Here is a 56044-nt window from a genome sequence, read left to right as displayed (position 1 = left end):
TGCCCGCCCCCTGGCCGGACAGCGGGCCGCTGTGAGCGCGCCCCGGGCCCACTCCGTCGACCTGGACCCGGAGCGGGTCAGCGATGACCTGGCGGCTCTGGTCCTCACCGTCGTGGAACTGTTGCGCCAGCTGATGGAGCGCCAGGCCGTGCGCCGCTTCGACGAGGGGACGCTGAGCGGGGAGCAGGAGGAGCGGCTCGGTACGGCGCTGATGCTGCTCGACGAGCGGATGGACGACCTGTGCGCCCAGCACGGTCTCAACCGCGGCGACCTGAACCTGGATCTGGGCCCGCTGGGGCCGCTCCTCGCGGCCCCGGAGCCGTAGCACCGCCCCGGTGAGCACGGGCACCCCGCCTTGAGCGATCGCTATGATGACCCGGAATCGCTCAAACGAACATCACGGGGGTGGGAGGCCTGATGCGGGAGCCGGTCGATCTCAGGCGCCAGCGGATTCTGGCGGCGGTCCAGGCGCGGGGTACCGCGCGGGTGCGCGATCTCGCCGACGAGTTGCAGGTCTCCGTGGTGACGGTGCGCCGTGACGTGGAGGAGCTGACGCGCGAGGGCAGGCTGCGCCGGGGGCACGGCGTGGTCCGGTCGACGCTGCCCGCGCAGGAGGCGCCGGCCAGGGAGGCCGCCGGCGGGGACCGGGTGGCCGTGGTGGTGCCGGAGCGGCACTCGTACCTGACCGAGACGCTGCACGGGGCGCGCACGGTACTGGAGGAGGCCGGGGTGCGCCTGGCGCTGCACATCGCGCCGCAGGCGGCGGGCGCGGAGCACCCGCTGGTCGAGCGGGCCCTCGCGGACGGCGCCCGGGGCCTGCTGCTCGCACCCCGGTGGAACAGCCTGGCCGTCGAGGAGACGGACCACGCCTGGCTGTCGGCGCTGGAGGTGCCGACGGTCCTCATGGAGCGCCGGCCACGGCGCGGCAGCGCGCCGCACGTGCTGGACTCGGTGTGCTCGGACCACTGGTACGGCGCACACCTCGCGGTGGAGCACCTGGTGGGGCTCGGGCACCGGCGCATCGTGTTCGCGACCCGGGACGACAGTCCGACCGCCCGTACGCTGCGGTCCGCGCTGGCCGAGATCGCCGCCGCGCACCCGCTGGTGGAGGAGTGGGCGTGGGCGCTGAGCACGCCTGAGTCGGGGCCGGAGGGCCCGTACTCGGCGGACGAGACGGCCGAACTGCCGGTGCTGCTGCGCAGGACGGGGGCGAGCGCGGTCGTGCTCCACGGCGACGTGGACGCGTTGATGATCGTGCAGCGGCTGGCGGCCGAGGGCGTGCGGGTGCCGCGGGACTGCTCGGTCGTGGCGTACGACGACGTGGTCGCGGGGCTGGCCACTCCGCCGCTGACCGCCGTGGCGCCGCCCCGCGCCGAGGTCGGCCGGGTCGCCGCCGAGCTGCTGCTCCGGCGTCTGCGGGAGAGCGTGCCCGGGCCCACGAGCCGGGTGGAACTGCTGCCCCGGCTGATGGTGCGCGGTTCGACCGCCGCCAAAGAGTGAGCGTTTGAACGTTTTATTTTCTTCTGATCGATCTATTGACCGTTTGTGCCGAAGGCTTCAGGATTCCCGTGTCCCGAACAGTCGGGCCCGCACCCACGCCGGCCCGCAGGAGCCGCGGGAGGCGCCATGCCCGGACGACCCAGCCGTCGCTCCGTGCTCGCCGCGATGGCCGCCGTACCCCTGACAGGAGCCGTGAGCGCCTGCAGCGGGGGGAACGGCGCATCGTCGGCCCGCACGGGCGGCGCCACGCGCATCACCTTCTGGTCCGCCCTGCGCGGCAGTCAGGAGGTGGTCGACGAGTTCAACCGCACCCACCGCAGCATCCAGGTGGAGTTCAACCAGATCCCGTCCGGCGGGCAGGGCGGCTACGCCAAGCTCAGCAACGCCGCCCGCGCGGGCAACGCGCCCGACGTCGCCACCATCGAGTATCCGCAGGTGCCCGGGTACGCCATCGACGGCGTCGCCCGTGACATCACCGATCTGGTCGGCGACGGCCTGCGCCGCAAACTGCTGCCGCAGTCGCTCGGGCTGACCACCTTCGAGGGCCGGGTGTTCAGCGTGCCGCTGGACGTCGAGCCCATGGTCATGCACTACCGCGCCGACCTCTTCGACCGCTACGGACTCCGGCCCGCCCGCACCTGGGACGAGTTCGCCGAGCAGGCCGCGACCGTGCGCCGCCGGGCACCCGACCGCAGGCTGGTGCTGTTCCCCACCGACGGGATGACGCAGTTCGCCTGCTACGCCTGGCAGGCGGGCGCCCAGTGGTTCGACACCTCCAAGGGTGCCTGGAACGTCTCCCTCGCCGACGCGCCCTCCCGGCGGGTCGCCGAGTACTGGCAGGGCCTGATCGACCGGGACGACGTCTTCATGAACGCCGTCGAGAGCCGCCAGTCCGACGCGCAGATCGCGAACGGCCTGGTCCTGACCCGGCTCAGCGGCGCCTGGGACGCGGGCGCGCAGATGAACGCGCGGCCGGGGCAGAAGGGCCAGTGGCGGATCGCCCCGATGCCGCAGTGGGACACCGCCGGCCCCGCCGCCGGCACGCACGGCGGCTCCACGTTCGCCGTCACCGCGGACAGCGAACACCCCGAGGCCGCCATGGAGTTCATCGAGTGGCAGGTCTCCCACCCCGACGCCCTGCGGGCCCGGCTGTCCAGCGGTGCCAGCAGCCAGTACCCGGCCGCCCCCGGCCTGGTCTCCGTGGGCCGCGACGCCTTCGACCGGTCGTACTACGGCGGTCAGGACATCTACACCCTGTTCGAGCGGGAGGCCGAGAAGATCGGCGAGCAGTGGCTGTGGGGGCCGCGGATGAGCGCCACCCAGAAGGTCATGCAGGACTCCTTCGCCCGCGTCAGCGGCGGCCAGGGCTCCCTCGTCGAGTCGCTGCGCACCGCCCAGGAGGGCACCATGCCCGACCTCAAGGCCCTCGGCCTGTCCACCACCCAGCACAGCACCTGAGCCGACGAAAGGCAGGTGACACCCCATGACCACGACCACCCGCACCCGGGTGCCGGCCGGCGCCTCCCCCGCCGGTGCCCCGGCGCCCTCCGCGTCCGGACCGAGCGCCCGCAGAGCGGCCAAGCGCCGGCAACTGACCGCCGCCGGCGTCCTGATGACGCCGTTCTTCGCCCTGCTGGTCACCGTCTTCCTGATCCCCGTCGGCACGGCCGTCTATCTGAGCTTCTTCAGCGACGACCAGCCCGGCCTGGGCTTCGGCCCCGAACGCCGGATCTTCGTGGGGCTGCGCTCCTACGCGGCCGTGCTCACCGACCCGACCTTCCTCGGCGGGCTCGGCACGGTCGCCCTGTACTGCCTCATCTACATCCCGCTCATGGTCGTCGGCGCGCTCGCCCTCGCCCTGCTGCTGGACTCCGGCGTGGTCCGGCTGCGCGCCTTCGCCCAGCTCGGCCTGTTCCTGCCGCACGCCGTGCCCGGCATCATCGCGGCGCTGATCTGGCTGTACCTGTACACACCCGGCATCAGCCCGGTGATCGAGCTGCTCGCCCAGGGCGACATCACCATCGACTTCCTCGGCGTCCACACGGTGATCCCGTCCATCGTGAACATCGCGCTGTGGAGCAACCTCGGCTACAACATGGTGGTCTTCTACGCCGCGTTGCAGGCCGTGCCGCGCGAGGTGATCGAAGCGTCCGTGGTGGACGGCGCGGGGCCGGTGCGCACCGCGCTCCAGGTGAAGACGCCGCTGGTGCGCGCCTCGATCGTGATGGTCTCGATCTTCACGCTGATCTGGGCGCTCCAGCTCTTCACCGAGCCGATGCTGCTCAGCCAGTCCTCCCCGATGATCAGCTCCCGGTTCTCGCCCAGCATGTACATCTACGACGCGGCCTTCACCCGCAACAACTACAGTCTCGCCGCGGCCGCCTCGGTGGTCCTGCTCGTCTGCACCATCGCCCTGTCCTACGGCGTCACCCGCTTCACCAGCCGCGCCGACGTCACGGAGGAGGCCCGATGAGCGCCACCGACAGCTCCCTGCTCCGCCCGGGACTGCTGGGCCGCGCGACGGTCAACGCGGTCGTGGCGATCTCCGTCCTCTACACGCTGCTGCCGGTGCTGTGGCTGGTGCTCGCCGCCACCAAGACCCGGGACGCGCTCTTCAGCAGCGACCTGCTGTCCCTGAGCGACTTCTCCTTCCTCCAGAACATGCGGGACCTGTTCGCCATGGACGGCGGGCTGTACGGCCGCTGGTACGTCAACAGCCTGCTGTACGCGGTGGTGGGCGCGGCCGTCGGCGCGCTGATCAGCGTGGCCTGCGGCTACGCCTTCGACAAGTACAGCTTCCGGCACAAGGAGAAGCTGTTCGGTCTGGTGCTGGCGGCGGTCATGGTGCCGCAGACGGTGCTCGCGCTGCCGCTGTACCTGATGGCGTCCGAGACCGGCCTGGTCAACACCTTCTGGGCGGTGTTCATCCCGGTGCTGTTCAACCCGTTCGGCGTCTACCTCGGCCGCATCTTCGCGCGGGGCTACGTGCCCGACGAGGTGCTGGAGGCGGCGCGCGTGGACGGGGCGGGCGAGCTGACCACGTACGCCCGGGTGGCGCTCAGGATGCTCGGGCCCGGTCTGATCACCGTCTTCCTCTTCCAGCTGACCGCGATCTGGAACAACTTCTTCCTGCCCATGGTGATGCTGTCCGACCAGGACCTGTATCCCGTCAGTCTCGGCCTGTACCAGTGGAACAGCGCGGCGTCCGTGTCGCCGGAGTACTACCCCGTGGTGATCATGGGCTCACTGCTCGCCGTACTGCCGCTCATCCTCGCCTTCGTCCTGCTCCAGCGCTTCTGGCGGAGCGGGCTGACCGCCGGAGCCGTCAAGTGACAACGCACTCCCCCGGTCCCGGATTCCGGCCCCGTGCCGCCGTGGCCATGTCCCGGGACGCCGCCTCGGCCGTCCTCGACCCGCAGTCCCTCGCCGCCTTCCGCCGGGTCTGCGACCTCGCGCCGTTCCCGGTCCTCGACGACCTGTCCACGCCGCGGGCCGCCTCCGTGCTGGCCGACGTGGACCTGCTGGTCACCGGCTGGGGCTGCCCGCGGCTGGACGAGGACGTGCTGCGGGCCGCGCCCCGGCTGCGGGCCGTGGTGCACACGGCGGGCAGCGTCCGCGGACACGTCACCGAGGCGTGCTGGGAGCGGGGGATCGAGGTCTCCTCGGCCGCCGCCGCCAACGCGCTGCCGGTGGCGGAGTACACGCTCTCCATGATCCTGCTCACCGGCAAGCGGGTGCTGGAGCGGGCCCGCGACTACCGGGTGTCCCGGGAGCGCGGCAACTGGCTGCGCACCCCGCGCGGCGTCGGCAACTACCGGCGCACGGTCGGCATCCTGTCGGCGTCGCTGATCGGCCGCCGCGTCGTCGAGCTGCTGCGCCCGCACGACGTGGACGTCCTCCTGCACGACCCGTACGTGAGCGACGCGGACGCCGCCGGACTCGGCGTCGAACTCGTCGCGCTGCCGGAGCTGTTCGCGCGCTGCGACACCGTCAGCGTGCACACACCGCTGCTGCCGACCACCCGGGGCCTGGTCGGCCGGTCCCTGATCGACGCGATGCGGCCCGACGCGGTGCTCATCAACACCTCGCGGGGCGCGGTCGTCGACCAGGACGCGCTCACCGACGCCGTCCTGGCGGGCCGTGTCCGGGCGGTGCTGGACGTCACCGACCCCGAGGTACTGCCGCCGGACCATCCGCTGTGGGAGTGCGACAACGCGCTGATCACCCCGCACCTCGCCGGCTCAGAGGGCAACGAGTGGCGCCGCCTGGCCGACCTCGCCCTCGCCGAGACCACCCACTGGGCGTCGGGGGCCGGCTTCCTCCATCCCGTACGACGCGAAAGGCTGGCGTTCCTGGCATGAGCATCCCGTTCGAACTGCCCACCGAGGACCGTGCGCCGAGCCCGTACACCGGGTACACCCGGGCCCACTGGGAAGCCGTCGCGGACGGGCTGCTGTGGGCCGCGTGGCGCTGGAGCACCCCCGGCCGCGCCCTGCTGGACCTGCCGGGGCGCCCGTCGCGCTCGGGCGTGCGCTCCGACGGACTGGAGGGTTTCGCGCGGACGTTCCTCGCGGCGGCCTTCCGGGTCGCCGGCGCCGGCGGCGACGACCCGCACGGCTGGCTGGACCGCTACGCGAGCGGCCTCGACTCGGGCACCCGCACACCCGGCCGCGAGGACACCGAGTCCTGGCCGCTGATCCTCGACCACGACGTGCAGGGTCAGCCGATGGTCGAGTCGGCGTCGGTCGCGCTCGGGCTGCGGCTGACCGCGCCCTGGCTGTGGAAGAACCTGGACGCCGGGGTGCGGGACCGGGTGGAGGAGTGGCTGCGCGGGGCGCTCAGGCACGTGCCGGCGCCGAACAACTGGTACCTGTTCCCGTACACGGTGGCCGGGTTCCTGGAGTCGGTCGGCCGCGGGGACCGGGAGACGGCGGCGGCCCGGCAGCGGGCGCTGGAGCTGATGGAGGGCTGGTACCAGGGCGACGGCTGGTACGCCGACGGCGACGGACGCGCCTTCGACCACTACAACAGCTGGGCGCTGCACCTGTACCCGGTGCTCGACGCCCACCTGGCCGGCGACACCGGGCCGGTAGCCGCCCGCTACGGGGAACGGCTGCGCACGCACCTCGACGGCTACGCGCTGATGTTCGGCGGGGACGGGGCGCCGCTGCACTTCGGCCGTTCGCTCGCCTACCGCTTCGCGGCCTCCGCGGCCGTGGGGCTGGGCGCGGTCACCGGGCACACGCCGCTGTCGCCGGGCGCCTCGCGGCGGCTGGTGAGCGGCAACCTGCGGTACTTCCTGGAGCGCGGCGCGCTGACCGACGACGGGCTGCTGAGCCTCGGCTGGCACGGCCCCCACGAGGCCACCCTCCAGCCGTACTCGGGGCCGGCCTCCCCGTACTGGGCGTCGAAGGCGTTCGTGTCGCTCCTGGCCCCCGCCGGCCACCCGCTGTGGACCGCCACCGAGGAGCCGGCCCCGGTGGAGGAGGCGGACCGCGTGCTCGCCCTGCCGGCACCCGGGCTGCTGGTCCAGGCGACGCGCGCCGACGGGATCGTACGGCTGCACAACCACGGCAGCGACCACGTCCGGCCGCACGAGGGAGAGGTGGCCGCCGAGGACGACCCGCACTACGGCCGGCAGGCGTACTCGACCCGGACCGGCCCCACCGCCGTCACGAACGCCGCGGACAACCACCTCTCGGTCCAGGTGAACGGCCGCGGCAGTGTGCGGCGCCGCGTCCACCCGCTCGGCGCGGGGCAGGGCGAGGGCTGGGGCTGGGCGGCGTCCTGGCACCGGCCGGTGTTCGCCGGCGGCCCCCCGATGGTGCCGGGGCTGCGGGTGGAGAGCGTGACCGTGGGCAAGGGGCCGTACGAGCTGCGGGTGCACCGGGTGACCGGAGCGCCGTCCGGCGCGCGCCTGACGCACACCGGGTGGGCCACCGGTCCCGAGGAACCCCTGGTCTCGGCGCTGCACGGACTGCACGGCTGGAGCCCCGAGCCCGAGGCCGTCCGCGCCCCGCAGGGCACCGCGTACACGCAGTGGGTCGAGCTGCCCCGGCTGTCCGGCGAGGCGGGCGGCACCACCCTGCACGTCTGCCTGGCCGCGCTCACCGGCGAACCGGGGCCCGGCCCGCTGGCGGACGCCGTCACGGAGGTCGTGCCCGGCGAGCGGGAGGTCGAGGTGGTCTGGGCGGACGGCGGCGGCCGCACCCGCGTCTCGTTCGAGCCGGTGCGGGTGACGCACACGGCGGACTGACGCCCTCACCCGCTCAGCACAGGCAGGGCCCCGGCCGGCGCGACCGGTCGGGGCCCTCCCTCGTGCGCGCGTCTGAAGTGGCGGACCGCAGCGCGCCCGGTGACGCTGGTAGGGCACCGGCGAGAAGGAGTCCCACTGATGCGAAAGTCCCTGTGGGCCGTGGTCACGGCCCTGACCGTGCCGGTGCTCTGCGCGGCTCCCGCCGAGGCCTCCGGGTCCTCCGCCGCGCACCTCCCGGCCGACGTGACGGCGACCGAGTGCATCCAGGGCGGCGGACTCATCGTCGTCTCGGTCGACCAGTCGGGGACGGGATCCTTCACGAAACGCTGTCAGGGCGGCGTGCACGACGGGGAGTCCGTCACCTGAGACGACCGCGTCCGTTCCCTCGCGCCCATGCCTTGAGTCCCGCTCGCTGGGTACGCGGTCACGGCCCACCACGGCAGTCGGTACCCGAACACGACCGGCCGCGTGCAGCGGCCCGCCCAGAACGGAGAAGAGGCTGATGAGCGAGGCCAACCCCCTCAAGCGGGTAGCCCACAAGGTCACCGAGAGCCTGCAGGGCGACGGTGGCGGTCCGGCGGACGGCGTCCCCGGCAAGCCCGGGCCCGAGTCGCCGCCCGTCGCCGAACCCACCGAGCCCCGGGAGCCGCTGCCCCCGAAGCCGGACCAGAGCGGCCCGGACACCGTCTCGCCCACCGGCCAGCCCACGGGCGCCGACCAGGCCCGCGTCGCGCAGTCCGGCGCCTACCTGACGAACGCCCAGGGCACGCGGCTGTACGACACCGACCACTCGCTGAAGGCGGGGCCGCGCGGCCCCGTGCTGCTGCAGGACCACCACCTGCGCGAGAAGGTCATGCACTTCGACCACGAGCGCATCCCGGAGCGCGTGGTGCACGCGCGCGGCGCGGGCGCGCACGGCGTCTTCCAGAGCTACGGCACGGCGGCCTCCGTGACGAAGGCGGCGTTCCTCGCCGACGACGTGGAGACGCCGGTGTTCACGCGGTTCTCGACCGTGGTCGGCTCCCGGGGGTCGTCGGACACCGTGCGGGACACCCGCGGGTTCGCGACGAAGTTCTACACCAGCGAGGGCGTCTTCGACCTGGTCGGCAACAACATCCCGGTTTTCTTCATCCAGGACGCGATCAAGTTCCCGGACGTGGTGCACGCCGCGAAGCCGCACCCCGACCGGGAGATCCCGCAGGCACAGAGCGCGCACGACACCTTCTGGGACTTCGTCTCGCTGCACACCGAGGCGACCCACCACACCATCTTCTTCATGGGCGACCGCGGCATCCCGCGCTCCTACCGGATGATGGAGGGCTTCGGCGTCCACACCTTCCGGCTGGTCAACGCCGCGGGCGAGACGACGCTGGTGAAGTTCCACTGGAAGCCGAAGCTGGGCGTGCACTCCCTGGTGTGGGACGAGGCGCAGCTCATCAACGGCGTCGACCCGGACTTCCACCGCCGGGACCTGGCGGACGCGATCGAGGCGGGCGCGTACCCGCAGTGGGAGCTGGGCATCCAGACCTTCCCCGACAACCCGGAGCAGACCTTCGAGGGCATCGACCTGCTGGACCCGACCAACATCGTGCCCGAGGAGCTGGCGCCGGTGCAGCCGGTGGGGCTGCTGACGCTGAACCGCAACCCGTCCAACTTCTTCGCGGAGACGGAGCAGGTCGCCTTCCACGTGGGCCACCTGGTGCCGGGCATCGACGTCACCGACGACCCGCTGCTCGCGGGGCGGCTGTTCTCGTACCTGGACACGCAGATCACCCGGCTGGGCGGCCCCAACTTCCCGCAGCTGCCGATCAACCGGCCGCAGGCGCCGGTCAACGACATGCTGCGCGACGGCATGCACCAGACGGCGGTGCACCGGGGGGTGGCGCCCTACCGGCCCAACTCCCTGGACGGCGGCTGCCCGTTCACGGCCGGCGCGGCCGAGGGCGCGTACATCGAGGCGCCGGTGCGGGTCCCGGAGGCGACCAAGGTGCGCGAGGCGCCGGAGTCGTTCGCGGACCACTTCAGCCAGCCCCGGCGCTTCTGGCTGAGCATGAGCCCGGTGGAGCGCGAGCACATCATCGGTGCCTACACCTTCGAGCTGGGCAAGTGCTACGAGCAGGCGATCCGGGAGCGGACGCTCCAGGTGCTGGCCAACATCGACCCGGAGCTGTGCGCGGGCGTCGCCGAGGGCCTCGGCCTGCCCGCGCCGCAGCCGACCGTGCCGCTGGCCGACGTCGAGCCGAGCCCGGCGCTGTCGCAGGTCGGGCGGACCTGGCCCACCGACGGCCGGGTCGTCGGCATCGTCACGGGCGGGGGCGACCTGGAGGGCGTGAACGCCGTGCGGCATGCGGTGCTGAACGCGGGGATGGTGCCGCTGGTGGTGGCGCCGAACGGCGGCACCCTCGGCTCGGGCGACGCCGCGGTGACCGTCCAGCGCAGCTACGTCACCGCGCGCTCCGTCGAGTTCGACGCCGTACTGCTGGCGGGGGCGCCGGACATGGGCGGCGACGCGTACACCCCGCGCGACTACAAGTCCGGGCCGGCGCCCGCACGGCCGGCGACGACCGACCCGCGGGTGAGCCTGCTGGTGTCGGAGGCGTTCCGGCACGGCAAGGCGATCGGCGTCTGGGCGGGCGGCGAGGTCGCGCTGGAGGCGTCGGGGGTTCCGGTCGACGCGCCCGGTGTGATCGTCGCCGACTCCGGCACGGCGGCCCTGGAACAGGTCACCGAACTGCTGGGCTCGCACCGCGTCTGGGAACGGTTCACCACCCCCCGGGGCTGAGGGCCGCACCCGCCGGGCCGGTCACCGTCCGCGGTGGCCGGCCCGGCGGCGTGCTCAGCACAGGACGCGCAGCGCGCCGGGCAGTACCCTGGCCGTGACCGGGACGAGGGCCTCGACCTCGCCGTCGGCGCCGTACGGTACGGCCCGGTCCGCCTCGATGCGGACCTCCCGGCCGCGCAGGACGCGGACCTGGGGACGGCGGACGTGACCGCCCGACTCGAGTTCCCTCATCAGGGCGAAGAACAGCAGCCGGGGCGCGTGGTGGATCATCACGACGTCCAGCAGGCCGTCGTCGACCCGGGCGGACGGCGCGATGCGGCGGTTGAAGCCGTAGTACCCGGAGTTGGCGGCCACCGTGGTGTAGCCCGTGAAGGCGTGCTCCTCGCCGTCGACGGTGACGCGGTAGCGGGTGGCGCGCCAGCCCGTGACGGCGCGCAGGGCGCCCGCGTAGTAGGAGGCGGCGCCGCGCAGCAGACGGGTCTCGTTGGCGTGGCGGTTGGCGAGCGCGTCGACACCGGCGTAGACGCTGCCGAGCACGACGGTGCGGTCGTGGGCGGCGGAGGTGAGCTCGATGGTGTCGACGGGGCGCGGCTCGCCCCGCAGCAGCACCTCGGCGAGGGCGGCGGGCTCGGTGGGCAGGCCCAGGGCGCGCGCGAAGTCGTTGCCGCGTCCGGCCGGGACGAGTCCCAGCGTCGCCCCTGTGCCGCTGAGGGCGCCGCCTATCCCGCCGGCCATGCCGTCGCCGCCGACGGCGAGCACCACCCGGCCGCGCTCCCCGGCCCGCCGGGCGATCTCCCGGGCGTGGCCGAGGCTGCGGCTGTACTCCGTCTCCAGCCCGGCGCCCGCCTCCCGCAGCAGCCGGGCCACCCCGAGCAGCGCGGCGGCCGAAGTGGCGCCGCCCGCGGTGGGGTTGACGACGGCGGTGAACTGTCGCATCGATGTGCCTCCGGGCTGAGGGGTGGTGCCGGACAGTTGTCTCACGGGTGGGGGTGGGCCGGGCGGCCGGGACCGTCCCCGGGCAGCAGGACGCCGGGGCTGAGCACTCCCGCCGGGTCCAGGCTCCGCTTGACGGCGCCCAGGGCCGCCACACCGAGCGGTCCCGCCTCCCGGACGTACCAGTCGCGGTGGTCGGTGCCGACGCCGTGGTGGTGGGTGATGGTGCCGCCCGCGGCGCCGATCGCCTCGTTGGCGGCGTGCTTGGCCCGAGTCCAGTGCGCCACGGCGTCCTCGCCCTGGGCGGAGACGACGGTGAAGTACAGGGAGGCGCCGTTCTCGTAGACGTGCGAGATGTGGCACATGACCAGCGGCGGGGTGCCGGCCCCGGTGAGGGTGGCGGTGAGCGCGTCGCGCACGGCGGTGTACAGCGCGGGGACGCGGGACCAGTAGGTCGCGGTCTCCAGGGTCTCGGCGAGCGCCCCGGCGTCGAGCAGCGAGTCGCGCAGGTACGGCGCCGAGTAGCGGCCGCGGGCCCAGCGCTCCCCCGGCTCGTCCCCGGCGAAGGTGCCGCCGCACTCGCGCAGGACGGCGGCGGCGCCCTCGCGGCGGTGCGCGGTGTCCTCCTCGGTGCCCTCGAAGCCGACGACGGCGAGGCAGCCGGCGTCCTGCCGGTCGAGAAGGGCTCCGATGGCGTCGGGCTGGGCGAGGCCGATCAGGGTCTCGGTCTCGTCGGACAGCCGCAGCACCGTGGGGCGCGGGCCGTCCTGGGCGAGGCGGCGCAGGGCGGCGGCGCCCGCGTCGAAGGAGTCGAACCGCCAGCCCTCGTAGCGGCGGACCTGCGGCAGGGGGCGTATGCGGACGGTGACCGAGGTGATGACGCCGAAGGCACCCTCGGAGCCCAGGATCAGCTGGCGCAGGTCGGGCCCGGCGGCCGAGCGCGGGGCGCGGCCGGTGACGAGGGTGCCCTCGGGGGTGGCGAGGGTGAGGCCGAGGACCATCTCGTCGAAGCGTCCGTATCCGGCGGAGGCCTGTCCGCTGGAGCGGGTCGCGGCGAAGCCGCCGATGGTGGCCCACTCGTAGGACTGGGGGAAGTGGCCGAGGGTGTAGCCCCGTTCGGCGAGCAGCGCCTCGGCCTCGGGGGCGCGCAGGCCGGGTTGCAGGGTGGCAGTGCGGGAGACCTCGTCGAGGTCGAGCAGGCGGTCCATGTGCCGCAGGTCCAGGGCGACGAAGCCGGCGCGACCGGACCGGCCTTCGGGTGCGAGGCCGCCGACGACGGAGGTACCGCCGCCGAACGGGACGAGGGCCAGGCCGTGCCGGGCGCAGGCGTCGAGTACGGCGAGCACCTCGTCGTGGCTGTCCGGGAGGACGACGGCGGCGGGGGCGTCGGTGGTGTCGCCGGTCCGCATCCGCAGCAGGTCGGGGGTGGACTTGCCGCGGGTGTGGCGGACCCGGGACTCGGCGTCGGTGCGCACCCGGTCCGGGCGGTCGCCGACGGCGGCCTCCAGGGCGCGGCGGGCGGCTCCGTCCAGCGGCGACGCCGGTACGCCGATCCCCTCCAGCGGGACGGGGACGGTGTCGCGGGGCTGCACGCCGAGCAGTTCGCGCAGCATCCCGGTCACCGTGTCGGGCAGCGGTGTCGCCCTGGCCGGGTCTCCCCAGCCGTTCCACAGCATGTCCATTGCCTGTCGTCCTCACGGTCGGTTCGGGGGGATGCCGGCTGCGCGGCCCCTGGGGCGTTACACTGTTACACATGACGCCCAACCGTCACAACGACTCGGACCGCAGCCCGGACCGGCCGAACGCCGCGGACAACGACACCGTGCTGGACGCCGTGCGCGACTGCGTGCTGGCCGTCGGGGTCCGCCGCACGACGATGACCGACGTGGCCCGCCGCGCCGGCGTCTCCCGGATGACGCTGTACCGGCGCTGGCCGGACGTGCGGACCCTGGTCGGCGATCTGATGACCCGCGAGTGGATCGCGGTGGCCACCGGCGCCATCCCCGATGCGCGGCCGGGCCTGGACACCCGCCCGCGCATCGTCGAGGGACTGGTCACCGGGGTGGAGGCGTTCCGCGCGCATCCGCTCTTCCGCAAGATCGTCGACGTCGATCCCGAGCTGCTGCTCCCCTACGTCCTCGACCGGCGCGGGGCGAGCCAGGAGGCACTGCTGGAACTGCTGGCCGGCGGACTGGCCGAGGGCCACGCCGACGGGTCGGTGCGCCCGGCCCACACCGGACGGCAGGCGCGGTCCGTCCTGCTGGTCGTCCAGTCCTTCGCCCTGTCGCTGCGCACCATGACCAACGAGGACGACGCCGAACTGACCCCCGGGGCCTTCCTCGGGGAACTGCGCACCATCCTGGAGAGGACCCTCGCCCCATGAGCCCGACCAGCAGCAGTCCCGCCGCCGGGGCCTCCCTGTCCGCCGCGCGGCGCTCGCGCGAGCTCACCGAGGCGGTGGGCGGCCCCGTCGTGGACGTCCTGGTCGTCGGGCTCGGCGCGACCGGTGCCGGCGTCGCCCTGGACGCCGCGGCCCGGGGCCTGAGCGTGGTCGCCGTGGACGCCCACGACCTGGCCTTCGGCACCTCCCGCTGGAGCTCCAAGCTGATCCACGGCGGCCTGCGCTACCTCGCCTCCGCGCAGCTGGACGTGGCCCACGAGAGCGCGGTCGAGCGCGGGGTCCTGATGGAGCGTACGGCTCCGCACCTGGTGCACGCCCAGCCGTTCGTGCTGCCGCTGACGCCGCTGGTCTCGCGGGGGCAGGCGGCGCTGGCGTGGGCCGGGTTCCGGGCCGGCGACACGCTGCGGCTGGCGGCGCGCACCGCGCGGGCCACCCTGCCCGCGCCGCGCCGGCTGTCCGCCGTGGAGACCCGGCACCTGGCCCCCGCCCTGCGCTCCGAGCGGCTGCGCGGCGGGCTGCTGTCCTGGGACGGCCGGCTCACGGACGACGCCCGCCTGGTGACCGCGCTCGCCCGGACCGCCGCCGCGCGCGGCGCCCGGGTGCTGACCCGGGTGCGGGCGCTGGAGCTGACCGCGTCCGGCGCCCGGATACGCGACGAGATCACCGGGGAGGAGGGCGAGATCCGCGCCCGCGCGGTCGTCAACGCCTCCGGGGTGTGGGCCGGTGACCTCACCGACGGCATCCGGGTCCGCCCCTCCCGCGGCACCCACCTGGTCCTGCGCTCCGACCGGCTCGGCCCGCTGCCCGCCGGCCTGCACGTGCCGATACCCGGGGAGACCAACCGCTTCGTCCTGGTGCTGCCCCAGGGCGACGGACGGGTCTACGTCGGTCTGACCGACGAGCCCGTGGAGGGCGAGGTGCCGGACGTTCCCGAGGTGCCCGAGACCGATGTGGGCTTCCTGCTGGACGTGCTCGGTTCCGTGCTGGACGTGCCGGTGCGCCGCGAGGACGTGGTGGGCGCCTTCGCGGGCCTGCGCCCCCTGCTGGACACGGGGCCCGCCGACCGGTCCGGCGGCGGTCCCCGCACGGCGGACGTCTCCCGCCGGCACGCGGTGCTCACCTCGCCGGAGGGCGTGGTCACCGTGGTGGGCGGCAAGCTCACCACGTACCGGCGCATGGCCGAGGACGCCGTGGACGCCGCCGTCGCCGCCCGCCGGCTCGGCGCGGGCCCGTCCCCCACCGCCGCGCTGCCGCTGGTCGGCGCCGCCGCACCGCACGCCCTGGCCGCGCTGCGGGCACCGCGCCGCCTGGTCCGCCGCTACGGCACCGAGGCGCCGGCCGTCCACGCCCTCGCCGCCCGCGGCCCCCGGCTCGGCGAGCGGATTCTGCCGGACCACCCCGTCACGGGCGCCGAACTCCTGTGGGCCCTGCGTCACGAGGGAGCCCTCGACGAGTCCGACCTCCTCGACCGCCGCACCCGCATCGGCCTGGTGCCCGAGGACCGGGCGGCGGCGCTGGACGCCGTACGCGGTCTGCTGGACGACGAGGCCCTGGCCGGGCGGGTGTGACACCGGCCCGGCACCGACGGGCCCGCACGACACCCAGCCCCGTACCGGCCCGACGGACGCACCCCCGCAAGTACGACGGCCCGGGCCGCCCACCTGACGCGGGGCGCCCCAGCGGCACCGGACGCCGTACCCGGTCTGCTGGACGACGAGGCCCTGACCGGGCGGGTGTGACACCGGCCCGGCACCGACGGGCCCGCACGACACCCAGCCCCGTACCGGCCCGACGGACGCACCCCCGCAAGTACGACGGCCCGGGCCGCCCGCCTGACGCAGGGCGCCCCAGCGGCACCGGACGCCGGGCGACCCGACCCAGCCGCGCAACTCACGACCCCGGGCCCCGAGGACCGGGCAGCGGCACCGGACGCCGTACCCGGTCTGCTGGACGACGAGGCCCTGGCCGGGCGGCTCGCAGCTCCGTGAGCGAAGGGCCGGGCGGCCCCCGGAGCGGGAGTCCCGCCTCCCGGGACGGGAGGAAGCCCCGCTCCCGGTCGGGTGCGGGGCTTCTCGATGGTCGGATGTGCTCCGGCTGTGCCGGGCCGCCCCGGTCGGTCAGGAGCCCTGGCCCCCGTCCTGGACGGCCTTGCGCACCTTCGCCTCGATCTTGTGCCGGGACTGACCACCCTCCTTCACGTACTCGGTCATCGCGGTCTGCGCGTCCCGGTCGAGGTCGCGCCAGGCCCGTACGGCGGTCTCGTAGGTGTCCGACTGCCGCGGGGTCCACTGATGCTGTGTGGGAGGCCCGTACGAGTCGCGCAGCGTCTCGACCCGGTGGCGGGCCTGGTCCGCCGCACGACGCTTGTGCACGAGCTCCTCGAATGTATGAGCCACCACACCTCGACCGTAGTCAGAGGAACCCCTTCGCGCGCGCCGAGCCCGAACCGCCCGGCCCCAGGCGGCCCCCACTGTGCACAAGTGGCCCCCGCCGGCCCCGAAGGGCCTTAACATCAAGCCACCGACGACGGGCCGGGCATATGCGGGAGATGAGGGAACGTGGCGGACATCGAGGGTGCGGCGGTACCCGAGCGGCTGCTGATCACCCGTACGACCACGGGCGACGGCGTCAGCGTCGTCACCCTCGCCGGGGAGGTCGACCTGGACGGCAGCAGTCAGCTCCGCGACGTGCTGCTGTCCTGCGTGCAGACGGCGCCGGGCACGGTGGTCGACTTCGCGGAGGTGGCCTTCCTCGACTCCAGCGGCATCAACGTGCTCATCGCCGCCCACCAGGCCGCCGAGTCCCGCGGCGTCTGGTTCCGGCTCGCCGCACCCCGGCACGCCGTCGAGCGCGTACTGCGGCTCGTGGGCGTCGACGGCCTCATCGCCTGTTTCCCGACGGTCGAACGGGCCCTGGCCGCCTGAGCCGCCGGCCGGGCGGCGTCAGCGCAGCGGCAGGCGGGCGTAGACCGTCTTGCCCGTCGCGTGCGGCTTGGTGATGACCTCGTCGCACAGGCGGGTCACGATCTCCAGCCCGTGCCGGCCGACCCGCAGGGGGTCGCGGGGCAGGAACGTGGGGAACTCCTCCCCCGTGTCCGACACGGCGATCTCCACACCGTCGTCCACCAGGGTCAGCTCCAGCCGGCAGGGGCCGGGCGCGTGCCGGAGCGCGTTCGTCACCAGTTCACTGGCGACCAGGCGGGCGGCGTCCAGGAAGCCGTCGGCCAGGTCCACGCCCCGCTCCCCGAGCCGGTCGACGAAGCCGTGCACGATGTCCCGGGAGGCCGGGATCATCGCCGAGCCGCCCCTGAACTCCACCGCCGAGGACACGACCGAGGCGTCCGCGGCTTCGGGTCTGTGCGCCGGAGTCATACAGAGCCTCACCGTCCGGTCCGGGGCCGGGTAGGGAGAGCGCGGGCCCCGGCCCCTCACGATACGCACCGGGACCGCCAGCACGGTCTCTTTGCCCCAACTTCCGCCGGACGCGCCGTTTTTCGGACAGCCGTGGGCCGAGTGCGCCGGAAAGGACGCCGTCCCGGTCGCTCCCGGGCACCCGGCGGTGGTCGTGGCGGGGCGCGCCGGGCCGCCGCCCGGGACGTCTTCGGGGTGGCGGCGGCCCGGTGCGCCCGGGCGGGTCAGGAAGCGGTGCAGCCGCCGACCACGGGTGCGGCGTCGCTGCCGTTCTTCGTCACCGTGAAGCCGAAGCTGGTCGACGCGCCGGGTGCCAGGGTGCCGTTCCAGCTCGGCCGTGCCGTCATGACGTTGCCGTTCCAGGCCGGCGTGGCGTTCCAGGTGGCCTCGACCCGCTGCGACGCCGGGAAGGTGACGGTCGCCGCCCAGGAGCCGATCGGCTCGCTGCCCGCGGTGATGGTGACCTGGCCGTTGTAGCCGCTGTTCCAGTCCGCGGTCCTGGTGTAGGTGGCGGTGCAGGTCGCGGTTCCGTCGCCGGGGTCGCCGCCGCCGTCGTCACCGCCGCCGGTGCCGCCGAGGGCGGTCAGGACGGCGTCGTAGGCGGGCTTGGCCGCGTAGTCCCCGTCGAACAGGAGCGGGGTGCCGCCGCTGCGCCACGAGTACTTGTCGGTGACGCCCCACACGGTGATGCCGGTGCAGCGGTCCACGGCGAGGCAGGCCTCGACCACGCGGGCGTAGTCGTCGGCCTGGGCGGCGCCGGAGCCCTCGATGTCCAGCTCGGTGATCTGCACGTCGACGCCGAGGTCGGCGAAGCGCTGGAGGTTGGCCCGACGGTCGGCCGGGACCGGGGAGTTGCTGTTGAAGTGGCCCTGGAAGCCGACGCAGTCGATGGGCACGCCGCGGGACTTGAAGTCCTTGACCATGTCGTAGACGGCGGTGCTCTTCGCGTTGATGCCGTCTGTGTTGTAGTCGTTGTAGCAGAGCTTGGCGGCGGGGTCGGCGGCGCGGGCGGTACGGAAGGCCTCCTCGATGTAGCCGTCGCCCAGCTTGTCCTGGAAGGGCGAGCTGCGCCGGGCACCGCTGCCGCCGTCCTGGAAGGCCTCGTTGACGACGTCCCAGCTGTGGATCTCGCCCTTGTAGTACCCCATCACGCGGTTGATGTGGTTGTTCATGGCGGTGCGCAGGTCGGCCGCGCCCAGGCCGCCCACCCAGGAGGGCAGTTGGGAGTGCCAGACGAGGGTGTGGCCGCGGACGTCCATGCCCTGTGCCTGGGCGTGGTCGACGACCCGGTCGGCGGCCGAGAAGGTGAAGGTGCCGCGGGTGGGCTCGGTGGCGTCCCACTTCATCTCGTTCTCGGGCGTCGCGGAGTTGAACTCCCGGTTCAGGGTGGAGACGTAGTCGGCCTCGCCGAGGTGGCCGGATGCGACGGCGGCACCGAAGTAGCGGCCCTGGGCGGCCGCCGCGGAGCCGAGCGTGTCGGCCGCGGCGGGCCCGGCGGACGGGGCGGCTTCGGCGGAATGGGCCGCAGCGGTCAGCGCGGCCGCGGCGACGATTCCGGCGGTGGCCGCTCTGGACAGACGGAGCAGAGTCATGCGCATGTCATCCCGTTCCTCGTATCGGTGTGCGGGAGCCGTTCGGAGCCGTCCGGGAGAACGGAAAATCCGAAAGTTTCGGAGTTATTTCCGAATGTCGCGGAGGAGGTTACGGACTCCGGCCCACGCGGTCAACGCCCCGTCCCGCTCACCCGCGCGGCCCCACCGCGTGCGCGATGCCGGTGGGGTGGCGCATTCTTGCTGTGTCGCCCGCGTGACGGCGCACGGTGTGACGGCGCACGGACGAGGTGGGGCCGATGAGTGCAGGCGCCGGGGACGCAGGCCGGACGCCGGGAGGGCCGACGGCACTGCTCGTCGACGCCTGCGCACAGGCGATCGGCGCGGCCGGCGGCTACGCGGGCGGGATCTACCTGCCCTCCCGCACACCCGGGCTGCTGCGGCTCGCCGTCCTCGCCGGACTGCCCGGACCGCTGTTCCGTCCCTGGTGGCGGCTGCACACCGACAGTCCGTTCCCGGTGGCCGACGCCTACCGGCTCGGCACCCGCGTGGTGCTGCCCAACTCGACCGAGACGATGCGCCGTTACCCGCAGTTCGCGGCCGGCCTGCCGTTCCCCTTCGGCTCCCTGTACGTGCCCGTCGCCGGCGCCGCGCGGACGTACGGCGTCCTGACCGTCCTGCGCCCCTCGGCCTCCGACACCGCCGAGGTGCTGGAGGGCCTGAACCGGATGGAAGAGACGGCGCGGGAACTCGGCGCGCTGCTGGACCGGTCGGCCGCGGACCGGGAGGCGCCGCCCGTGCTCTGGGACGGTGAACCGCTGTGCCTGCGGCCGCCGCCGTCCGCGCGCCACCCGCGGCACGCCGGAAGTTTCGCCTGGGACCCCGGCTCCGGCGCCGTCACCGTCGACGAGCCGCTGTGCGCCCTGCTCGGGCTGGCCGACAACGCCCGGCACCCGGTCGTCACACTCGACGCGCTCACCGGCGCGCTGACGCCCGACGACGGGCATCGGATCGCCGCGGCGCTGCGGCAGACGGCCGCCGGCCTGCCGCCGCCGCTGCCCCTGTACGCGCGGGCCGCGGACGGCACGCTGCGCCTGGTGGAACTGTGGCGGCCGCAGGCCGCCGGCCACGCCCGCGGCCCGGTGCGGGGCGTCGTACGCGAGCCGAACTGCGGCACCGTCGCGGACGCCGCGGCCGACCTGCTGCCGGACGGCGTGTTCTGCGTGGACCGGCTGGGCACCGTCGTCTACGCCAATCCCCGCGCCGCCCGGCTGCTGGGCCTGCCCCGGGCCCGGCTGCTCGGCCACTCCCTGTGGGAGGCCGTGCCCTGGCTGGACCAGGCCGCCTACGAGGACCACCTGCGCGGCGCCCTGCTCTCCCCGGACCCGGTCCACTTCCACGTCCGCCGCCCGCCCGACGACGGCCGCCGGGCCGCCCCGCAGCCCTACGAGGGCGACTGGCTCGCGGTCTCCGTGCATCCCGGCCGGGACCTGCTGACCGGAACGCTCCGCCCGGCCAACCGGGTGGCCGACGCGTCCGCCGGTCTCACACCCGAGCACGGCCCGGCTCGGGCGGCGTCCGGGGACCGGGACCCCGGGCCCGCCGCCGTCGCCACCACGCCGCCCGGGTACCGGCCCATCGTCCTGGCCGTGGCCCTGACCGAGGCGGTCACCGCCCGCCAGGTGGCCGCCGTGGTCGTACGGGAGCTGCTGCCCGCGTTCGGCGGCCGCCGGCTCGCCCTCTACCTGCTCCAGGAACGGCACCTGTACCTGGCGTGGGAGACGGGCTTCCCGCCCGGCTTCCTCGCCCCCTTCGAGGGGGTGGCCCTGGACGCCCGGCTGCCCGGGGTCGAGACGCTGACCAGCGGCCGCCCGCTCTTCTTCGACTCGATGCAGGCCCTGGCCGCCGCGTACCCGGGCATCCCGCTGGACGCCACGGAGGGCGCCCGCGCCTTCCTGCCGCTGATCGCCTCCGGCCGCCCGGTCGGCTCCTGCATCCTGGGCTTCGACCGCGCCCGGAGCTTCGGCACCGAGGAGCGCTCCGTGCTCACCGCCCTCGCCGGGGTGATCGCCCAGGCGATGGAGAAGGCCAGGCGCTACGAGTCCGAGACCGCGCTCGCCCGCGGCCTGCAGCGGGCGCTGCTGCCCCGCCGCCTCCCGGCGCACCCGCTGCTGGAGACCGCCGGGCGCTATCTGCCCGGTACCCAGGGCATGGAGGTGGGCGGGGACTGGTACGACGTGGTCGCCTCGGGCGACGGCATGGCGCTGGTCATCGGCGACGTGCAGGGGCACGGCGTGCAGGCGGCGGCCACCATGGGGCAACTGCGCAGCGCCGTGCGCGCCTTCGCCCTCGGCGACCGTCCGCCCGACGAGGTGCTCGGCGGCGTCAACCACCTGCTGACCGACCTGGACCCGGGCCTGTTCGCGAGCTGCTGCTACATCCGGCTGGACCCGGCCACCGGGCGGGCCTGCGCGGCCCGCGCGGGTCACCCGCCGCCGCTGCTGCGCCACCCGGACGGACGCACCGAGCCCGTGGACCTGCCCGGCGGGGTGGTGCTCGGGGTGGACCCCGGCGCGCCGTACCCGCTGACCGAGTTCCGGGTCGAGCCCGGCGCCGTCCTCGCCCTGTACACCGACGGGCTGGTGGAGCGGCCCGGCGCCGACATCGACGACGGCATCACCGCCCTCGGGCTGGCCCTGGCCAGGGAGGGCGCGCCGGCGACGGGGGCGGACGGCGGCTCGCTCGCGGGCGTCGCCGACCGGCTCACCGGCACCGCGCGCCGAACCGAGGACCGCCCCGACGACATCGCCCTGCTGCTCGCCACGCGCCACTCGCGGCACCGCAGTCCCGGATGAGCGCGGGCCCGGACCTGCCCGTGTCCGGTGGCTCCGTCACCGGGGGCGCCCCTCGCCTCCTCGGGCGCGGCAGTGTAGACATGGGCACATGGTCCGACTGATGGGTCGATCGGGAGAGCGGTCACCCCGTCGTCCCAGCGGTTCGCTCGCCCGGGTCCGGCGAGACGCGGACCGGTCATGGCGAGGGGCGGGACGGCGAGGACGCGCGGCGGCGCTGCGCTCCGCGCTGTCCGGGCGCAGCGTCGCCGGCCAGGTCTTCGCCCTGAACGTGTTCATCGTGCTGCTGCTCGTCGTTGCGGCCGCGGTGGCGCTGGTGCTCCAGGTGCGGCACGACAGCGAGGTGGAGGCCCGCAATCGGTCCGTCGCCGTGGCCTCGACGTTCGCCAATTCCCCCGGCATCCGTGAGGCCCTGCGCAGCCCCGACCCCACGGCCGTGCTCCAGCCCCGGGCCGAGGCGGTGCGCAGGGCGACGGGCGTGGACTTCGTCGTCGTCATGAACACCGACGGCATCCGCTACACCCATCCCAAGCCCGATCGCATCGGCAAGGAGTTCGTGGGCACCATCGCCCCCGCGCTGAACGGGGAGACGGTGACCGAGCAGGTCGACGGGACCATCGGCCCGCTCGTGCAGGCCGTCGTGCCCGTCGAGGCGCCGGACGGCGAGGTGGTGGGCCTGGTGTCGGCCGGCATCACGACGGAGAACGTGGGCGGCGCCGCCGACCGGCAGCTGCCGCTGGTGCTGATCGTGGCGGGCGTCGGCCTGGTCCTGGCGACGGCGGGCACCGCGCTGGTCAGCCGGCGGCTGCTGCGGCAGACGCACGGCCTGGGGCCGCACGAGATGACCCGGATGTACGAACACCACGACGCCGTCCTGCACAGCGTCCGGGAGGGCGTGCTCATCGTCGGCCCCGACGGCCGGCTGCTGCTCGCCAACGACGAGGCGCAGCGCCTGCTCGACCTGCCCGCCGACGCCGAGGGACGGCAGGTCGGCGAACTGGGCCTCCCGGACGACACCGCGGAGCTGCTGGCCTCCGGCCGGGTCGCCACCGACGAGGTGCACCTGGTCGGGGACCGGCTGCTGGCGGTCAACCAGCGCCCCACGGACATCCGCGGCGGCCCCGCCGGAAGCGTCACCACGCTCCGGGACTCGACGGAGCTGCGGGCGCTGTCCGGACGGGCCGAGACCGCCCGCGAACGCCTGGAGATCCTGTACGCCGCCGGTGTGGGCATCGGCACCAGCCTGGACGTCACCCGCACCGCCGAGGAGCTGGCGGAGCTGGCCGTGCCCCGGTTCGCGGACTACGTCAGCGTCGACCTGTACGACGCCGTGCTGGCCGGCGGTCAGCCGGGCAGCGCGACCCCGCTGAGCCGCGCCGCGCTCAGCGGCATCCGCGAGGAGGTCCCGCTCTACCCGGTCGGCCGGCAACTCCGCTTCGTGGTCTCCTCCCCGCAGGGCCGCTCCCTGGAGACGGGCCGCCCCGTGCTCGAACCCCGGCTGGACGAGGCCCCGGGCTGGCAGGCACAGGACCTGGAGCGCTCCGCGCAGGTGGTGGAGTACGGCGTCCACTCGCTGATCACCGTGCCGCTGCGGGCGGGCACCCTGGTGCTCGGGGTGGTCAGCTTCTGGCGTTCGGAGAAACCCGAGCCGTTCGACGAGGACGAGCTGACGCTCGCCGAGGAACTGGTCGCGCGGGCCGCGGTCTCGATCGACAACGCGCGCCGCTACACCCGCGAGCACAGCATGGCGGTCACCCTCCAGCGCAGTCTGCTGCCGCGCCGGATGCCCGAGCAGAACGCCCTGGACGTCGCCTACCGGTACCTGCCGGCGCAGGCGGGGGTCGGCGGCGACTGGTTCGACGTACTGCCGCTGTCGGGGGCGCGGGTGGCCCTCGTGGTGGGCGACGTCGTCGGCCACGGGCTGCACGCGGCGGCCACCATGGGGCGGCTGCGGACGGCGGTGCACAACTTCACGTCGCTCGACCTGCCGCCCGACGAGCTGCTCGGCCTGCTCGACGAGCTGGTGGGCCGCATCGACCAGGACGAGGCGGCCGACGACACCGCCCCGGTCACCGGCGCGACCTGCCTCTACGCCGTGTACGACCCCGTCTCCCGGGTCTGTGTGCTGGCCCGCGCGGGTCACCCGCCGCCGGCGCTGATCCGGCCCGACGGCACCGTGGAGTTCCCGGAGGTGCCCGCCGGACCGCCGCTGGGCCTGGGCGGCCTGCCGTTCGAGACGACCGAGCTGCGCCTGGCGGAGGGGAGCCGGCTGGTGCTGTACACCGACGGGCTGGTCGAGACCCGGGAACACGACATCGACGTCGGCCTGGAGCACCTGCGCCGGGCGCTGGAGACGGCCGGTCAGTCGCCGGAGGAGACCTGCCGGACCGTCCTCGACGCCCGGCTCCCGGACCGGCCGGGCGACGACATCGCCCTGCTCGTCGCCCGCACCCACGCGCTCGGCCCCGACCGGGTCGCCGAGTGGCAGGTCCCGAACGACCCGGCGGCGGTCGGCGAGATCCGCTCCCAGGTCACCCGGCGGCTGGCCGAGTGGGGGCTGGACGAGCTGGCCTTCACGACCGAGCTGATCCTCAGCGAGCTGGTCACCAACGCGATCCGGTACGGCGGGGAGACCGTCCAGGTCCGGATGGTGCGGGACCGGAGCCTGATCTGCGAGGTGTTCGACAGCAGCAGCACCTCGCCGCACCTGCGGTACGCCGCCATGACGGACGAGGGCGGGCGCGGCCTCTTCCTCGTCGCGCAGCTCGCCGAGCGCTGGGGCACGCGGTACACGCCGGCCGGCAAGGTCATCTGGGCGGAGCAGCCGGTGCCCTGACGGGGCGCCGATATCGCGTCCGTGACGGATTCGCGGGCACCTCGCGCCGTGCCGTGCACGCCATGGCAGGCGTGTCACTGGCGACGATCGCCTTCCTGACACCCGAGCGGGCCTCGGCGACGGTGCGCGCTCCGGGTCTCGACGACCCGCCGAAGAGGGAGACCGCCATGCGCTTGGTGTCGAGCGCGGAGAACTCCTCGCTCGACGGGAAGGCGCAGTACCAGTACATCGAGGACATCGGCGACGGCCGCGGCTACACCGCCGGCATCATCGGCCGCTGTTCCGGCACCGGCGACATCCTCGACCTGGTGGGGCTCCACGCAACGTGCTCGCGCCCCGTCTGCCGGCGCTGCGCGCGGTCGACGGCTCGGACGCGCACGAGGGTCGCCGGGCCGCCCGCGATCCGGATTTCCGCCGGGCGCGGGACGACGAACGCGACCGCGTCTGCTTCGGCCCGGCCGTACGGCAGGCAAAGGCGGACGGACTTGCGCACGCCCGGGCAGTTCGCGTACTACGACGCGATCGTCATGCACGGCGGTGGTGAGGAACCGCCCGGGCTTCGGCGGCATCCGTGCGCGCCCCGGGCCGTGCCCTGCCCCCGTCCCGGGGCGGTGACGAGGTGACGAGGGCGGCCCGGACCCACCGCCGGGCACGACGCCCTTCGCGGGTTCCGGTGTCAGTGCCGGAACGCGTCCTTGCCCTTCTCCTTGGCCTGCCGGGCGTCGCCCTTGGACTGCTCGGCGCGGCCCTCGGCCGTCATGCGCTCGTTGCCGACGGCCCGGCCGGCCGCTTCCTTGGCCTTCCCCTTGGCCTGTTCCGTCTTGGCCTTGGACTTCTGGTTGCCGGCCACAGTGGCTCACCTCTCGGCGTTCGCTTGCGATGTCCTGCCCCTGCGGGTCGCCCGGCGCGGCCGGATCAAACCCGGCGGCCCGCGGGGTGAGCGGGCGAGCGCGGGGTAGGCGGTCGGCAGGAAACACCCGTCGTCGACTCGGAGGAACGTCATGGCCGGAGTACTGGACCGGATCAAGCGGTTCGCGCGCAGCCCGCAGGGCCGCCGGGCGACGGAGCAGGTGCGCAGGGCGGCGGCGGACCCGCGCCGGCGGGCCCAGGCCCAGCAGATGCTGCGGAAGTTCGGCAAGCGGCGCTGAGCGGCCGCTCCACCGGGGCGGCGCCTCAGCCCTGGCCCGCGTGGGTGTGGCTGTGGGACCGCTCGGGCGGGCAGCGTCCGGCGCGGCCCGCGCGGTCCCGCCGCCAGTCGAGGACCGCGACGGTCAGCGCGCACAGCATGGCGACGACACCGGAGCCGACCGACAGGGCCACGGCCTGGTGGTAGTCGTGGGTGGCGTTCAGCGTCAGGTAGAACAGCCCCGGCAGCGCGGCGGTGCCGACGGCGCCGCCCAGTCGCTGGCCCGTCTGGAGGGCGCCCCCGGCCGCGCCCGCCATCCGCACCGGCACGTCCCGCAGCGTCATGGTGATGTTCGGGGAGATCACGCAGCCGCTGCCCAGGCCTCCGACCAGCAGGGCCGGCGCCGCGAACCACACGGCCCGGTCGGAGGGCGTGAGCCACAGCACCACGGCGGTGGTGCCCAGCCCCGCCATGACGGCCACCAGCCCCCAGACCGTCAGCAGCCGTCCCAGCCGCTCGACCAGCCGGCCCGCCACGGCCGCGGCGGCGGCGGAACCCACGGCGAACGGGGTCACCGCCAGGCCGGACATGAGCGGCGAGTAGCCGAGGCCGTTCTGGAAGAAGAGCGCGAAGACCAGCCACACGCCGCTGAACCCGACGAAGTACAGGGCGGCCAGACCCGCGCCGGTGGCGTAGCCGCGGGTCTCGGTGAGCAGGCCGGGATCGAGCAGCGGCTCGCCGCCGTGGCGGGCGACCCGCCGTTCCCAGCGCGCGAAGGCGGCCAGGAGGACCAGCCCCACCGGGAACAGCCACCACACCCTGGCGACCCCGCCGCCCTCGGCGAGCACCAGCGGCAGCATCAGGGCCAGGATGCCGGCGCCCAGGAGTGCCACTCCCACGGGGTCCAGCCGCCCCCGGCCACCGGGGGCGACCCGGGGCAGGAGGCGGAGGCCGAGCACGAGGGCCAGGGCGCCGAGCGGCACGTTGACGTAGAAGATCCAGCGCCAGCCGCCGGAGCCCGCCAGGGCCAGGATCAGTCCGCCGACGACCGGCCCCACCGCGCTGGAGACACCGACGGTGGCACCGAACAGCCCGAAGGCGCGGCCGCGCTCCGCGCCCCGGAACAGTTGCTGGATGAGCGCCGAGTTCTGCGGCGCGATGCTGCCCGCGGCGACCCCCTGGGCGAGCCGCGCGACGACCAGGAGTTCGATGCCCGGCGCGGCCCCGGCCGCGGCGCTGAAGACGACGAAGGCGGCCAGGGCGACGAGGAAGACGCGGCGCCTGCCGAACGTGTCGCCGACCCGGCCGGCGGTGACCAGCGTCAGGGCGAACGCGAGGGCGTAGCCGGACACGACCCACTGCACCGACGCCGCCGAGGCGTGCAGGTCCCGTTGCATGGACGGCAGGGCGACCGCGACGATCGTGACGTCCAGCAGGGTCATGAAGCCGGCGACCAGCGTCACCCACAGGGCCCGCCACCGGTTCGGATCCGGGCGGTCGTCCGGACGGTGCACCGGGGGCTCCCCTCGTGAGGTGGACGCGATCGCCTGCCTCACGCCTTGGTCACCCGTGACCGGGGGTTCAAACCCCGGCCCGGAGCCCGGGGCAAAGTCAGGCCATGACATCCCATAAGATCGACTTATGGGCCCATAGACCGGACCCGCGTACCGACTTAGGCTTGCCTTAGCTTAGGCTTCCCCAAGAGTCGATCTGTCACCGCTCGAAGGGAACCTGAACATGCCCCGCCCTCTGCGGGTAGCCATCGTCGGATCCGGCCCGGCCGGGATCTACGCCGCCGACGCCCTGCTCAAGTCCGAGGTGGCCGCCGACCCCGGTGTGTCCATCGACATCTTCGAGCGCATGCCCGCCCCGTTCGGACTGATCCGGTACGGCGTCGCGCCCGACCACCCGCGGATCAAGGGCATCATCACGGCCCTGCACCAGGTGCTCGACAAGCCGCAGATCCGTCTCTTCGGCAACGTCGACTACCCGACCGACATCAGCCTGGACGACCTGCGCGCCTTCTACGACGGCGTGATCTTCGCCACGGGCGCCACGGCCGACCGGGCGCTGCCGATCCCCGGCATCGACCTCGACGGCTCCTACGGTGCCGCCGAGTTCGTCGCCTGGTACGACGGCCACCCCGACTTCCCGCGCACCTGGCCGCTGGAGGCGGAGAAGGTCGCCGTCCTCGGTGTCGGCAACGTGGCCCTCGACATCGCGCGGGTCCTCGCCAAGACGGCCGACGAGCTGCTGCCGACCGAGATCCCGCCGAACGTCTACGAGGGCCTGAAGGCCAACAAGGCGCTCGAGGTCCACGTCTTCGGCCGCCGCGGCCCGGCGCAGGCGAAGTTCAGCCCGATGGAGCTGCGCGAGCTGGACCACTCCCCCAACATCGAGGTCATCGTCGACCCCGAGGACATCGACTACGACGACGGCTCGATCGCCACCCGGCGCGGCAACAAGCAGGCCGACATGGTCGCCAAGACGCTCGAGAACTGGGCGATCCGCGACGTCGGCGACCGGCCGCACAAGCTGTTCCTGCACTTCTTCGAGTCGCCCTCGGAGATCCTCGGCGAGGACGGCAAGGTCGTCGGCCTGCGCACCGAGCGCACCGCGCTGGACGGCACCGGCAATGTCAAGGGCACCGGCGAGTTCAAGGACTGGGACGTCCAGGCCGTCTACCGGGCCGTGGGCTACCTCTCCGACCAGCTGCCCAAGCTGCCCTGGGACATCGACTCGGGCACGGTCCCGGACGAGGGCGGACGCGTCATCCAGGAGTCCGGCGAGCACCTGCAGTCGACGTACGTCACCGGCTGGATCCGGCGCGGCCCGGTCGGCCTGATCGGCCACACCAAGGGCGACGCCAACGAGACGGTCGCCAACCTGCTGGCGGACTACGCGGGCGGTCGGCTGCAGACGCCCGCCGCGCCGGAGCCGGAGGCGGTGGACACCTTCCTCGCCGAGCGGAACGTCCGCTTCACCACCTGGGACGGCTGGTACAGGCTCGACGCCGCGGAGAAGGCGCTGGGCGAGCCGCAGGGCCGCGAGCGCGTGAAGCTCGTCGAGCGTGAGGACATGCTCCGGGAGAGCGGCGCCTGAGCCGTCCGGGAGCGCGCGGGCGTGGGCCCGGGACGAGGGGAGTGCTCTCGTCCCGGGCCCACGCCCGTCGGTCCGGGTGCGCCGCGCGCCCGGGCTCAGACCTCCAGTTCGCCCTCGATCCGGCGCAGCTGGTGGCGGGCCATCGCCAGGTTGGCGCGGCTCGCGTCGAGCACCAGGTAGAGGAACAGCCCGTTGCCGCCGCGGCCCTTGAGCAGGCGGATCAGGTGGTACTGGCTGTTCAGGGTGATCAGGATGTCCTCGATCTCCTCCTTCAGGCCGAGGAGTTCCATGGTGCGGAGCTTGGCGCGCACGACGTCGGTGTTGCCGGCGGCGGCCACCTCCAGATTGAACTCCTTGGTGCCGCCCAGGGTGCCGAGGGCCATGCCGCTGGTGTAGTCGACCAGGGCGGCGGCCGACGCGCCGTCGATAACGCTGAGGCATTCCTTGAGTGAGGTCTCCAGGTTGGCCATGCGTGGTTCCTTTCCGGACGTGATCGGTGCGGGATCGGTGCGTGATTCGGTACGTGATCGGTTGATCAGGTCGGCCGGCGGTGGCCGCCGGCCTGCGGGCTGGGTCGGTGCGCGGGCCGCTGCGGGGTGCGTACCGGCAGGGTCCCGATGGGGCGGTCCGTCTCCGCGGCCGCGGGGGTGACGTGCTTGGCGGGCGCGGTGCGGGCGCGGTCCTGGCCGACGCGGTCGGCGACCAGCTCCCCGATCCGCGCGCCGCTGCGCCGGCCCTCCAGATGCAGCCGGCCCACGTTGACCCGGCCGTCGGCGAGCAGGGTGAGCACGGCGGCCGGACCGGCGGCGTAGGTGGCGACGTAGCCGTCCGCGCCGCGCAGCAGCAGCTCGCGGAAGCCGCCGCGCGCGGTGGCCTCGGCCATGCGGTGCGCGACGCCGAGGGCGGCGGCGGTGAGCGCGGCGAGCCCCTCGGGTTCGGTCCCCGGTGCGTCGTGGGCCAGGACGAGCCCGTCGACCGTGGCCGCGAGTGAGCCGGTCAGCTGGGGCACGCGGCCTCGCAGGCGGTGCAGTTCGTCCAGCACGTCGCTCTCGACGGCCATGAGCAGTCTCCTTTCGGCACGCTGACGGCGCGCGCGGATCACAGGGCCTCCAGGGCGTCTCGGAGCCGGCGCAGCAGGGCGGTGTCCGGGTCGTCCCACACGCCCCTGCCCGGGTCGGCCGCCGGGCGCGACGGTGCGGGCGCGGGTGGCGCCGGGGCGACGAGACCGGCGGCGGCCAGGCGGCGCAGTTCGACGAGGGTGTGGTACGTGCGGCAGGCGAGCGCCGAGGCGATCTCGGCGGCCGTGCGGACGCCGTCGACCTGCGTCAGGGCCCGGCTGCGCCGCACCGGCAGAGCCGCGGCGCGGGCGTCGGGCACCCGGGTGAGGGGGGCGGTGTCGATGGCGGCGTCCGGCCAGATGCGGTCCAGCAGGGCGCGCCGGCGTCCGGTCTCGCGGACCACGACGTCCACGGGCACGGACCGGACCGCGCCGAGCCAGTGCACGGCGCCGGGACGGAAGCGGTGGGCGCGCGTGTCGTGGGCGAGGACGAAGTAGGCGGCGTCGAACAGCGCGCCCAGGTGGCAGACCTCCAGCGCCCCGGCGGCGAGCCGGCCGCTGTCCACCAGCCGGTGTCCGACCCGGTGCTGGGTTCTGCCCCGGTCGACCGCGTCCCACCAGCCGTCCGGGGCGACGGCGCCACTGCGGGTGAGCAGCGCCCCGAGGTCCGGGGTGAAGGCGGACTCCACCTGCACGACGCGGCCCGCCGACAGGTAGACGATGCCCCGCTCGCCGGAGAGGGCACCGGTCGCTCCCTCGGCCGCGAGCGCCCGCAGCGCCGCCGACGTCGTCTCGTGCGCGGTCCACGTGGTCGTCACTCCGGTCGCCCTCGTCACCCGAGCACCAGACGGTCCGCCATCTCGGCCAGCCGGATGCGGGCCAGGGCGAGGTTTCCGTCGCCCCGGTCCAGCCACAGGTGGAGGAAGACGGTGCTGTCGAAGGGGGTACTGACGAAGCGGAGCAGGTGGTAGGAGTCGGCGGTGGTGGCGATCAGGTCCTCGACCGCCGGTTCCTTGTTCGGCCCGGCGGCGCCGCCGGCGCCCAGGGAGCCGTGCTCCGCGACGTGTCGGGCCAGTTCGGCGGTCTCCGCCGCGGTCGCCTCCCAGTCACCGCCCGGCGCGTCGCCGACGGCACCCAGGGCGAGTCCGCTGATCCAGTCGACCAGCGACGCGCCCCGCACACCGGGCAGCCGCATGGCTTCCACCAGACTCTCGTCGATTCCGGGCACGCCGGATCCCCTCCCCTGCACGGCTGTACCGCGAACGTGACGCCGAGACTACGGAAAGTGCACGCATCCGGTGAGCGCTTTGGCATTTTCCAGAGGAACGTGCGCGCGCTGCGGCATACTGCGGTGTTTGGCCGTGCGGCGGCCCGGCGGAGGGGCATCGCGCGGGCAGGCCCGCCCCGGTGCGGATGGTGGGCGGGCCTGTCCGCGAGGGCCATGGTGAGGGCGGCGCGCCGTGGCGGACCACGGGTGAACGGGGCCGGCCTCGGGTGCGGGCCGCGCGCCCGGCACGTTTCCCGCACACGGGTGCTCCAGTGCTTGGGTACGGCGTGGCGGGCAACCCGGGGGCCATGGACCGACCTCACCTCCCCCGTCGCGGGGCACATGCCAACGACGGCACCGCGGACGCGGACCGCGCGCCGGACCGGACCGGGTCCGGGGACTACGGTCCGGACGCCGCCACCGAGCGTGCCGCGCCGGACTCCCCCACCGGACTGCCGAAACGCTCGTGGTCCGCGCTGCTGCGGCGCGTGGTCTCCGAGTTCAAGGACGACGAGCTGACCGACCGCGCCGCCGCCCTCACCTACTACGGCATCCTTTCGCTCTTCCCGGCCCTGCTGGTGCTGGTCTCCCTGCTGGGGATCGCCGGGCAGTCGGCCACCCAGGAGGTCCTGGACAACATCCAGAAGCTCGCGCCCGGCGCCGCGCGGGACGTCATCACCAACGCGGTGGAACAGCTGCAGGCCAAGGCCGGTCTGGGGTCCGTGCTGGCGGTGGTCGGCCTGGTCGGCGCGATCTGGTCGGCGTCCGGCTACGTGGCCGCGTTCATCCGCGCCGCGAACGCGGTGTACGACGTGCCCGAGGGACGCCCCGTGTGGAAGGTGCTGCCGCTGCGGGTGGCGCTGACCGTGGTGCTGCTGGTGCTCGCCGTGGTCAGCGCGCTCATCGTCGTCTTCACCGGCAGCCTGGCCCAGCAGGCGGGCACCGCGCTCGGTGTCGGCGACACCGCGATGACGGTGTGGACGTACGCCAAGTGGCCCGTGCTCGTCCTGCTCGTCACCTCGATGATCGCGATCCTGTACTGGGCCACCCCCAACGCCCGGGGCAGGGGCTTCAAGTGGGTCACGCCGGGCAGCCTGCTCGCGCTGCTGATCTGGCTGGTGGCCTCCGCGGGCTTCGCCTTCTACGTGGCGAACTTCGGCTCGTACAACAAGACCTACGGCACCCTGGCGGGCGTCATCATCTTCCTGGTGTGGCTGTGGGTGACGAACCTGGCCATCCTGTTCGGCCTGGAGTTCGACGCCGAGCTGGCGAGGCAACGGGTGATCGACGGCGGCCATCCGCCGGACGAGGAGCCCTACGTCGAGCCCCGCGACACGCGGGCATGGGACGAGGCCGACCGACGGCGCGCGTCGCCGGACGAGTGACGCCCGCCCGGCCTACGGCAGGATCGAGTCGACGTATCCGCCGTCGACGCGGACGGCCGCTCCCGTGGTGGCGGAGGCCTGGGGCGAGCTCAGGTACACCACGAGGTTGGCGATCTCCTCGGGCTCGATCAGCCGCTGGAGCAGCGACTGCGGGCGGTGTTCACGCATGAAGGCGCGCTGGGCCTCGTCCCAGGGGAGGTCCCGGTCGACGAGCTGGTACACGAAGTCCTCCACGCCCTCGGTGCGGGTCGGCCCCGCGATGACGGAGTTGACGGTGACGCCGCTGCCGGCCGCCTCCTTGGCGAAGCCGCGGCCCACCGCGAGCAGGGCCGTCTTGGAGACCCCGTAGTGGATCATCTCGGCCGGGATCACGACGGCCGAGTCACTCGCGATGTACAGCACCCGGCCCCAGCCCCGTTCCCTCATCCGGGGGAGATGGGCGCGCGTCAGCCTGACGCCCGCGAGGACGTTGATCTCGAAGTAGCGGCGCCACTCGGCGTCGCTGATCTCCAGCGCGGGAACGGCGCCGAAGACGCCGAGGTTGTTCACGAGGATGTCCACGTCGGGCAGCGTCTCCAGGGCCCGCTCGGCGCCCTCCTCGGTGCCGAGGTCGGCCGCCACCGGCACGAACGCGCCGTCCGGCACCTCGGCCCGCAGTCCCGTCACGCTCTCCTCCAGGCGGCCGGCGTCGCGTCCGTTGACGCCCACCGTGGCACCGGCCCGGGCCAGACCGGCGGCGATCGCCGCGCCGATGCCCTGCGAGGAGCCCGTCACCAGTGCGGTCCGCCCGCCGAGGTCGAGGTTCATCAGGTCGCTCCCTTTCATGCCGTACGGTCGGTCCTCGTGCTCCCGCCCACTCTCGCGCACGGCGCACCCGGGACCCGCCGGCGCCACCGCGCGCCGCCCCTCGCCCCGCCCGGTCGGCGGACCCCGAGTGCTCTCGGCTGACCTGCGGCGACGATACTTGCCTCTGTCCGTGCCCCTGCTTCCCGATGGACTCATGCCGACCTCTTCCGCCGCCCTCCCCTCGACTCCGCCCACGCTGTGGTCCGCCCGCGGCCGCCACGTCGGATCCGCGGCCGAGGACACCGTCCGGGACCACCTCCAGCGGATGAGGGACGGCCAGGTCGTCGACGACTTCCTGGAGCTGCCCGACGAGCCCCCGGAGCGGAGTGCCGGTGTCCGGGTCTTCGAGGCCCGCTGGAAGGCCCCGGGTCCCGTCACCGTGCGGGCCAGGCTGACCCTGGCGCCCCCTTCGGCCGGCGGGCAGGAGTGGACGCTGCTGGCGGAGGCCGAGGCGGCCTGGGACAACGCCTGGCCCTCCCCCGCCACCGTGTTCTGGCCAGACGACCCGGACGTCACCTGGGACCGGGACATCGCCACGGGTCTGCGGCTGCGGGGCATCAACACCCTCCCGGACGACGACAAGGCGGTACGCAGGCTGCTCAAGGAGGCCGGGCGCAGTCCGTGGAACATCCACGTCGTCGTGCACGAGGCGATGACCCCGGACCACCGGGGCCGGGTACCGCTGGCGGACCGGCTGCCGCCGGGCCTGCGGCACCGCGTGGTCGAGCACCGCGCCGCACCCCAGCAGCTGCGGGTGGTGAACTGGGCGCTGGAGGACTTCGGCGTCCAGGTGCCGCGCGGCGGTGCCGCGGTGCTGCCCGGCACCCCGGCCCCGGACGGCTGGGAGGCCGGGGACTTCTCCGTGCGCACCGTCTTCCTGGACGGGTCCGAACCGGCCGGCCTGATCGCCGCCGTGACGTCGTTCGACGCCCTGGCGCGGCCGCTGACGGCCGACGCCCAGGAGGCCCTCGCCGCCCTGCGGGAGGACTGGCGGCTGCTGACCATGGCCGAGGAACTGGAGCGCGAGCGCAAGCTCGTGGCGATGTACGCCGAGGCCCTGGAGGCCATGACGCAGTCCCGGGACCTCTACCGGGAGGCGGCCGAGAGCGCGGCCGAGGCCCTGGCCGCCTACCGGGAGTCCGCCGGCGGCCTGCCGGCCGGGCGGGCGCCGTCCGAGCCGCCCGCGTCCCCGTTCCGGGGGCTGACCCGCACGCTGGAACGGTTCCGGGGCACCGGCCGGTCACGCCGTACGGCTCCTCCCGGCCAGGACGGCGAGAAGGGCGCCCCGGGCGACTCCGGCGGCTGACTGAGGGCACCCTCACGTGTCAGGCGACGGGAGGTGGATACGCGGACCGCACAGCCGTACGGCCCGTCCCGGAAGGTCACCGACGCCATGGACAGCCAGCACGAGGGCACCGCCCCCGCCTCCCCGCCACCGACGTCCCGGTCGGACACCACGCTCCGCGTCAACGGCAAACCGCACACCCTCACCGTCGACCACCGCCGCGTACTGCTGGACCTGCTGCGGGAGGACCTCGGTCTCGCGGGTGCCAAGAAGGGCTGCGACCACGGGCAGTGCGGCGCCTGCACGGTCCTCGTGGACGGGCGGCGCGTCAACAGCTGCCTGCTGTTCGCCGTCGCCCTGGACGGCTGCGAGATCACCACCGTCGAGGGCCTCGCCGGGGACGGCGAGGAACTGCACCCGATGCAGCGGGCCTTCCTGGACCGCGACGCCTTCCAGTGCGGGTACTGCACGCCGGGACAGATCTGCTCCGCGGTGGGCGTGCTCGCCGAGGCGGCTGCCGGGCACCCGTCCCACGTCACCGACCCGCAGGCCCCCTCCGGCGAGCCCGTCCCGCTGGGCCGCGAGGAGATCCGGGAGCGGCTGAGCGGCAACATCTGCCGGTGCGGGGCCTACCCGCGCATCGCCGACGCGGTCGAGGACGTGATCTGAGTGCAGCCCTTCGCCTACGTACGGGCCGGCAGCGTCGAGGAGGCCACCGACGCGTTCGCCGCCCACCCCGGCGCCCGCTACCTCGGCGGCGGCACCAACCTCGTCGACCTGATGAAGCTCGGCGTGGAGACGCCCGCCGCCCTCGTCGACGTCACCCGGCTGCCGCTGGACACCGTGGAGGAACTGCCCGACGGTTCGCTGCGGGCCGGGGCCATGGTGCGCAACAGCGACCTCGCGGCCCATCCCGCCGTCCGCGACCGCTACCCCGCGCTGTCCCAGGCGCTGCTGGCGGGCGCCTCGGGGCAGTTGCGCAACGCCGCCACCACGGGCGGCAACCTGTTGCAGCGCACCCGCTGCCCCTACTTCCAGGACCTGTCCAAGCCCTGCAACAAGCGGGAGCCCGGCACGGGTTGCGGCGCCCTCCAGGGCGTGCACCGCGACCACGCGGTGCTCGGCCACTCCGAGCAGTGCATCGCCACCCACCCGTCGGACATGGCGGTGGCGCTCGCCGCCCTCGACGCCCGGGTGGAGCTGCACGGCCCCGACGGCACCCGGAGCGTGCCCGCCGCCGACTTCCACCGCCTGCCCGGCACGCACCCCGAGCGGGACACGGAGATCCACCCCGGCGAGCTGATCACCGGCGTGGTCCTGCCCGCCGCCACCGCCGGGCTGCCCTCGGCGTACCGCAAGGCGCGGGACCGGGCGTCGTACGCCTTCGCCCTGGCCTCCGTCGCCGTCGTCCTGCACATGGCGGACGGGGTGGTGGACCGCGCCGGGATCGCCTTCGGGGCGCTGGCGCACCGGCCCTGGCGGGCTCGGCGGGCCGAGGACGCGCTGGTGGGCGCGGCGCCCACCACGGCGGCCTTCGAGCACGCCGTCGACCTGGAACTTGCCGCCGCCGAACCGCTGCGGGACAACGCCTACAAGGTGCCGCTGGCCCGCCGGCTGGCCCTGGACGTACTGGACCGGCTCGCGCCGCCCGCCACCACCTGAACCGGCGTCCACGAGGAGGACCCCCATGACCGGCACCGAAACCGTCCTGGGCGCTCCGGCCGAGCGCCGGGAGGGGCGGGAGAAGGTCACCGGCACCGCCCGGTACGCCGCCGAGTACGACGTCCCCGGCCGGGCACAGGCCTGGCCGGTGCCGGCCGCCGTGGCGCGGGGCCGGGTGACCGGCGTCGACACCGCGCCCGCGCTCGCGCTGCCCGGCGTGCTCGCGGTGCTCACGCACGAGAACGCGCCCCGGCTCGCCGATCCGGAGGACCCCACCCTGGCCGTGCTGCAGAGCCCGCACGTCCCGCACCGGGGCTGGTTCGTGGGCCTGGTGGTCGGCGAGACGCTGGAGGCGGCGCGGGCCGGCGCCGCGGCGGTGCGGGTCACGTACGAGGCGGAGGAGCACGACGTGACGCTCACCGCCGGCCATCCGGAGGCGTACGTCCCCGACTCGGCCAACGGCGGGTTCCCGGCCGTCACGGAACACGGGGACGCCGAAGCCGCGTTCGCGTCGTCGGGGACCCGGCTGGACGTCGAGTACCGGGTCCCGCCGCTGCACAACCACCCGATGGAGCCGCACACCAGCACGGCGTGGTGGGAGGACGGCCGGCTGACCGCGCACTCCTCCAGCCAGGGCACCACCGCCGTACGCGCGGAACTGGCCCGGATGTTCGAGCTGCCCGGGGACCGGGTCACGGTCCTCGCCGAGCACGTGGGCGGCGGCTTCGGGTCCAAGGGCACGCCCCGCCCCGACGTGGTGCTGGCCGCGATGGCGGCGCGGGTGACCGGACGGCCGGTCACGGTGGCGCTGCCGCGCCGCTACCTGCCGGCCGTCGTGGGACACCGCGCGCCGACCCTGCACCGGCTGCGGCTCGGCGCCGGCGCCGACGGCCGGCTCACCTCCCTGACGCACGAGGTGACGACGCACACCTCCCGGGTGAAGGAGTTCGTGGAGCAGGCGGCCGTCCCCGCCCGGGTCATGTACGCCGCGCCCGCCCTGCGCACCGCGCACCGCGTCACCCGGCTGGACGTGCCCACACCGTCCTGGATGCGCGCCCCCGGCGAATGCCCCGGCATGTACGCGCTGGAGTCCGCGATGGACGAACTGGCCACCGAGCTCGGCATCGACCCGGTGGAGCTGCGGATCCGCAACGAGCCGGAGACCGAACCGGACAGCGGCAAGCCCTTCAGCAGCCGGAACCTGGTGGAGTGCCTGCGCGAGGGCGCCCGCCGCTTCGGCTGGCAGGACCGTGATCCGCGCCCGGGGTCCCGCGCCGCCGGGCCGCTGCTGATCGGCAGCGGGGTGGCCGCGGCCACGTACCCGGTGCTGGTGTCGCCGTGCACGGCCTCGGCGCGGGCGCTGCCCGACGGCGGCTTCCTGGTCCGGGTCAACGCCACCGACATCGGCACCGGCGCCCGAACGGTCTGCGCGCAGATCGCGGCCGACGCCCTCGGCGTGCCGCTGGACCGGGTGCGCATCGAAGTCGCCGACAGCGGCATCGGGTTCGCGCCGATGGCCGGCGGCTCCTCCGGCACCGCCTCGTGGGGGTGGGCCGTGCACGAGGCGTGTGTCCGGCTGCTCGGCCGGCTCGACGGGCACTCGGGGCCGCTGCCCGACGAGGGCGTCACCGCCGACGCCGACACCTCCGGCACCGCGGACGCCGAGAGCCCGTACGCGCGGCACGCGTTCGGCGCGCACTTCGCCGAGGTCACCGTGGACACGGTCACCGGTGAGGTGCGGGTGACGCGGCTGCTGGGGGTGTTCGCGGCGGGGCGCATCCTCAACGCCCGTACCGCCCGCTCCCAGTTCGTCGGCGGCATGACGATGGGGCTGGGCATGGCGCTGACCGAGGACAGCACGGTGGACCCGGCGTTCGGCGACTTCACCGAGTCCGACCTGGCCTCCTACCACGTGCCCGCGCACGCCGACGTGGCGGACGTCCAGGCGTACTGGGTCGACGAGGAGGACGCCCACCTCAACCCGATGGGCAGCAAGGGGATCGGTGAGATCGGCATCGTCGGCTCGGCGGCCGCCGTCGGCAACGCCGTCCACCACGCCACCGGCATCCGCTTCCGGGAACTCCCGCTCACTCCGCACCGGGTGCTCACCGCCCTGCTGGAGCACGAGCACCCCGCGGGCATGCTGGGCGTGTGAGCGCACGGCCCGTGGCCCGCGCCGGGTGCCGGCGCGGGCCACGGATGTGTGCGGGGGGTGGTTGAGCGGTGGCCGTCCGGTCAGTCCGCGAGGCGGCTCGCCCGGGGCATCGGGCCGGCCGGACGGCGCCTGGCGGGCACCTGCGAGGCAACCCGTACGCACAGGGCGGTCAGCGCGACCAGTGACGCGAGTACGGCGACCGCGACGGCGATCCGGGTGGGCGCCAGGGTGAGGTCCACTGCCCGGGACACCCGCGACGAGGGGGTGGCACCGCCGTAGAGCTTGGCCGCGGCCAGCGCCGCCGGTGCGACGACGGCCGCGGCGAGCAGCGGCACGGCGGGCCGCACGGTCAGCAGCAGCGCCAGCAGCAGGCAGAGCGCGGACAGGCCGAGGGCGACTCCGTAGGCGCGGGCCGAGGCGTCGTTCTGGTGGAGCGGGAAGTAGGCGACGCCGCACCCGGCGAGGACGGCTACGGTGAGCCACACGGGCCAGGCGGGGCCCCGGTCGGCCCGGCGGGCGGCACGGTCGCGCCGCGCGGGTTCCGCGCCGGGGTCGCGGTCCCGGCCGCGGTCGCGGGTGGCGCGTGCCTCGTCGTGGTCGCGTCCCCGGCGGGCCGGGCGGGCGGTCCGGCGGCGTTCGCGGCCCCGGCGGTCCCCCGCCGCGAACACACCGGCCAGTCCGGCCGGCCGGGCGGGCGGCTCCTCGTCCTCGCGGTGGCCGTCGCCGTCGCCGTCCAGGGCCGCCCGCAGGTGCCGGGCGTCGGGCCGGTCCGGGCGTACCCGTCCGTCCTCGGCCAGGCGGCCGATGAGCTGCACCAGTTCCTCGACGGGGCGGCCGGTGGCGGCGGCCCGTACGGCCTCCTGGCCGCAGTGCGGTTCCAGGGGCGTGCGGTGGAGCAGTTCCATCAGCCGGGTGACGTCCTCCACGGAGCGGCACTCCGCCGCGGCCCGGATCGCCTCGTCCGCGCTGTCCGGGTTGCGCGGGGGCCGCGTCAGCAGGCCGACCAGCCGGGTGACGTCCTCCACCGAGCGGTTCACGCCGACCGCGCGGAGCGCGTCGATCGTGGCCTGCGCGTACTGGGCGGACCCCTCCAGCATCGTGATGAGGTCGACGACCTCCTCCAGCGGCCGGTCGGCCACGGCGGCGCGCACCAGGTCGCCGACGGGGTCGCCGTACTCGCGTACCGGCTCGTCGGGCATGACGTCGTCGCGCATGCCGTCGTCGCGCATGCCGTCGTCCTGGGCGGCGTCCTGGTCGAACACTTCCCGGTCGAGTACGTCGGGGTCGAAGGCGTCCTGATCGAAGGGGGCCTGCGGGGAGTGGGCCTGCGGGGAGGGCCGGTCGGCGGCCGGCTCCTCGGCAAAGCTCCTCCCGGCGGGCGCGGCGGCCTCCTCGCGCGCGGGGCCTCGGGGAGCGGGCTGCGGGACGGGCTCCTGCGGGGCGGAGTCGGGCTCCCGGTGGGCCGGTTCCCCGGGGGCGGGCGAGCGCGCGGCCGAGGTGCGGCCGGCCGGCGTCCCGGAGCCGGGTCGCGCGCCCGGCGCACGCACCGGGTACGTGCCGGTGGCCGTGGTCGTCTCCCCCGTGGGCAGGTCCACGGCGGATATGGCGTATTCGGGCGAACGGGGTGAGGAAGATCCGGTGGTCATGATCTCTCCGTGTGGTGGGGGTGCGGCCGCCCTGCGTCCCCGACATGCGACACGCGCTGTGTGCTGACTGCTGACCATTACTAAGCACGTCCGCCCCGGCGTGCCACCGGAGTGGGCCACAGGGATGAGAGACCGGCCGCCGGGGACTTGCCTGCCTTGCGAACGGGCATCCGCAAGGCAGGGCGTCTGCCGCACACCATGAGGAGGGGGCGGGGTGGACACGACCACAGTGGTGATCATCGCGGCGGTGACGCTCGCGGTGGCGGTCCTCGCGACGGCGGTGGCCGTGCTGGTGCGGCTGGTCCGCACCCGGCGGGATCTGGAACGGGCGGGGCTGCCCACCGGTCCGCGGTGGGTCTTCTGGGGCGCCGTCCTCTACCTGGTGCTGCCGGCGGACCTCCTGCCGGACCCGGTCTACCTGGACGACGTGGGCGTGCTGCTCCTCGCGCTGCGCTCCGCGCGCGGCCCTCTCGGCGGCCGGCGGGGCGCCGAGGACCGGCGGCGGGACGCCGGTCCGCCCAATGACTACGCTGCGTAAGGAAACCAATCACCCGTTCGATTCGTATAAGTCTCTGGAAGCCGAAGGAAGTCGGCGGACCAGGCGACGCCGTGACCGGGCCGTCGTCTGATCGGCGCAGCACCGACTAGGGAGAGACGATGCAACCGTTCGCGCTCAACTACGCACGGCCCGCAGTGGAGTTGGAAGCGACAACTCCCTACGTCTACGACTCCGGGCTGCAGTTGAACGTGCTCCTGGACGGGCGGGTGGCCGCAGGTGACCACGCGCTGCTGAGAGAGCTCGGGACCACGACCTCCACCGCGGGGTCGAAGACTCACTTCGACGACTGAACACGGGCCGTCGCACATGACCGTTCTGATCCTGACCTGTGACGAGGACGTCACCGCGGACATGGTGGTCGTCCACCTGAACGCGTCGGGAGTACCGGTGGTCCGCCTGGACCCCGCCGATCTCACCGGTTCCGTCGCTCTCTCCGGCGAGTTCGTGCACGGCTCCTTCCGGGGCCATCTGTCCTCGGGGGGCCGACTGGTGAGCATCGGCGGGCTGCGGTCCGTCTGGGTGCGCAGGCCGGGCGGTGCGGCCGCGCGGGCCGCCGAGCCCTCCGCGTGGCTGACCGAGGAGTCCGGGCAGGCGCTGTACGGCATGCTCCGCGACTGCGGGGCGCGCTGGATGAACGATCCGGACGCCGCGCACCGGGCCCGGCACAAGCCCTGGCAGCTGCGCCTGGCCCAGCGGTGCGGGCTGCCGGTGCCGGCGACCCTGATCACGACGTTTCCGCGCGCCGCGCGCGAGTTCGCCGAGCGCTATCCGGACCTGGTGGTCAAGCCCGTCTCGGGCGCACACCCGCAGGATCCGCCCCTGGCGGTGCCGACCAGTCGGGTTCCGCCCGAGGCCGACTTCTCCGCAGTCGCCCACGGCCCGACGCTGCTGCAACGCCGGGTCGCCAAGCGCGCCGACATCCGGCTCACCGCCGTCGGCGAGGAGCTGCTGGCCGCGCGGAAGGCGGCCCTGGCGTGCCCGGACCCCGCCGAGGTCGTCGACGTCCGCTTCACGGCGTCCCCCGAGCCGTGGCGGCCCGTCGAGGTGCCGCCGCTCGTCGCCGAGGCCGTCCGCGCCTATCTCCGCGCGGCGCGCCTCGCCTACGGTGCCTTCGACTTCGCCGAGGACGGCGACGGCACCTGGTGGTTCCTGGAGTGCAACCAGTCGGGGCAGTTCGGCTTCGTCGAGGTGGACACGGGTCAGCCGATCGCCCGCACCATCGCCGAGTGGCTGGCCCGCCCCGCTTCCGGGGAGCCGGTGGACGCGGGCGGCCCGGACACCGCGGCCGTCGGGTGAGGCCGCGGCCGCCCGTCAGCTCGGGCGGGGGCCGGGCAGCAGGGCGGTGCGCTGCCAGCCCGCGCCCGGGGACGGCTGCCGTTCGGCACCGGGCAGGTGACCGGGCGTCCGCAACGGGCGCATGACCACCTCCAGCTCCCTGCTCACGCGCTCGGCATCCCTTCGCACCTGCTCGGGGACGTCACCGCGTTCGGCGACGAGTCGGTCGTAGATGGGGGAATCCTGGAACACCCGTCAACGTGCCTTTCGTGTCGTCCGCCCCCGTACGGAGGCGCGACTGAGCAGTCTAGGCGTCCGCCCACCCGGTGGTGCGCACATGTCCGAAGGTGACGGCCGCTCAGGCGCCGGTCGTGGAACCCGGCCGGACGATCATGAGCACCGTCACGGTGGCCCACAGCAGGTTGAACAGGCCGGTGAACATCGCCAGCCGGGCCGTCCCGGCACGCTCGACGGGCCGCCGGCCGGTCAGGTCCTCCAGCAGTTCCTCCTGCCGCGGCAGGACGAGGGCGAGCAGGATGCCCGCCGCGGCCGCGGTGAGGGTGATGGACGCGATGAGCCACGCGTCCCCCAGCACACCCATCGCCAAGGCGGTGGCGAGCCCGAGGAGCGGTACCGCGACGCCGAGACCGGCGTAGACCCGGCAGACGCGGTGCAGCAGCCGGACGTTGCCGATGCCGACGGTGTCCCCGGCACCGGTCTCGGTCCCTTCTGTGCCCCCGCCCACGGGCAGGGCCACCGCCGCCCGGCGGACGGCAGCCGGGAACATGCTGGCCGCGACGGTGACGGGGCCGATGGCGAGGATGGCGGCCAGGACGTGGAGGGACAGCAGGAACTTGGTCATCGGTCGGGGCTCCGGGAGGCGGGAGGGGCGGTGCGGTGAGAGCCACGTTAGGAAGGCGTCGCGTGATCGCACAGGGGCTGGAACGACAGCCTTCAACGGGTTCTCGCCAACGCCCCCACCAGCCGCCGGCCATCGGGCCGGGCGATGTCGCGGTACGGCACACGGCCTTCTGTGTGCGGCGGGATCCCGCTTATCGTGGCTTTCATGCACTCCGTGGCGATCCTGGTCCTCGACGACGTGGTGCCGTTCGACATGGCGGCGCCCATGCAGGCCTTCGACTGGACGCGGCTGCCCGACGGGCGCACCCCGTACCGGGTGCGGCTGTGCGCCGAGTCGCCCGAGGTGCGCACGCACGGGCTCGTCCTCCGCGTCGACCAGGGCCTCGAGGCGTTGGAGTCGGCCGACACGATCATCGTGCCGGGCCGCTCCGACGAGTCCGGACCGCCCTCCGAACGTGTCCTGGCGGCGCTGCGGCGGGCGGCCGGCGCCGGTACGCGGATCGCGTCCGTGTGCGTGGGCGCCTTCGTCCTCGCCGAAGCCGGACTGCTGGACGGCCTGCGGGCCACCACGCACTGGATCGCCGCGGCGGAACTGGCCCGCCGCCATCCGCGCGTGCGGGTGGAGCCGGATGTGCTCTACGTCGACAACGGCCAGATCCTCACCTCGGCGGGCGCCGCCGCCGGTCTCGACATGTGCCTGCACATGATCCGCCGGGACCTGGGGTCGGCGGTCGCCGCGCACGCCGCCCGGATGTGCGTGGTGCCGTTGGAACGGGAGGGCGGGCAGGCGCAGTTCATCGTGCACGAGTACCCGCCGGTGCCGCGGGGTTCGGACCTGGAGCCGCTGCTGGAGTGGATCGAGGACAACCTGGCCGGGGAGATCACCCTCGGGGCGCTGGCGGCGCGCTCGGGCATGAGCGAGCGCACCTTCAGCCGCCGGTTCCGCGAGCAGACCGGCACCACGCCCTTGCAGTGGCTGCTGCGGGCTCGGGTACGGCGCGCCCAGTACCTGCTGGAGAACGGCGACCACTCGGTCGAACGGATCGCGCGGCAGGCCGGGTTCGGCTCCCCCACGGCCTTCCGGGAGCGGTTCCGGCGGGTGGTAGGGACGACACCCCACGCCTATCGCGCCGCGTTCCACGGGAAGTCCGCGACTGCGGCACGGGACGCGTAGGGCCCGTCTCGGGGATCGGTCCGCCGGCAGCGGCCCGGCCTCCGAGACGGGCCCCGGGGCACGGCGTTCTCACACGGCCAGCGACAGGCCGCTCTCCCCGTCCGGGTCCGCCGCGCGGGCGGTGTCCGCCGTCCGCCCCTTGGCAAGCAGCAGCGCGTCGGCCTTGGCCACCGCGTCGTGGATGCCGGTGGTCGCCATCATCACGCAGAGCGTGTAGCTGACGTCCGCCAGCTCGCGCGCCGCCGCCGGGCTCTGCCTCTCCGCCTGAGCGATCCGCAGTGACGCGTACCGCGTCAGCAACTCCCTGACGACCTTCGGGTCCGGTTCGAGCACGAAACGCCCCTCTCTCGATTTGCGCTCCGTATGCCCGAACCCGGACGAAACAATCCCACCATGCTCTCCACCACCCGCATTTGACGAAAACCTGTCGCTTGCTGTCCAGCCTTCATCGAATGACGGCAATCTTCTGATCGAAAAGGAGCAGAACAACTTCGTGTGCGACCGGACGCCTCTCCCGTTACTTGACCGAACGTTCTAGATACCCCTAGGGTCCTCGATGTGGCCAGGACCAAGGAATTCGATCCGGACGCCGCGTTGCAGTCGGCCCTCGAGCTGTTCTGGCGGCGCGGCTACGAAGCGACGTCGATGTCGGACCTCGTCGAACACCTCGGCATCGGCCGCGCCAGCCTCTACGCGACCTTCGGCAGCAAGCACGCGCTGTACCTGAAGGCCATGGACCGGTACGCCGAGACCCGCGAACCGGCCCTCCTCGCCGAGTTGTCCCAACCCGGCCCCGCGCTGCCCGCGGTACGGGCGGTGGTGCGCCGGTTCGCCGCGGAAGCCGCCTCGCCCCAGGCCCGGCTGAGCGGCTGCTTCGTCACCAACACCGCGGCCGAGCTGGCCCCGCACGATCCCGCGGCGGCCCGCCGGGTCGAGCTCAGCTGGGAGCACATCGAGACCCCGCTGCACTCCGCGCTCGTACGGGCCCGGGCCCAGGGCGAGCTGCCCGAGGACCGCGATCCGCGGGCGCTCGCCCGCATGCTGCTCGTACTGATGCAGGGCCTACGGGTCGTCGGCAAGGCGTCGAACGATCCCGCCCGAGTGCGGGACGCGGCCGAACAGGCCTTGGCCCTGCTGGACTGAGCACACCCACCGGCACCACCGGGCCGCCTTCCGCGCGCCCGAATAATGAACCGATCGGTCAAATATCAGGAGAACGGCATGACCGCCACGGGCGCCGCCGACGTCACCACCGCACAGCAGCGGTGCGCCTTCGTCCTCCTCGGTGGCGTCCAGGCCACGCTGATCTTCACCCTCGCGGCGATCGCCGTACCGCTGCCCCGCATCGGGCTCGAACTCGGCCTGCGGCGCGCCGACCTGATTCTGCTCAGCGCCGCCTACGGACTGACCTTCGCCGGGCTGCTGCTCTTCGGCGGACGCCTCGCGGACCGCTGCGGCGGGCGACGTGCCCTCACCGCGGGCCTGGTCCTCTTCGCCGCCGCCTCGGCCGCCGCCCCGCTCGCGGGCGGCATGGGGACACTGCTGGCGGCACGCTTCGCGCAGGGGGCGGGGGCGGCTCTGATCGCGCCCGCCGCCATGGCCGTGCTCCGCACCGTCTTCCCCTCTCCCCTCGCGTACGGCAGGGCGATGGCCACCTGGGGAGGACTCTCGATACTCGGCGCGACCGCGGGCAATCTGCTCTCCGGCGTCATCTCGACGCTGCTGTCCTGGCGCTGGACCTTCGCCGTACCGCTCGCAGTGGCCCTCGCCGCCCTCGCCCTGGCACCCCGGCTGCTGCCGGACACCGCCCCGAGCCGGGACAGGACCCTCGACCTGCCGGGTGCGCTGCTCGCCACCGCCGGGATCACTCTCGCCAGTCACGGACTCGTCGTCACCGACACCCACCCCTGGTCGTCGGCCGGTGTGCTCGTGCCGCTACTCGGCGGGGCCGTGCTGCTGGCCGGGTTCTGGTACGCCGAGCGCCGCGCCGACGACCCGCTGCTGCCGCCCCGCTTCCTGCTGCACCGGCGGCGGATCCTCGCCCTCGCGGCCATCGCGCTGAGCGCCTGCGCGACCGCGATGACCTTCGTGGTCCTCTCGCTCCACCTCCAGCAGGCGCGCGACTGGTCGCAGATGCGGACCTCGGCGGCGTTCCTGCCGTTCGCCGTGGCACTGGTCGCCTCGGGCCGGGCGGCGGGTCCGCTCATCGGCCGGTACGGGGCCCGGACCGTCACGTCCGCCGGGCTCGGCACCGGCGCGGCCGGGCTCGCGCTCCTCGCGCTCACCGGGACCGACCCGCACGTCTCGTACGGGTACGGACTGCTGCCGGGCCTCGTGCTGCTGCCGGCCGGCGCCGCGGCGTCCTTCGCGGGAGCCGCCGTGCTCGCCACCGAGGGCGTGCCGCGGCGGCGGACCGGGCTCGCGGGCGGCGTACTGAACACCGCCATGGAATTCGGCCCGACCGTCCTGTTCGCCCTCCTGCTCACGCTCGGCAGCGACGCCTCGTCCTTCGCCGCGACGGGGGCCGCTCTCGCCGCCGTCGCCCTCCTGAACCACCGCACCAGGTAATCCACTGCTCAAGGAGCCACCGAAATGAACCGCTTCACCGGCAAGACCGTCCTCGTCACCGGCGCGGGCTCCGGCCTCGGCCGCGCGATCGCGCTCGCGTTCGCGGCCGAGGGCGCGTCCGTGGTCGCCGCCGGGCGCACCGCGGCCACACTGCGCGAGACGGCCGGCCTCATCGAGCGCGCAGGCGGCACGGCCGCCGCCGTCACCGCCGACGTCACCGACTCCGGTCAGCTGAGGAACCTGGTACGCGAGAGCGTCGTCCGCTTCGGCGGACTGCACATCGCGGTCAACAACGCCGGGATACTCCGCGGCACCGTGCCCGTCGGTGAGGTGAGCGAGGAGGACTGGGATGCGGTGCTGCGGACCAACGTCACCGGCGTCTGGCTGGCCATGAAGCACCAGATCGCGCACATGAAGGACCACGGCGGCGGCGCCATCGTCAACATCTCCTCCAACCTCGGCGCCCACCTGCGGATTCCGAACGCCGCCGCGTACGTCACCTCGAAGGCGGCGGTCTCCGCGCTGACCCGCGCCGCCGCCCTCGACCACATCCACCAGGGCATCCGAGTCAACGCGGTCAGCCCCGGCGCCTCCGCCGCCCCCATGTCGCTGCTGCCCGGCGAGAGTGAGGCCGACCGCGCCGAGCGCGTGAAGACGGAGAACCCGCTCGGCCGGGTCGCGGAGGCGGAGGAAGTGGCGGCCGCGGTGCTCTACCTCGCCTCGCCCGCGGCCGGCGCGGTGGTCGGCGCCGACCTGGTCGTCGACAGCGGAGCCTCGGCCTGACGGCCGTTGATCCGGTCCTCGCACATTGGACCGAGGGGCCGCCGGGCCAGGCAGTCGCAGGTGACCGCTGCCCGGCGGCCGTGGTCAGGCGACCTGGCCGCTGTGCAGCGCCGTGTACGCCCCTCCCCCGCGCAGCAGTTCCTCGTGGGTGCCGGTCTCCAGGATCCGGCCGTCACCCATGACCACGATCCGGTCCGCACCCCGGACGGTGGACAGCCGGTGGGCGACGACGAAGGTCGTACGGCCGCGCAGCAACCGGGCCAGGGCCTGCTGGACGAGGGCTTCGGACCGGGTGTCGAGCGCCGAGGTGGCCTCGTCCAGGATCAGCACCCTGGGATCCCGGATCAGGGCGCGGGCGATGGCCAGTCGCTGACGCTGGCCGCCGGACAGCCGTGCACCGTGCTCCCCGACGACGGTGTCGAGGCCCTGCGGCAGCCGGTCCACGAACTCCAGCGCGTTGGCGTCGCGCAGCGCCCCGCGCACCGCCTCCTCGTCGGCGTCGTCCATGCCGTAGGCGACGTTCTCCCGGACGGTGCCGTCGAAGAGGATCGACTCCTGCGGCACCACCGAGACGAACCGCCGGTAGGTGCGCAGGTCGAGGGTGCTCATGTCGGTGCGGTCCAGCAGCAGGCGGCCGGATGTGGGCCGCAGGAAGCCTATGACGAGGTTGAGCACCGTGGACTTGCCGGCGCCGGACGCGCCCACCAGCGCGATCGTCTCACCGGGTTCGACCGCGAGCGTGAAGTCGCTCACCGCGGGCCGTCCGTCGCCGTCGAAGACGTGGCCGACCCCCTCGAAGGTGACGGCTCCGCGCAGCGAGGCGAGCTCCGCCTTGCCCTCGTTGTCCTCCAGTTCGGGAGCCTGGAGCACCTCGCCGACCGAACGGACGGACTCCAGGCCCTTGGTGATGACCGGCGCGAGGCTTGCCAACGTTGTCGTGGAGTTGGTGAGGGTGGTCAGGAAGGCGCTGAGCATCACGACGTCGCCGGCGGTGACGCCCCAGACGCCGTGGTACGAGATGAGCGCGGCGCCCGCGAGCACCAGCACTCCGACCACGTTGAGCACGACCCAGGACAGTGAGCCGAAGCGGCCGTTGACCAGGTCCAGGCGCATGCCGGAGGTCAGCAGCCGGTCCAGGGTGCCGTCCATGCGGCGCAGCGCCTTGCGCTCCAGGCCGTGGGCGCGGGTGACCGGGATGAGCCGGGTCATCTCCGTCACCCGGGAGGACAGGGCCTCCACCTCGTGGCGGAAGTGTTCGTTGTGGGTGCGCAGGCGGGCTCTCAGCCGCGCCACCAGGAGGGAGGCGGCGGGGACGACGACCAGGAAGACGGGCAGGAACTCCGGGGTGCGGACCGCGATGATGACGAGGCCGCCGGCGAGGACGGTGAACGCGCCGAGTCCCGTCTCGGCGGTCTGCTGGACCATCTGCTCGACCGTCTCGACGTCCCGGACGACCTTGGCCTGCAGCACGCCGGCGCTGACGCGCGAGTGGTAGCCGATGGAGAGCTGCTGCATGCGGGTGCACAGCGCGGAGCGCAGGGCGGTGCCCATGCGGCGCACGCTGCCGTACAGGAGGCGGACGTACAGCAGGTGCAGCGGGTAGTTGACGACCAGGATGAACATGATGATCCCGGTGCTGGTCCACAGGTCGCCGATCGGGCCGTGCTGGACGACGGTGTCGATGATGGACGCGGTGATGAGGGGCAGCAGCCAGACCGGGCTGTGTTTGACGGTGAAGACCGCGACCGCGCCGGCCAGCCGGTGGCGGTCGGCGCGGAACAGGTAGACGAGCGTGCGTATCGGGTGTTCGCCCCGGTAGCGGTGGTCGAGCGGCTTTTCGGGCGGGGACGCCATCGGCGTGGTCCTCCTGGTGGCCGAAGGGGTACAAGCGCTTTCTTCCGCGCGCTTTCCTACCCCGTCGGTAAGGAGTACGCCACCGTGTCCCGCGGGTCGGTACACCGGCACGCCGGTACGTCGTCGCGTCCGTCGCGCGCCGGGGGGAGACCCGCGCCTTCTCCCCCGTGGAGGGCGCGGGCCTCAGTCTCCGAGCGTGCGGGCGAGTTCGGTGGTGGCCCGCGTGATCTCACTGTCGTCGTCGGCGAGCAGCCGCTCCAGCTCGTTCCGCCGGGCCCGGACGGCCTGCCGTGCCGCGCGCTCCCATGCCACCGGGTTCTCCCGGTGGTTGAGCAGCTTGGGATAGACGGTGGCGGTGGTCTCCCACTGCCGTGCGTCGGCGATGTTCTTGAGCAGCTGGATGATCTGGGCCCGGCAGTTCACCTGGGGCCGCTGCGCGAGCTCCCAGAGGAAGGGGACGGTCGCCGCGGTCGCCTGCTCGACGACGAAGCCGTACTGGCAGATGCGTTTCCGCAGATCGGCGAGGGCGGCTCGGGCGGTCTCCGGGTCACCCCCGGCGACCTTGCGCAGCAGGCGCGGAATGGCCGCGGCCGAACCGCTGGAGTCCTGGATGTCGCTCCAGGGCACTCCGTCCAGCCCCGCGAGGGGGGCGGCGGCACGGGGCAGGCCGGGCGGCCGCGTCTGACGGTCGGTGCGCCGGATGCTCGGCTCGGGTGTCGGAGCGCTGCGCATGGTGTGGGGCCCTCCGCGGCAGTCGGGTCAGAAGAGGTGACGGGTCGTCAGGGTGGCCCAGACGGTCTTGCCCGCCGGCGGCCTCGGGGTCCAGCCCCAGTCGTCGGCGAGGGCGTCGACGATGCACAGGCCACGTCCGTGCTCGCGCAGCGCGGAGCCGTCTGACGGGGTGCGCACGGGTGCGTTGTCGCCCGGGTCGGAGACGGTCAGCATCAGGTGACCGGGACCCAGGGCGAGTCCCAGCCTGACCTCCGGCGCACCGGCCCGGGCGGACGGCACCGCGTGGGCCACGGCGTTGGAGGCGAGTTCCGTGATCACGAGGACGGCGTCGTCGGCGTGCCGGTCCAGGGACCAGCCGCTGAGCGTCTCCCGGGTGAAGACCCGGGCGCGGGCGAAGCCTTCCGCGCTGCACGCGATCCGCAGCACCGCGGCGTCCGGACTGCCGTCCCGCAGGCCCGACTTGGCGTCGGGAGCGGCGAACGGCCGAGGGTCGCGGCCGACGGCCGGCCGCGCCGTGTGGGGGAGCCCGCCGGACCGGCTCGCCACCCCTGCCTCCGACGCGGGTTCGCCGGACGACCGGAGCCTTAAATGCGCAGGTGACGACACGGCATCTCCCTGATGCGACGTCAGAACGGGGCGCCTACCGGGGGGTTGACGCCACGGCTATTATCCACGCTGACAGCGCTCGCGTGCAATTGCACGGGAAATTGCGCGAAAAAAATCGGATGGGGGCGCACGGGGACCGAAGAGGCCCGGTCCGCTCCCCCGAACGGCAAGGAGACCTCGGTGCCACCAGTGCGCAACGGAGTGCGGGCCAGCTCGTTGGAGGCCTGCTGGAAGAAGAGTCGGCACAGCAACGCCGAGGGCAACTGTGTCGAGGTCGCCCTGGTGGACGGCGGCATCGCGATGCGCAACTCCCGCGATCCCGACGGCCCCGCGCTCGTCTACACCCCCGCCGAGGTCGCCGCCTTCCTGGCCGGGGCGAAGGAGGGCGAGTTCGACCACCTGCTGTGAGGCGGGCGGCGACCACGGCGACGCGTGCCGCGGGGGACGGGTGCTTTCGCCCAAGCGGAGGCCAACTACCCGATTTCCACGGGCGGATGCGGTAGGCACAGGCGAGATGAGATAGTGTGGTTTCTCAAGTCTGCCGGTCTGCTGGGAGTCAGGATGTCCGCCGCCGCGTCGCCTCGCATCTCCCGTCTCGAACCTTATCTGGACCGGGCCGAGCCGGCTCCCACCCTGCTGAAGATGCTCGTCGGCGTGCAGCTGGCGGGCTTCCGCGAGGACGCCGGCCTCTCCCAGGAGCAGGCGGCGCGCGAGCTGGGTTTCAGCGCGGCGAAACTCTCGCGCATCGAGTCGGGCAAGGGCCGCAGGCCCCCGGCGGAGAAGGACGTCCGCGCGCTGCTCGACCGGTACGGCACCGATGCGTACGAGGCCTCGGTCCTGCTCAAACTGCTCCGGCGCGCCGGTGAGCCGGGCTGGTGGCAGCGGTACGACAAGCGCCTGATGCCCGAGTGGTTCGACCGTCTGGTCGGACTCCAGGAGGCCGCGGCGACCATCCGGACCTTCGAGATCCAGTACGTTCCCGGCCTGCTCCAGACGCCGGACTACACCCGTGCCGTGGTCGAGCGGGGCCTGCCCAACGCGCCCGAGGGCGAGGTCCGGCGACGGGTGGAGCTGCGCATGCGCCGCGCGGAGCTGCTGCACCGCAAGGACGGCCCGCAGCTGTGGGCGATCATCGACGAGTCCGTGCTGCTGCGCGTGCTGGGCAGCCGCGAGGTCATGCGCGAGCAGCTGGAGCATCTCGTCAAGATGGCGGAGGAGCCCCATGTGACGCTCCAGATCGTGCCGCTGGACGTCACGAACGCTTCGGCGCCCGCGATCCCGGTCACGTATCTGCGTTTCGGCGGCGCCGACCTGCCCGACGTGGTGTACCTGGAGCACATCCGCAGCGCCAACTTCCTCGAAGACCTCGACGAGACCGAGGAGTACCGGGTCGCGCTGGACCGGCTGGCCGACGAGGCGCTGACCCCGCGCGAGTCACTCGAGCTGCTGCGCTCGACGATGGCGCAGCGCTACCCCGGGAAGTAACCGACGCGGCCGTCGGTGATTGACCGGCCACCGCGAGAAGAGGGGCCGCGCGGCCTCGCGCGGCCCTCACCTACGTCGTCCGCTAGCGGAGGCGGCCCAGTCCGCCGAACTCGATCCACTCGTCGCTGAGCTGGCGGGGAGCCACATCGGTGTCCGGACGCCAGGTGGAGACCTCCACCAGGCCCGGCTCCAGGATGTCCATGCCTTCGAAGAGGGCCTCGACGTCCTTCGGCTCGCGGACCCGTCCCCAGTGCCCCTGCGTCGCCTGGTCCATGAAGTCCGTGACGGACTTCCGCACTTCGGCGTCCTCGCTGACCAGCTGGCACATGACCGCGTAGCTCCCGGGCACGAGCCGCTCGGTGACGCGGCGGACGACCGCCGTCGGGCCGTCGGTGTCACTGTCCGGGATGCAGTGGAAGACCGAGTTGAACAGCACGGCGACCGGCTGCGAGAAGTCGATCAGGCGCTGGGTGTCCGGGTGGGAGAAGATCTCCTCGGTCGAGCGCATGTCGGCGTGGATGACGGCGGTCCGGTCGTTCTGGTCCAGCAGCGCGCGGCCGTGGACCAGCACCATCGGGTCGTTGTCGACGTAGACGACGCGGGACTCGGGGTCGACGCGCTGGGCGACCTGGTGCACGTTGTCCTGCGTGGGCAGGCCGGAACCGTGGTCCAGGAACTGGCGGATGCCGTAGTCCTCGGCCAGGGTCCTGACGACCCGCTGCAGGAAGCGCCGGTTGTTCAGGGCCAGCCGGCGGGTGCTCGGGACGACCTTGTCGAGTTCACCGACCGCCGCACGGTCGGCCGCGTAGTTGTCCTTGCCGCCCAGATAGTAGTCGTACATGCGTGCGGCCGTGGGCACGTTGGCGTCGATCTCCGTGGACAGCTGCTTGTCGGCTTGCATCGTTCCCCCAGCTCCGTACGGGCGCCAACTGGACTGGCATGACAGAGAGTACATCCTAGGGACCCGGTGGTCAGGGAAACCAGTGCGCGGACCGGGCGGCCGCCAAAGCGCCTGTCGGGCAGGCGCGTTGACGGCCGCTCACGCCGGTCAGCCGCGCGCGGCCAGGTACGCGTCGACGCCGGGCGCCTTGTGGGCGTCCTCCACGCCGACCAGGCCGCCGACCGCCTTGGCGTCGGGCTTGAGCACGTAGGTGGACCGGCTGGCCGGCTCGGTCACGAAGGTGAAGTTCTGCGGGGTGCCGAGGCCGGTGTCGGCGTTCTTCTGCGAGCGGTGCGCCTTCACCACCGCCTCGCGGGTCAGGCTGCCGCCCTCACAGGCCTTCTTCAGGTCGGCGCCGATCAGCTGGGCGGCGTTGTACCCGGAGAGCACACCCGAGTCCACCGGCTCCCCGGGGTACTTCTTCGAGTAGGAGGCGACCATCTTCTTGACGCCCGGCAGGTCGGAGCTGACCGCGGGTGCGGCGCTGACGACGTGGACCATGGCCTCCAGGGCCGGTGCCGCCGGGGTCTTCATCAGCTGCGGGGAGTATCCGGGAGCGCTGGAGACGATCGGCACCTTCAGGCCCCGGGCGGCGGCGACGCCGGCGAGGGACGCGGTCTGGGCGGGACCCGCGCTGATCAGGACGGCCTTCACCCCGGCGTTGCTCAGCGCGGAGACCTGCGCGGTCAGGTCGGTGTCCGTCGCCTTGATCTTCTGGCCGACGACCTTGATCCCGGCCTGCTCGGCGGCCCACTCGGAACCCTCCAGCGCGTTGGCGCCGTAGTCCCCCTCGAAGTACACGTGGCCGATCGTGTCGCCCTTGGCGATCTTCTTGGTACGGGTCAGGAAGTCGACTGCCGCGATCATGTCGAGGTCGTAGGTGGTGCCGAGGACCTGGACGGCGTCCTTGCCGAGCAGGGAGGCGGCCCAGGCCTGCGGGAAGGTCAGCATGCCGTCCCGCTCGATGTCGTCGAGCAGCGCCGCGACCACCGGTGACCCGATGACCTGGGGCAGGGCGACGACGTCCGGGGCGATGTCGGCGTAGGCGGTCACCGCCTTCTGCACGTCGTAGCCGTGGTCCTTGACGACGATCTCGACCTCGCGTCCGCAGATGCCGCCCGCCGCGTTGGTCTCGTCGGCCCACATCTGCTGGGCCTGCACGATGGACTTGCCGAGGGTGGCGTAGGGGCCGGTGAGGTCGGTCAGCGCGCCGAGCCTGATGGCCTTCTCGCTGACTCCGGGGCCGGCCTTGACGCCGTCGGCGGCTTCGTCGGTGCCCCCGCCCTCCGCCTTGGAGCTGCATGCGGTGCCCGCGAGCAGCACGGCGGCCAGTGCCGCGGCCAGGGCGGCGGTCCGGGTGGTGCGGGGCCTGGGGTGCGTGACGTTCACGGGGTGTGCTCCTTGGCTCGTGCGGATGTTGCTGTGGTCGCGGAGGTGGCGGTGGTCGCGGTGGCCGCGGCGTCTTGGGTGGCTGCCGTGGTGGCGGAGGAGGGACCGGGCGGTCGGCGGCGCAGGCGGGCGCGGGTCCGGCGGGCCAGTCCGTGCAGGCCGTCGGGGGCGTAGAGCAGGATGACGACGATCGCGGCGCCGTACAGGTAGCGGGCGGCCTCGGTCGGGCCGATCGAGCCGTCGCCGGAGCCCGGCGTCGCCACCAGCGGCAACTGGTCGGCGTAGCGCGTCATCAGCAGCGGCAGGGCGGTGACGAAGACGGCTCCGGCGGTGGCGCCGGCCACCGAGCCGAGACCGCCGATGACGATCATGGCGAGGTAGTCGACGGAGAGGAGGAGCGAGAAGTAGTCGGGCACGACACGGCGGAAGGAGAGCGCGAGCAGGACGCCGGCGAGGCCCGCGTACATCGAGGAGACGACGAACGCCGCCGAGCGGTACCGAGCCACGGGCACGCCCATCACGGACGCCGCGGTCTCGCTGTCGCGCAGCGCGGACAGGGCGCGTCCTGGCCGCCCGCGCAGCACTCCGCGCGCGGTGAACCAGGTGAGGGCGAACAGGGCGAGGCCCAGGTACCAGAGCCGTTCCTCGGCTCCGAACGGCACGCCCAGGACCGTCAGTCCGGGGTCGGTCTCGGCGAAGGCGAAGCCGCCGATCTCCAGCGGCGGCACCGAGCGGCCGTTGAAGCCGCCGGTGACGGAGTCCGCGGTGAGCAGGACGTGGTGGCCGAGGAAGACCAGGGCGAGGGTGGCCACACCGAGGTAGACGCCCTTGACCCGGCCGGCGACGGGGCTGAACAGGCCGCCCGCGGCCCCGGCGAGCAGCACGGCGAGGACGGCGGCGAGGAGGGGCGGCAGTCCCGGTCCGGGCTCGCCCGCCAGCCATACGTAGCCGTAGGCGCCGACGGCCAGGAAGAAGGCGTGCCCGAGGGAGAGCTGCCCCGCGGTGCCACTGAGCAGGCTGAGCCCGACGGCGCCGATCGCCGCGGCCATGGAGAACAGGCCGATGCGCAGCCAGAAGGCGTCCAGGTAGAAGGGCAGGGCGCACAGGAGGAGCGCGGCGAGCAGGAGCCTGCCGGGCTTGAGGAGGCGTCCGTCGAGAAGGCTGTTCGGCTTGCGGAGGTCAGACACGGGCCGCTCCCTTCGCCGCGAAGAGCCCGGCGGGGCGCACCAGGAGGACCAGTACCATGACGGCGTACGGGGCCACGTCGCCGAAGCCCTCGCCGAGGACGTGCAGGTCGGACTGGTAGCCGGCGACGAAGGCCTCGGTGAGGCCGATCAGCATGCTGCCGACCAGGGCGCCGACCGGGGAGGCCATGCCGCCGAGGATGGCGGCCGGGAAGGCCTTGAGGGCGATCTGCCCGGTGGTGCGTTCCAGTCCCGGCGCCGGGAAGGCGACCAGGAAGACCGCGGCGAGCGCGGCCAGTCCGCCGGCCAGGCACCAGGCGGCGGTGCGTACGCGGGTCAGCCGTACGCCCATGAGTGCGGCTGCCTCGCGGTCCTCGGCCGCCGCGCGCAGCGACAGGCCCCAGGGGGTGAACCGGAAGAGGGCGAAGGCGCCGCCGATGGCCGCGGCGGACACCAGGATCGCGGCGATGCGGCTGTCGGCGACGGTCACCGGGCCGAGGTCGCTCACCGCGTTGCCCCAGGGGTCGCCGAGCGGCAGCAGGTCGCCGCCGATCCGCCGGGCCAGGTCGGTCACCAGGATGAT

At 73.9% G+C, this 56044-nt stretch carries 54 protein-coding genes and 1 pseudogene (2 of these 55 cut by a window edge); 32 read left to right on the top strand and 23 right to left on the bottom strand.

From position 1 onward, the window contains the following. The 10 genes from gvpJ to M6G08_RS22995 all read left to right on the top strand — a co-directional run. Nucleotides 1-35 carry the 3' portion of a gas vesicle protein gene (gene gvpJ, locus M6G08_RS23040; protein ID WP_003978205.1) on the top strand. It extends 175 nt beyond the left edge of the window, so only the last 35 of its 210 coding nucleotides appear in the window; its start codon lies off the left edge, out of view; its stop codon occupies nt 33-35. Next, on the top strand, nt 32-325 hold the full coding sequence (gvpK, locus tag M6G08_RS23035; RefSeq protein ID WP_272589060.1) for a gas vesicle protein K: 294 nt from the start codon (nt 32-34) through the stop codon (nt 323-325). The genes gvpJ and gvpK overlap by 4 nt, the downstream gene beginning before the upstream one ends. Nucleotides 326-417: 92 nt before the next feature. Next, nucleotides 418-1500, top strand: a complete 1083-nt coding sequence (locus M6G08_RS23030; RefSeq protein WP_272589059.1) for a substrate-binding domain-containing protein — start codon at nt 418-420, stop codon at nt 1498-1500. Between the two features lie 126 nt (nt 1501-1626). Beyond that, complete coding sequence (locus tag M6G08_RS23025) at nt 1627-2958, top strand: ABC transporter substrate-binding protein (RefSeq protein WP_272589058.1); 1332 nt, start codon at nt 1627-1629, stop codon at nt 2956-2958. A 25-nt stretch (nt 2959-2983) separates the two neighbouring features. Further along, complete coding sequence (locus M6G08_RS23020; protein WP_272589057.1) at nt 2984-3973, top strand: carbohydrate ABC transporter permease; 990 nt, start codon at nt 2984-2986, stop codon at nt 3971-3973. After that, nucleotides 3970-4833, top strand: a complete 864-nt coding sequence (locus tag M6G08_RS23015; RefSeq protein WP_272589056.1) for a carbohydrate ABC transporter permease — start codon at nt 3970-3972, stop codon at nt 4831-4833. Before M6G08_RS23020 ends, M6G08_RS23015 begins: the two co-directional genes overlap by 4 nt. Further along, nucleotides 4830-5861: a hydroxyacid dehydrogenase gene (locus M6G08_RS23010; RefSeq protein WP_272589055.1), complete on the top strand. Its 1032-nt coding sequence runs from the start codon at nt 4830-4832 to the stop codon at nt 5859-5861. The genes M6G08_RS23015 and M6G08_RS23010 overlap by 4 nt, the downstream gene beginning before the upstream one ends. Next, on the top strand, nt 5858-7756 hold the full coding sequence (locus M6G08_RS23005; RefSeq protein ID WP_272589054.1) for a DUF2264 domain-containing protein: 1899 nt from the start codon (nt 5858-5860) through the stop codon (nt 7754-7756). The genes M6G08_RS23010 and M6G08_RS23005 overlap by 4 nt, the downstream gene beginning before the upstream one ends. A gap of 138 nt (nt 7757-7894) precedes the next feature. After that, nucleotides 7895-8122 (top strand): hypothetical protein, encoded by a 228-nt coding sequence (locus M6G08_RS23000; protein WP_272589053.1) that lies wholly within the window; start codon nt 7895-7897, stop codon nt 8120-8122. Nucleotides 8123-8258: 136 nt separating this feature from the next. Further along, nucleotides 8259-10538, top strand: coding sequence for a catalase (locus M6G08_RS22995; RefSeq protein ID WP_272589052.1), 2280 nt, complete (start codon nt 8259-8261; stop codon nt 10536-10538). Between the two features lie 54 nt (nt 10539-10592). On the opposite strand, the gene M6G08_RS22990 is transcribed toward M6G08_RS22995, so the two are convergent. Next, nucleotides 10593-11474, bottom strand: a complete 882-nt coding sequence (locus M6G08_RS22990) for a YegS/Rv2252/BmrU family lipid kinase (protein ID WP_272589051.1) — start codon at nt 11472-11474, stop codon at nt 10593-10595. Between the two features lie 41 nt (nt 11475-11515). Further along, nucleotides 11516-13153: an FAD-binding oxidoreductase gene (locus M6G08_RS22985; RefSeq protein ID WP_272589050.1), complete on the bottom strand. Its 1638-nt coding sequence runs from the start codon at nt 13151-13153 to the stop codon at nt 11516-11518. A 71-nt stretch (nt 13154-13224) separates the two neighbouring features. Between M6G08_RS22985 and M6G08_RS22980 the strand changes: the two genes are divergently transcribed. Further along, entirely contained in the window at nt 13225-13854 is a 630-nt protein-coding gene (locus tag M6G08_RS22980) for a TetR/AcrR family transcriptional regulator (protein WP_272589049.1), read from the top strand. Next, nucleotides 13851-15440: a glycerol-3-phosphate dehydrogenase/oxidase gene (locus tag M6G08_RS22975; protein ID WP_272589048.1), complete on the top strand. Its 1590-nt coding sequence runs from the start codon at nt 13851-13853 to the stop codon at nt 15438-15440. Before M6G08_RS22980 ends, M6G08_RS22975 begins: the two co-directional genes overlap by 4 nt. Before the next feature lie 549 nt (nt 15441-15989). Here the strand turns inward: M6G08_RS22975 and M6G08_RS22970 are convergent. Beyond that, nucleotides 15990-16244 (bottom strand): hypothetical protein, encoded by a 255-nt coding sequence (locus M6G08_RS22970; protein WP_272589047.1) that lies wholly within the window; start codon nt 16242-16244, stop codon nt 15990-15992. A 186-nt stretch (nt 16245-16430) separates the two neighbouring features. Here M6G08_RS22970 and M6G08_RS22965 point away from each other — a divergent pair, with 186 nt between their 5' ends. Beyond that, on the top strand, nt 16431-16796 hold the full coding sequence (locus tag M6G08_RS22965) for an STAS domain-containing protein (RefSeq protein WP_217251307.1): 366 nt from the start codon (nt 16431-16433) through the stop codon (nt 16794-16796). 18 nt (nt 16797-16814) lie between these two features. Here the strand turns inward: M6G08_RS22965 and M6G08_RS22960 are convergent, their stop codons facing one another. Beyond that, a complete protein-coding gene (locus M6G08_RS22960) occupies nt 16815-17243 on the bottom strand; it encodes an ATP-binding protein (RefSeq protein ID WP_272589046.1) in 429 nt (142 codons plus the stop codon). Nucleotides 17244-17506: 263 nt separating this feature from the next. Continuing rightward, nucleotides 17507-18880, bottom strand: a complete 1374-nt coding sequence (locus tag M6G08_RS22955) for a glycoside hydrolase family 10 protein (RefSeq protein ID WP_272589045.1) — start codon at nt 18878-18880, stop codon at nt 17507-17509. A gap of 251 nt (nt 18881-19131) precedes the next feature. On the opposite strand from M6G08_RS22955, the gene M6G08_RS22950 reads away from it, so the two are divergent. From M6G08_RS22950 to M6G08_RS22940, 3 genes and pseudogenes are all read left to right on the top strand, one after another. After that, nucleotides 19132-21687: a SpoIIE family protein phosphatase gene (locus tag M6G08_RS22950; protein ID WP_272589044.1), complete on the top strand. Its 2556-nt coding sequence runs from the start codon at nt 19132-19134 to the stop codon at nt 21685-21687. A gap of 88 nt (nt 21688-21775) precedes the next feature. Beyond that, nucleotides 21776-24520 carry a SpoIIE family protein phosphatase gene (locus M6G08_RS22945; RefSeq protein ID WP_272589043.1) on the top strand — a complete coding sequence of 915 codons (2745 nt, stop codon included), beginning with the start codon at nt 21776-21778 and terminating at the stop codon, nt 24518-24520. A gap of 62 nt (nt 24521-24582) precedes the next feature. Further along, a pseudogene (locus M6G08_RS22940) lies at nt 24583-25142 on the top strand (chitosanase); the annotation flags it as partial. Between the two features lie 54 nt (nt 25143-25196). Here the strand turns inward: M6G08_RS22940 and M6G08_RS22935 are convergent. Then, the gene (locus M6G08_RS22935) at nt 25197-25370 is read right to left on the bottom strand and encodes a CsbD family protein (protein ID WP_272589042.1); all 174 of its coding nucleotides are present in this window, start codon (nt 25368-25370) and stop codon (nt 25197-25199) included. A gap of 151 nt (nt 25371-25521) precedes the next feature. On the opposite strand from M6G08_RS22935, the gene M6G08_RS22930 reads away from it, so the two are divergent. Beyond that, nucleotides 25522-25668, top strand: coding sequence for a hypothetical protein (locus M6G08_RS22930; RefSeq protein WP_107063994.1), 147 nt, complete (start codon nt 25522-25524; stop codon nt 25666-25668). Between the two features lie 25 nt (nt 25669-25693). On the opposite strand, the gene M6G08_RS22925 is transcribed toward M6G08_RS22930, so the two are convergent. Continuing rightward, nucleotides 25694-27160 (bottom strand): MFS transporter, encoded by a 1467-nt coding sequence (locus tag M6G08_RS22925; protein WP_272589041.1) that lies wholly within the window; start codon nt 27158-27160, stop codon nt 25694-25696. 223 nt (nt 27161-27383) lie between these two features. Here M6G08_RS22925 and M6G08_RS22920 point away from each other — a divergent pair, with 223 nt between their 5' ends. Next, a complete protein-coding gene (locus tag M6G08_RS22920) occupies nt 27384-28748 on the top strand; it encodes an FAD-dependent oxidoreductase (RefSeq protein WP_272589040.1) in 1365 nt (454 codons plus the stop codon). A gap of 95 nt (nt 28749-28843) precedes the next feature. Here M6G08_RS22920 and M6G08_RS22915 read toward each other — a convergent pair whose 3' ends face one another. From M6G08_RS22915 to M6G08_RS22900, 4 genes are all read right to left on the bottom strand, one after another. Further along, nucleotides 28844-29218 carry a hypothetical protein gene (locus tag M6G08_RS22915; protein WP_272589039.1) on the bottom strand — a complete coding sequence of 125 codons (375 nt, stop codon included), beginning with the start codon at nt 29216-29218 and terminating at the stop codon, nt 28844-28846. Nucleotides 29219-29283: 65 nt separating this feature from the next. Beyond that, nucleotides 29284-29808 carry a roadblock/LC7 domain-containing protein gene (locus M6G08_RS22910; protein WP_272589038.1) on the bottom strand — a complete coding sequence of 175 codons (525 nt, stop codon included), beginning with the start codon at nt 29806-29808 and terminating at the stop codon, nt 29284-29286. Nucleotides 29809-29846: 38 nt separating this feature from the next. Continuing rightward, nucleotides 29847-30623, bottom strand: a complete 777-nt coding sequence (locus M6G08_RS22905; protein ID WP_272589037.1) for a hypothetical protein — start codon at nt 30621-30623, stop codon at nt 29847-29849. A 14-nt stretch (nt 30624-30637) separates the two neighbouring features. After that, the gene (locus tag M6G08_RS22900) at nt 30638-31033 is read right to left on the bottom strand and encodes a hypothetical protein (protein ID WP_272589036.1); all 396 of its coding nucleotides are present in this window, start codon (nt 31031-31033) and stop codon (nt 30638-30640) included. A gap of 347 nt (nt 31034-31380) precedes the next feature. Between M6G08_RS22900 and M6G08_RS22895 the strand changes: the two genes are divergently transcribed. Continuing rightward, nucleotides 31381-32457: a YihY/virulence factor BrkB family protein gene (locus M6G08_RS22895; RefSeq protein ID WP_272589035.1), complete on the top strand. Its 1077-nt coding sequence runs from the start codon at nt 31381-31383 to the stop codon at nt 32455-32457. A 12-nt stretch (nt 32458-32469) separates the two neighbouring features. Here the strand turns inward: M6G08_RS22895 and M6G08_RS22890 are convergent, their stop codons facing one another. Next, nucleotides 32470-33264, bottom strand: coding sequence for an SDR family NAD(P)-dependent oxidoreductase (locus M6G08_RS22890; protein WP_272589034.1), 795 nt, complete (start codon nt 33262-33264; stop codon nt 32470-32472). A 193-nt stretch (nt 33265-33457) separates the two neighbouring features. On the opposite strand from M6G08_RS22890, the gene M6G08_RS22885 reads away from it, so the two are divergent. The 4 genes from M6G08_RS22885 (at nt 33458) to M6G08_RS22870 (ending at nt 38405) form a co-directional block, all read left to right on the top strand. Beyond that, nucleotides 33458-34609 carry a hypothetical protein gene (locus tag M6G08_RS22885; protein ID WP_272589033.1) on the top strand — a complete coding sequence of 384 codons (1152 nt, stop codon included), beginning with the start codon at nt 33458-33460 and terminating at the stop codon, nt 34607-34609. 87 nt (nt 34610-34696) lie between these two features. Continuing rightward, nucleotides 34697-35257: a (2Fe-2S)-binding protein gene (locus tag M6G08_RS22880; RefSeq protein WP_272589032.1), complete on the top strand. Its 561-nt coding sequence runs from the start codon at nt 34697-34699 to the stop codon at nt 35255-35257. After that, nucleotides 35258-36250 carry an FAD binding domain-containing protein gene (locus M6G08_RS22875; protein WP_272589031.1) on the top strand — a complete coding sequence of 331 codons (993 nt, stop codon included), beginning with the start codon at nt 35258-35260 and terminating at the stop codon, nt 36248-36250. A 25-nt stretch (nt 36251-36275) separates the two neighbouring features. After that, nucleotides 36276-38405 carry a xanthine dehydrogenase family protein molybdopterin-binding subunit gene (locus M6G08_RS22870; protein WP_272589030.1) on the top strand — a complete coding sequence of 710 codons (2130 nt, stop codon included), beginning with the start codon at nt 36276-36278 and terminating at the stop codon, nt 38403-38405. An 80-nt stretch (nt 38406-38485) separates the two neighbouring features. Here the strand turns inward: M6G08_RS22870 and M6G08_RS22865 are convergent, their stop codons facing one another. Then, nucleotides 38486-40051, bottom strand: a complete 1566-nt coding sequence (locus tag M6G08_RS22865) for a hypothetical protein (protein ID WP_272589029.1) — start codon at nt 40049-40051, stop codon at nt 38486-38488. Nucleotides 40052-40265: 214 nt separating this feature from the next. Here M6G08_RS22865 and M6G08_RS22860 point away from each other — a divergent pair, with 214 nt between their 5' ends. From M6G08_RS22860 to tgmB, 3 genes are all read left to right on the top strand, one after another. Next, nucleotides 40266-40589, top strand: a complete 324-nt coding sequence (locus tag M6G08_RS22860; protein WP_272589028.1) for a DUF1232 domain-containing protein — start codon at nt 40266-40268, stop codon at nt 40587-40589. 119 nt (nt 40590-40708) lie between these two features. Next, on the top strand, nt 40709-40900 hold the full coding sequence (tgmA, locus tag M6G08_RS22855) for a putative ATP-grasp-modified RiPP (RefSeq protein WP_073728776.1): 192 nt from the start codon (nt 40709-40711) through the stop codon (nt 40898-40900). Between the two features lie 16 nt (nt 40901-40916). After that, nucleotides 40917-41906, top strand: coding sequence for an ATP-grasp ribosomal peptide maturase (tgmB, locus tag M6G08_RS22850; RefSeq protein WP_272589027.1), 990 nt, complete (start codon nt 40917-40919; stop codon nt 41904-41906). 15 nt (nt 41907-41921) lie between these two features. Here tgmB and M6G08_RS22845 read toward each other — a convergent pair whose 3' ends face one another. Both M6G08_RS22845 and M6G08_RS22840 read right to left on the bottom strand, forming a co-directional pair. Beyond that, nucleotides 41922-42137 carry a hypothetical protein gene (locus tag M6G08_RS22845; protein WP_272589026.1) on the bottom strand — a complete coding sequence of 72 codons (216 nt, stop codon included), beginning with the start codon at nt 42135-42137 and terminating at the stop codon, nt 41922-41924. Nucleotides 42138-42243: 106 nt separating this feature from the next. After that, on the bottom strand, nt 42244-42747 hold the full coding sequence (locus tag M6G08_RS22840) for a hypothetical protein (RefSeq protein WP_272589025.1): 504 nt from the start codon (nt 42745-42747) through the stop codon (nt 42244-42246). A gap of 204 nt (nt 42748-42951) precedes the next feature. Here M6G08_RS22840 and M6G08_RS22835 point away from each other — a divergent pair, with 204 nt between their 5' ends. Next, entirely contained in the window at nt 42952-43920 is a 969-nt protein-coding gene (locus M6G08_RS22835; protein ID WP_272589024.1) for a GlxA family transcriptional regulator, read from the top strand. A 69-nt stretch (nt 43921-43989) separates the two neighbouring features. On the opposite strand, the gene M6G08_RS22830 is transcribed toward M6G08_RS22835, so the two are convergent. Further along, nucleotides 43990-44253, bottom strand: coding sequence for a DUF5133 domain-containing protein (locus M6G08_RS22830; RefSeq protein WP_272589023.1), 264 nt, complete (start codon nt 44251-44253; stop codon nt 43990-43992). A 225-nt stretch (nt 44254-44478) separates the two neighbouring features. On the opposite strand from M6G08_RS22830, the gene M6G08_RS22825 reads away from it, so the two are divergent. The 3 genes from M6G08_RS22825 (at nt 44479) to M6G08_RS22815 (ending at nt 47271) form a co-directional block, all read left to right on the top strand. After that, the gene (locus M6G08_RS22825; RefSeq protein ID WP_272589022.1) at nt 44479-45063 is read left to right on the top strand and encodes a TetR/AcrR family transcriptional regulator; all 585 of its coding nucleotides are present in this window, start codon (nt 44479-44481) and stop codon (nt 45061-45063) included. Nucleotides 45064-45141: 78 nt separating this feature from the next. Then, nucleotides 45142-46488, top strand: coding sequence for an MFS transporter (locus tag M6G08_RS22820; protein WP_272589021.1), 1347 nt, complete (start codon nt 45142-45144; stop codon nt 46486-46488). Between the two features lie 24 nt (nt 46489-46512). Further along, nucleotides 46513-47271 carry an SDR family NAD(P)-dependent oxidoreductase gene (locus M6G08_RS22815; RefSeq protein ID WP_272589020.1) on the top strand — a complete coding sequence of 253 codons (759 nt, stop codon included), beginning with the start codon at nt 46513-46515 and terminating at the stop codon, nt 47269-47271. Nucleotides 47272-47355: 84 nt separating this feature from the next. On the opposite strand, the gene M6G08_RS22810 is transcribed toward M6G08_RS22815, so the two are convergent. From M6G08_RS22810 to M6G08_RS22800, 3 genes are all read right to left on the bottom strand, one after another. Then, nucleotides 47356-49125, bottom strand: coding sequence for an ABC transporter ATP-binding protein (locus M6G08_RS22810; protein ID WP_272589019.1), 1770 nt, complete (start codon nt 49123-49125; stop codon nt 47356-47358). A 183-nt stretch (nt 49126-49308) separates the two neighbouring features. After that, nucleotides 49309-49857: a hypothetical protein gene (locus M6G08_RS22805; protein ID WP_272589018.1), complete on the bottom strand. Its 549-nt coding sequence runs from the start codon at nt 49855-49857 to the stop codon at nt 49309-49311. A gap of 27 nt (nt 49858-49884) precedes the next feature. Further along, complete coding sequence (locus tag M6G08_RS22800) at nt 49885-50463, bottom strand: ATP-binding protein (RefSeq protein ID WP_272589017.1); 579 nt, start codon at nt 50461-50463, stop codon at nt 49885-49887. 180 nt (nt 50464-50643) lie between these two features. Between M6G08_RS22800 and M6G08_RS22795 the strand changes: the two genes are divergently transcribed. Both M6G08_RS22795 and M6G08_RS22790 read left to right on the top strand, forming a co-directional pair. Next, entirely contained in the window at nt 50644-50871 is a 228-nt protein-coding gene (locus M6G08_RS22795; protein ID WP_272589016.1) for a DUF397 domain-containing protein, read from the top strand. Between the two features lie 153 nt (nt 50872-51024). Further along, nucleotides 51025-51948 (top strand): helix-turn-helix domain-containing protein, encoded by a 924-nt coding sequence (locus M6G08_RS22790; protein WP_272589015.1) that lies wholly within the window; start codon nt 51025-51027, stop codon nt 51946-51948. Between the two features lie 82 nt (nt 51949-52030). On the opposite strand, the gene M6G08_RS22785 is transcribed toward M6G08_RS22790, so the two are convergent. The 4 genes from M6G08_RS22785 to M6G08_RS22770 all read right to left on the bottom strand — a co-directional run. Continuing rightward, nucleotides 52031-52849: an SAM-dependent methyltransferase gene (locus M6G08_RS22785; RefSeq protein ID WP_272589014.1), complete on the bottom strand. Its 819-nt coding sequence runs from the start codon at nt 52847-52849 to the stop codon at nt 52031-52033. Nucleotides 52850-52996: 147 nt separating this feature from the next. After that, nucleotides 52997-54277, bottom strand: a complete 1281-nt coding sequence (locus M6G08_RS22780; RefSeq protein WP_272589013.1) for an ABC transporter substrate-binding protein — start codon at nt 54275-54277, stop codon at nt 52997-52999. Beyond that, on the bottom strand, nt 54274-55401 hold the full coding sequence (locus tag M6G08_RS22775) for a branched-chain amino acid ABC transporter permease (protein WP_272591407.1): 1128 nt from the start codon (nt 55399-55401) through the stop codon (nt 54274-54276). Before M6G08_RS22775 ends, M6G08_RS22780 begins: the two co-directional genes overlap by 4 nt. Before the next feature lie 55 nt (nt 55402-55456). Then, nucleotides 55457-56044, bottom strand: the 3' portion of a protein-coding gene (locus M6G08_RS22770; RefSeq protein WP_272589012.1) for a branched-chain amino acid ABC transporter permease. Its footprint extends 312 nt past the window's final position; 588 of the gene's 900 nt are visible here — the last part of the coding sequence; its start codon lies beyond the right edge, outside the window — the gene reads right to left on this strand; it ends in the stop codon at nt 55457-55459.

The organism is Streptomyces sp. M92 (genome assembly GCF_028473745.1).
GTDB lineage: Bacteria > Actinomycetota > Actinomycetes > Streptomycetales > Streptomycetaceae > Streptomyces.
This window is presented reverse-complemented; position numbering and strand designations above follow the sequence as displayed.

What these genes read in the sequence shown, in the direction of transcription:
- M6G08_RS23030 (WP_272589059.1), top strand. Translation starts at nt 418, where the DNA reads ATGCGGGAGCCGGTCGATCTCAGGCGCCAGCGGATTCTGGCGGCGGTC.
- M6G08_RS23025 (WP_272589058.1), top strand. Translation starts at nt 1,627, where the DNA reads ATGCCCGGACGACCCAGCCGTCGCTCCGTGCTCGCCGCGATGGCCGCC.
- M6G08_RS23020 (WP_272589057.1), top strand. Translation starts at nt 2,984, where the DNA reads ATGACCACGACCACCCGCACCCGGGTGCCGGCCGGCGCCTCCCCCGCC.
- M6G08_RS23015 (WP_272589056.1), top strand. Translation starts at nt 3,970, where the DNA reads ATGAGCGCCACCGACAGCTCCCTGCTCCGCCCGGGACTGCTGGGCCGC.
- M6G08_RS23005 (WP_272589054.1), top strand. Translation starts at nt 5,858, where the DNA reads ATGAGCATCCCGTTCGAACTGCCCACCGAGGACCGTGCGCCGAGCCCG.
- M6G08_RS23000 (WP_272589053.1), top strand. Translation starts at nt 7,895, where the DNA reads ATGCGAAAGTCCCTGTGGGCCGTGGTCACGGCCCTGACCGTGCCGGTG.
- M6G08_RS22995 (WP_272589052.1), top strand. Translation starts at nt 8,259, where the DNA reads ATGAGCGAGGCCAACCCCCTCAAGCGGGTAGCCCACAAGGTCACCGAG.
- M6G08_RS22990 (WP_272589051.1), bottom strand. Translation starts at nt 11,474, where the DNA reads ATGCGACAGTTCACCGCCGTCGTCAACCCCACCGCGGGCGGCGCCACT.
- M6G08_RS22985 (WP_272589050.1), bottom strand. Translation starts at nt 13,153, where the DNA reads ATGGACATGCTGTGGAACGGCTGGGGAGACCCGGCCAGGGCGACACCG.
- M6G08_RS22980 (WP_272589049.1), top strand. Translation starts at nt 13,225, where the DNA reads ATGACGCCCAACCGTCACAACGACTCGGACCGCAGCCCGGACCGGCCG.
- M6G08_RS22975 (WP_272589048.1), top strand. Translation starts at nt 13,851, where the DNA reads ATGAGCCCGACCAGCAGCAGTCCCGCCGCCGGGGCCTCCCTGTCCGCC.
- M6G08_RS22960 (WP_272589046.1), bottom strand. Translation starts at nt 17,243, where the DNA reads ATGACTCCGGCGCACAGACCCGAAGCCGCGGACGCCTCGGTCGTGTCC.
- M6G08_RS22955 (WP_272589045.1), bottom strand. Translation starts at nt 18,880, where the DNA reads ATGCGCATGACTCTGCTCCGTCTGTCCAGAGCGGCCACCGCCGGAATC.
- M6G08_RS22950 (WP_272589044.1), top strand. Translation starts at nt 19,132, where the DNA reads ATGAGTGCAGGCGCCGGGGACGCAGGCCGGACGCCGGGAGGGCCGACG.
- M6G08_RS22945 (WP_272589043.1), top strand. Translation starts at nt 21,776, where the DNA reads ATGGTCCGACTGATGGGTCGATCGGGAGAGCGGTCACCCCGTCGTCCC.
- M6G08_RS22930 (WP_107063994.1), top strand. Translation starts at nt 25,522, where the DNA reads ATGGCCGGAGTACTGGACCGGATCAAGCGGTTCGCGCGCAGCCCGCAG.
- M6G08_RS22920 (WP_272589040.1), top strand. Translation starts at nt 27,384, where the DNA reads ATGCCCCGCCCTCTGCGGGTAGCCATCGTCGGATCCGGCCCGGCCGGG.
- M6G08_RS22915 (WP_272589039.1), bottom strand. Translation starts at nt 29,218, where the DNA reads ATGGCCAACCTGGAGACCTCACTCAAGGAATGCCTCAGCGTTATCGAC.
- M6G08_RS22910 (WP_272589038.1), bottom strand. Translation starts at nt 29,808, where the DNA reads ATGGCCGTCGAGAGCGACGTGCTGGACGAACTGCACCGCCTGCGAGGC.
- M6G08_RS22895 (WP_272589035.1), top strand. Translation starts at nt 31,381, where the DNA reads ATGGACCGACCTCACCTCCCCCGTCGCGGGGCACATGCCAACGACGGC.
- M6G08_RS22890 (WP_272589034.1), bottom strand. Translation starts at nt 33,264, where the DNA reads ATGAACCTCGACCTCGGCGGGCGGACCGCACTGGTGACGGGCTCCTCG.
- M6G08_RS22885 (WP_272589033.1), top strand. Translation starts at nt 33,458, where the DNA reads ATGCCGACCTCTTCCGCCGCCCTCCCCTCGACTCCGCCCACGCTGTGG.
- M6G08_RS22880 (WP_272589032.1), top strand. Translation starts at nt 34,697, where the DNA reads ATGGACAGCCAGCACGAGGGCACCGCCCCCGCCTCCCCGCCACCGACG.
- M6G08_RS22870 (WP_272589030.1), top strand. Translation starts at nt 36,276, where the DNA reads ATGACCGGCACCGAAACCGTCCTGGGCGCTCCGGCCGAGCGCCGGGAG.
- M6G08_RS22865 (WP_272589029.1), bottom strand. Translation starts at nt 40,051, where the DNA reads ATGACCACCGGATCTTCCTCACCCCGTTCGCCCGAATACGCCATATCC.
- tgmA (WP_073728776.1), top strand. Translation starts at nt 40,709, where the DNA reads ATGCAACCGTTCGCGCTCAACTACGCACGGCCCGCAGTGGAGTTGGAA.
- tgmB (WP_272589027.1), top strand. Translation starts at nt 40,917, where the DNA reads ATGACCGTTCTGATCCTGACCTGTGACGAGGACGTCACCGCGGACATG.
- M6G08_RS22840 (WP_272589025.1), bottom strand. Translation starts at nt 42,747, where the DNA reads ATGACCAAGTTCCTGCTGTCCCTCCACGTCCTGGCCGCCATCCTCGCC.
- M6G08_RS22835 (WP_272589024.1), top strand. Translation starts at nt 42,952, where the DNA reads ATGCACTCCGTGGCGATCCTGGTCCTCGACGACGTGGTGCCGTTCGAC.
- M6G08_RS22820 (WP_272589021.1), top strand. Translation starts at nt 45,142, where the DNA reads ATGACCGCCACGGGCGCCGCCGACGTCACCACCGCACAGCAGCGGTGC.
- M6G08_RS22815 (WP_272589020.1), top strand. Translation starts at nt 46,513, where the DNA reads ATGAACCGCTTCACCGGCAAGACCGTCCTCGTCACCGGCGCGGGCTCC.
- M6G08_RS22810 (WP_272589019.1), bottom strand. Translation starts at nt 49,125, where the DNA reads ATGGCGTCCCCGCCCGAAAAGCCGCTCGACCACCGCTACCGGGGCGAA.
- M6G08_RS22805 (WP_272589018.1), bottom strand. Translation starts at nt 49,857, where the DNA reads ATGCGCAGCGCTCCGACACCCGAGCCGAGCATCCGGCGCACCGACCGT.
- M6G08_RS22790 (WP_272589015.1), top strand. Translation starts at nt 51,025, where the DNA reads ATGTCCGCCGCCGCGTCGCCTCGCATCTCCCGTCTCGAACCTTATCTG.
- M6G08_RS22785 (WP_272589014.1), bottom strand. Translation starts at nt 52,849, where the DNA reads ATGCAAGCCGACAAGCAGCTGTCCACGGAGATCGACGCCAACGTGCCC.